Raw genomic sequence first — 57671 nt, 5'->3', positions numbered from 1 at the left:
GGTGCTGAGCGCATTTGGTATGTGGGCGATGCATTCCGCATGGGCATGAGTGTTAACGATGCGTTCAATCTTTCCAAAATCGATCCATGGTTTTTGGTGCAAATCAAAGAGTTGATTGATATCGAACAATCTCTGCGTAGTAAATCATTGAATGATTTGGATGCAGATAAGTTTTTCCAACTGAAGCGCAAAGGTTTTTCTGACAAGCGTTTGGCGTTGCTGTTGGGTTCAACAGAAAAAGCTGTGCGTCATCATCGCCAGGGATTGAATATTCGCCCGGCCTACAAACGTGTTGACACTTGTGCAGCTGAATTTTCTACCTCAACCGCGTACATGTATTCCACTTACGAAGAAGAGTGTGAAGCTAACCCGAGCGATAAGAAAAAGATCCTGGTAATTGGCGGTGGCCCAAACCGTATTGGTCAGGGTATCGAGTTCGATTACTGCTGTGTACATGCTGCACTGGCAATGCGCGAAGACGGCTACGAAACCATTATGGTTAACTGTAACCCGGAAACTGTTTCTACCGATTACGACACCTCTGACCGCTTGTTCTTCGAACCAGTAACTCTGGAAGATGTGTTGGAAATCGTCCACAAAGAAAAACCGGTTGGCGTAATCGTGCAGTTTGGTGGCCAAACTCCGCTGAAATTAGCGCGCGCGCTTGAAGCGGAAGGCGTGCCTATTATTGGTACCAGCCCGGATGCAATCGATAAAGCAGAAGACCGCGAGCGCTTCCAGCAAATGATCAACAAACTTGGTCTGTTGCAGCCGCCAAATGCGATCGTTCGTTCGCTCGAAGAAGCGTTGCTTGCCGCTGACAAAGTGGGATATCCATTAGTTGTTCGTCCGTCTTATGTATTAGGCGGCCGTGCAATGGAAATCGTGTACAAAGAAGATGAACTGCGTACTTACATGCGCACCGCAGTACAAGTTTCCGAAGATGCGCCGGTATTGCTCGATCACTTCCTTAATAATGCCATTGAAGTGGATATCGATTCTGTTTCTGATGGCAAGCAAGTTGTGATCGGCGGCATTATGCAGCACATTGAGCAGTGCGGTGTTCACTCCGGTGACTCTGCATGTTCATTGCCGCCGTATTCTTTGCCCGCAAATGTGCAAGATGATATGCGTGAGATCGTTAAGAAAATGGCGATTGAATTGGGCGTAATCGGTTTGATGAATACCCAACTCGCATATCAAGATGGCAAAATTTATGTGATCGAAGTGAACCCGCGTGCATCGCGCACTGTTCCCTTTGTCTCAAAATGTATTGGTGTATCTCTTGCGAAAGTGGCGGCGCGTTGTCAGGCAGGTGTGTCACTGGAAGCCCAAGGCTTTACCAAGGAAATTATCCCTGACTATTACAGCGTGAAAGAAGCGGTATTCCCGTTCAACAAGTTCCCGGCAGTAGACCCGATTCTCGGCCCGGAAATGAAGTCCACGGGTGAAGTGATGGGCGTGGGCAACACCTTTGGTGAGGCTTACGGTAAATCGCAACTGGGTGCGAACAATCGCATCCCAACGTCTGGTACAGCATTCATCAGCGTACGCGATATGGATAAGGATGGTATCGTCAGTGTTGGTAAAGATCTGGCTGAGCTTGGTTTTAAATTAGTGGCAACCCGCGGTACGGCCGATGTGTTGCAACAAGCCGGATTGACGGTGCAAGTTGTCAATAAAGTGCAAGAAGGTCGTCCACACATTGTGGATATGATCAAGAACGATGAAATCGATCTGATCATCAATACCGTAGAAGGTCGTCAGGCTACGCGCGATTCTTCATCAATTCGCCGCAGTGCTGAAAATCATCGTGTGTATTACAACACAACTCTGGCGGCTGGTTTTGCAGTGTGTATGTCACTCAAAGAAGTGAAAGACATTGAAGTGCGTCGCTTGCAAGATTTGCACACACGAATCAAATAAAGGAAATAAAAATGAGTACAAAATTTCCGATGACCGAGCAAGGCGCAGAAAAACTGCGCCTTGAGTTGGAAGACCTGAAAAAAGTACAGCGCCCGCGTATCGTACAGGCAATTGCTGAAGCGCGTGAGCACGGAGATCTTAAAGAAAACGCTGAATATTCTGCGGCGCGCGAGCAGCAAAGTTTTTGTGAAGGGCGCATTAACGAAATTGAAGGCAAGCTTGGCAATGCCCAGATTATCGATGTAACCAAGATTCCTCACAGCGGTAAGGTGTTGTTTGGCACTACAGTGACCATAATCAACCTCGACACTGATCAATCAATGAAGTATCAAATTGTTGGTGATGATGAGGCGGATGTAAAATCCAACAAAATCTCTGTGAACTCACCGATTGCGCGTGCTTTAGTGGGTAAGGAAGAGGGCGATGTGGTGGTTGTTAAAGCCCCGGGCGGTGACGTGGATTACGAAATCGATAAGGTAGAGCATATTTAAGCTTGGTCTTCCCTATAAAAAACCGCCATTTGGCGGTTTTTTTATAGATGCTCATTAAAGCTAAAGCGGTTAGCGATGCAAATTTGACAGCTTGGGGTTGGCCTTTTTATTGTGGCGATAAAGTAATACTACTTTGCCAATTTCCTGGATCAGTTCAACATTGGGCAAGGCTTCCAGCTCGGCCACTACTTCCTTGCGATCTTCGCGCTCGGCAATGGCCAGTTTAACCTTGATCAGCTCGTGGTCATCCAGGGCGCGATTAAGTTCTGCGCGTACACCTTCGCTCAAGCCGTTACCGGCAATGGTCACAATGGGATTAAGCTTGTGGCCAATAGTACGAAATTGTTTTTTGCGCTCGGGGCTAATAGGCATAAACTTACCTTAAGTATGTAATTTGAAAAACGTGCGGCATTCTACTCTATTTCGTGGTTTTTTAGGGGTTGGTGATGGGTTCCACCACCAAGATGGGGCTATTTGAGGCTTGTAATTCTCCGGAAAGCCCCCAATATGGAATAAATCTTGTAACCTACGCCTTATTTGTGCGTCAAAAAGGCGTTAAGCTGTGAAAAATTCGACGATTTCAGCCGGCAAATGTGCCAGTATCTGCCGCCCGCTGTTGGTGCATTATTTAAAATCGCTGGCCGTCAAACCTAATTGATGTAACTGTGAGGAATTTTCCTTGAACGATATAACCAAGAATCTGGTGCTTTGGCTTGTTATTGCCGTAGTCCTCTTCAGTGTTTTTGAGGGCTTTAACAAGCAATCTGGCAATAATACGTTGAACTATTCCGACTTTATCGCCAGTGTGCGCGATGATCGAGTTCAAGAAGTCACTATTGATGGCTTGGTCATCGAGGGTACTTATAAGGATAACTCGACGTTCAAAACCATTCGTCCACAGGTACAGGATCCCAAGTTGATCGACGATCTGTACAACCACAATGTGGTAATAAAAGGGCGTGAAGTTGAGCAGCCGAGCTTGTTGAATCAGCTACTGGTAGCCAGTTTCCCGATTTTGATCATTATTGCCGTGTTTTGGTTCTTTATGCGGCAAATGCAGGGCGGTGCTGGTGGAAAAGGCGGCCCTATGAGCTTCGGCAAAAGCAAGGCGCGGTTGCTTGGTGAAGATCAAATTAAAACCACCTTTGCGGACGTGGCTGGTGTTGATGAGGCCAAAGAGGAGGTGCAGGAGCTGGTGCAATACTTGCGCGATCCCTCCAAATTCCAGCGTCTGGGTGGTCAGATTCCTCGCGGTGTATTGATGGTTGGCCCACCAGGTACCGGTAAAACCTTGCTGGCAAAAGCAATTGCTGGTGAAGCAAAGGTTCCTTTCTTCTCTATTTCTGGTTCTGACTTTGTAGAGATGTTTGTGGGCGTGGGTGCAAGCCGTGTGCGCGACATGTTTGAACAAGCCAAGAAGCAGGCACCATGCATTATCTTTATCGATGAAATCGACGCTGTGGGTCGTCATCGCGGCGGTGGGCATGGCGGCGGTCACGATGAGCGTGAGCAAACGCTTAACCAATTATTGGTAGAGATGGACGGTTTTGAAGGTAATGATGGCGTTATCATTATTGCTGCGACAAACCGTGCTGACGTTCTTGATAAGGCGTTATTGCGTCCCGGTCGTTTTGATCGTCAGGTTTATGTTGGTCTCCCCGACATCCGTGGTCGCGAGCAAATTCTTAAAGTCCATATGCGCAAAGTGCCTTTGGACGAGCGTATCAGTGCGTCGGTGATTGCACGCGGTACTCCCGGCTTCTCTGGGGCTGAGCTGGCAAACTTGGTTAACGAAGCGGCGTTGATGGCGGCGCGGGCCAACAAACGCTTGGTAACCATGGAGGATTTTGAAAAAGCACGCGATAAAATCATGATGGGTGCTGAGCGCAAATCCATGGTGATGAGCGAGAAGGAAAAAGAAAACACGGCATACCACGAGGCTGGCCACGCAATTATTGGCTGTGTTGTGCCAGAGCATGATCCAGTTCATAAAGTTACCATTATCCCTCGTGGCCGCGCGTTAGGTGTTACCCAGTATTTGCCTGAGGAAGACAAATACAGTTATAGCAAGCGTTCACTGGAGTCGCGTTTGTGTACTTTATTTGGCGGACGTATTGCCGAGGAAATGACACTTGGGCTTGATGGTGTTACTACCGGTGCCTCTAATGATATTGAACGGGCAACTCAGTTGGCGCGCAACATGGTAACCAAGTGGGGTCTCTCAGCGAAGCTTGGGCCATTGCATTATGGTGAAGAAGAAGGTGCTTATCCTGGTATGAGCACCCAACAATACTCGGATGATACGTCCAGAAATATTGATGAAGAGGTTCGCCGTATTATTGATGAATGCTACGCGCGCGCAACCAAAATCCTGGAAGATAATCGCGATATTCTTGAGGCAATGAAAAATGCTTTGATGGAGTATGAAACTATTGATGCTGAACAGGTTGCTGATCTGATGGCGCGTCGTAAAGTTCGTCCACCGCGCGAATGGAATGACGATGATTTTAATAGTCATCTGCGTGATAAAGATTCAGGTGAATCGCCTGCTGGCCCTATAGGTGGTCCTGCCAATACTCACTAAGCGGTTTGAGTATCCAAATAACCCCGAGCTTGCTCGGGGTTATTGTTTTTTGAGCTCTGATTTTTGAGGATAAAAGATGTTATCTGCATCTGGTTCATCGATCCTTCTTTGTGGAAAACACAAACTGGATTTATCTCGCCCTCAGGTGATGGGAATTCTCAACACTACTCCTGATTCGTTTTCAGACGGCGGTAATAGCTACTGTGATAATCGTTTGTCGATTGATATTGCCCTAAGAAGGGCAGAGCAAATGTTGGTGGATGGTGCGTCTATTATTGATGTGGGTGGTGAATCCACCAGGCCAGGCGCTGCTAGTGTATCTGAACAGGAAGAGTTAGATAGGGTCGTCCCGGTAGTTGACGCATTGGTTAATAAATTGGACGCGCTGGTTTCCGTGGACACCAGCACGGCCAAAGTTATTCGCGAATCTGCAAGGTATGGAGCAGGGATGATCAATGATGTGCGTGCACTACTACGGGATGGTGCATTGCTCGCTGTGGCGGAAACAGATTTGCCGATTTGCTTAATGCATATGCAAGGGCAGCCAAATACGATGCAGGATGGTCCTGCGTATGATGATGTTGTGGCTGATGTTCGGCGTTTTTTACAGGGGCGGATAGATGCTTGCCATGCACAGGGAATTACCAGAGAGCGCATTATTTTAGATCCCGGATTTGGCTTTGGTAAAACACTCGCGCATAATCTCGCCCTTTTGCAGCGGCTATCCGAGTTTACTGATCTGGGTTATCCGCTTCTGGTCGGCATGTCCCGTAAATCCATGCTAGGGCAATTATTGGGCCGTTCAGTTGATGAGCGTTTGCCGGGCAGTTTGGCGTTAGCGATTTTGGCGGCTCAGCGCGGGGCAGCGATCATTCGTGTACATGATGTGGCTGCTACGGTTGATGTACTGAAAGTCCTTTCGGCAGCAAATGGTTAATTTGTTCCACTGCATTTTATTTTTAGGCGGAGTTTGAGCTTATGTCTCGCAAATATTTTGGCACTGATGGTATTCGCGGTTTGGTGGGCGAGTTTCCTATTACCCCGGATTTTATGCTCAAGTTAGGTTGGGCTGCGGGCTGTGTGCTCAAGGATCGCTTTGATGGCCAAAATATGATTTTGATTGGCAAAGACACGCGCATTTCCGGTTATATGTTTGAATCTGCATTGCAAGCGGGTTTAATTAATGCGGGTGTCGATGTTGGCTTGCTTGGCCCTATGCCAACGCCAGGTGTTGCATATTTAACACGTACTTTCAAGGCGCAGGCCGGTATTGTGATCAGCGCTTCTCATAATAGTTATGTAGATAATGGCATTAAGTTTTTTGGTGGTAATGGAAGCAAATTGCCCGATGAGTTGGAAAATTTAATTGAGCAACAACTTGAACAGCAAATGTCGACTGCTGAAAAGTTGGGCAAGGCTCGTCGTATTGCTGATGCGTCGGGTCGTTATATTGAGTTTTGCAAAGGCACTATGCCTTGGGGATTTAATCTCAAGGGGATGCACATAGTGTTGGACTGCGCTAACGGTGCCACCTATAACATTGCGCCAGATGTATTCACCGAATTAGGCGCGCGTGTAACCCCATTATTTGTTGAGCCAAATGGAACGAACATAAATCGTAGCTGTGGTTCTACAAAGCCCGAGGCGCTGCAAGAAAAAGTTGTGGAGTTGGGCGCGGATTTGGGTATTGCGTTTGATGGTGACGGAGATAGGGTTGTATTTGTCGATCATAAAGGTGAAGTAGTAGATGGCGATGAATTGTTATACATCATTGCTGCCTACCAGCAAGAATATGCGGGTGGATGTGATGGTGTTGTGGGCACCTTGATGAGCAACTTTGGTTTTGAGTTGGGTTTGAAAAAATTAAATATTCCTTTTGCTCGTGCCAAAGTTGGTGATCGTTACGTTATTGAGTTGATGCGCGAAAATGGCTGGCGTTTAGGTGGTGAAAACTCCGGTCATATCGTCTGCAGTAATGTTACTACCACCGGTGATGGAATTATCTCAGCATTACAGGTGCTCCTTGCAATTACCACTATTGGAGATTCACTGCATCGCATTAAAAAGGCGATGAATAAATTGCCGCAAATTATGATCAACGTGCACGCATCCAAGCGTGTGGATCTGGGGAACAACGAGGCGATTAAATCTGCTGTTAAATTAACGGAAGAGAAACTTGCTGGCACTGGTCGGGTCCTCCTGCGTCCTTCGGGTACGGAGCCTGTAGTGCGTGTAATGGTCGAGGGTGTCGATAAGAAGCAGGTAAAAGAGTTGGCTCAGGAATTGGCTGCGGTAGTGGAGTCCTCACTCAGTTAGGGCGCTAGTCGAAAGAGCTAAGAAAGGCTTAGTTACTCGCAAACGGGCTAAAATGGAGTTGTTGCAGTGCACAAAAATCTGCGCTTAAAAATCGGTCAAGGCGCAGATTTTATATTCGGCAATCTGGAATTGGTCGGGGCTTTTCAGTCAAAGCGTCATAAAAACACAGAAAAATCAGGGGCGAAGGCAAGATTTGGTTGTATGTTCAAACCATCTTGGCTAACATTGGCGCCCGCTTTGGGGGAGGTATTGCTGTTGACTAAAGCAAGTAACGCCAAGCGTCGCCAGCTGGTGGTTGGCAACTGGAAAATGAATGGTAATTTGCGTGAGAACGCAAGTTTGCTCGCAGCAATAACCAAAGGTTGGCAAGGCGAGCGCGGAGCAGATGTAGTGATCTGCCCACCGTATCCTTATCTGTATCAGTCTCGCGAATGTCTGCAGCACTCACCGATTTTATTGGGGGCGCAGTCGGTAAATGAGCAGGATAAGGGAGCTTTTACTGGCGAAGTTTCCGCATCAATGCTTGCAGATTTGGATTGCAAATTTGTAATAATTGGTCACAATGAGCGCCGCCGGATGCAGCATGAATCTGACCAGCAGGTTGCACAAAAATTTGTTGCTGTGCAAAAAGCAGGTTTGATTCCGATTCTGTGTGTGGGTGAGTCCCTTCAGGATCGAGAGCAGGGAAAGCACCTTGAAACTATCAGCAGGCAATTGAATGCAGTTTTTGCTCATACGGGTAAAGACGTATTCAGTAACGCAGTGCTAGCCTATGAGCCTGTTTGGGCTGTAGGAACCGGTAAAACAGCAACACCTGAACAAGCGGAAGAAGTGCATAAATTCATGCGTGCCCAGCTTGGTGTGTTAGCGGATGAAGTAAGAATTTTGTATGGTGGTAGCGTTAAGGCGCACAATGCACAGCAGTTATTTGCATTGGCGGATATTGACGGTGCCTTGCTCGGCGGAGCCTCACTGGATGCCAACGAGTTTTTAGCAATATGTAAGGCTGCTGAATAAATCTTCAGTTGCTCAACAGGCACAAAAACGCTCACAAGAGAGTTTTGCAATGGAAAAATTAGTATTAATTATTCACTCCCTCGCTGCGCTGGTCATTATTGGCTTGGTTTTACTGCAGCAGGGTAAAGGTGCGGCCGCAGGTGCTTCCTTCGGAGCCGGTGCATCGCAAACAGTATTTGGTAGTGAGGGTAGCGGTAACTTTTTTACTCGCGCAACCTGGATCATTGCGTTCGTATTTTTTGCTACCAGTTTTGGCTTAGCTGTTATCGCCAAGAATCATTCAAAAGTTGCAACGCAAGGCATTGTTGTACCAGCGACTCAACAGGCTCCGGCATCTGAAGTTCCTGCAACTTCAACTGCACCGGCGTCAGATGTTCCGGCTGCAACTGCACCGTCTGATGTTCCTGCAGCTCAAGCTCCTACGGACGCTGCGCAGGTAGAAGAGAAAAAAGAATAGTAAAAAATTTGCCCCGGTGGTGGAATTGGTAGACACGCTATCTTGAGGTGGTAGTGGCGAATGCCGTGCCGGTTCGAGTCCGGCCCAGGGCACCAAAAGAAAGTATGATGACTTTTCAAAACATCCTGAAAGCCCCGCATTAGCGGGGCTTTTTGTTTTTGCACTTGCGAGGGGCCGGAAGCTCATGGAAGATAACAAATTTACCACAGAGAAATAACACCATGGATCAGCAATACCAATACAAGCAGCGCCAAGTGGAAAAGGACCCTTCGCAAGAGTTTCGTTTTGGGGAGGGGCGGATTAGTGCCTTTGTTTCCCTGGTGTTGGGAGTTTTAAGTTTGTTGGCGGTGTTCGCTTACCTATATCCCTCCTACCTCACTACCACAGAACTGCGCCGGGTTTACGATGGTGAGCAGTTACAGATTTTGCTGAAGTATGCGATGTATTTTTCACTGGGATTTGGTGCTTTGGCATTGGTACTTAATCGCGCGCGTTACAAAATTCCTGCGTTGCTCGGGATTGGTTTTACGTTGGTGGGGTTTGCGCTGGGCGGTTACCAAATTCCGGTTGGGGCGGTGGAGCCACGTGAGTTGTCCTTGGGAGTGGATTGGTTAATTCTGGCGTTTTTGGCTTCGGTGTTTGTGTTTATGGCCTTGGAAAAATTAATTCCTATGCATAAAGATCAATTAATTATGCGCCCCGAGTGGGGTGTGGATTTATTTTATTTTTGCTTTAACCATTTGGCAATTTCAGCCATTTTAATTTTTGCCAACTATCACGCCAGCCATTTCAATTGGGCATTAAGCCCCAGTGTGCAGGCAGCGGTGCAGTCTTTGCCGGTGTTGGTGCAGGTGGGCTTGATTATTGTCTGTGCCGACTTTGTTCTTTATTGGGAGCATCGTGCTTATCATGAAGTGAATAGCTTGTGGCCGATACACGCCGTGCATCACTCCATTGAAAATCTGGATTGGTTAGCGGGTTCGCGTGGGCATTTTATTCAAGTATTTTCAGAGCGCGCAACGGTAATGATTCCGCTTTACTTATTGGGGGCGGATGAACAAGCGTTAAATATATATGTTGCGTTTGCCGCACTCCAGGCGATTTTGATTCACTGTAATTTGGCGATTCCCTTTGGGCCGTTGAAGTACATTTTTGTTACGCCGCAATTCCATCATTGGCACCACAGTTCAGAAAAACCGGCGATTGATACCAATTACTCTGCGCACACCATTTTGTTTGATAAATTATTTGGAACCTATCATTTCCCCAAAGAACATTGGCCTGCGGATTACGGTACTACCGTGCGATTGCCACGCAGTGTAATGGGGCAATTACTCTATCCGTTTACGACCAATTACAAGCGCTGGAAGAAAAAGCTCCGGTCGTGATAGGAGTCCTGAGGTAGGACTCAAAGAAAAATGACTAATTTACGTTATCCAATAAAAAAGCCGCAATTGCGGCTTTTTTATTGGGTTGGTCAGTTCAGCTTTTCAATAAACGTGGTTAACTTATCCCGCTAACCCCACATAAACCTCATGCACATCATCATCGTTATCGATGGCAGCCAGGAATGCTTCAACTTCTTCCAGTGCTTCCCCTGACAGGCTCACAGGGTTTTTTGGTTTGTAGCCGAGTTTTGCAGAGACTACGGTGAAACCTTGTGCGGGAAGGGCTTTTTGTACCAAGTCCAGATCCGTTAGGTCGGTGTAGAAGGTAGCGGTGCCATCGTCATCAGTTTCGAAGTCTTGCGCGCCCGCTTCAATCGCTGCATTTTCAACGTCTGCATCTTTATTCGCTGGGGTTGCTTCGATAATACCCAAGTGATCAAAATCCCAGGATACAGAACCGGAAGTGCCTAGTTGACCCTTGCGGAATAATCCGCGAATGTTGGAGATGGTACGGTTTACGTTATCGGTAAGGCACTCAACGATCACTGGGACTTGATGCGGTGCGTAGCCCTCGTACACGACTTTTTCGTAGCTGATATTACCGTCGAGTTGACCTGAACCTTTCTTGATGGCGCGCTCTAAAGTCTCGCGCGTCATAGAGGCTTTTTTTGCTGCTTCTACCGCGAGGCGCAAACGCGGGTTCATATCCGGGTCAGCACCGTTGCGTGCGGCAACCATAATTTCCTTGGTGAGTTTGGTAAATAATTTACCTTTGGCATTTGCCGCTTCTTCTTTATGTTTTGCTTTCCACTGTGCGCCCATGGTTATCGCCTCTGTGATAATTAATGTATTAATCAATTGGGTTTATTGTAGGGGCGCGATTGATCGCCCCCGGTTTTTTCCATCATTTCCGCATTGAACAGGGCGCAATAAATTGCTCCTTTACGGATTAATTTTTATGTAACGCTGTATTCAGTTGCAGTGCGCTTTTGTTGGTAACAACTTCTACGCGACCGGTAATGGAATTGCGGCGGAATACCAAATCGGAAACACCTGCTAGCTCGCGTGCTTTGACGGTTTTGACTTCGCTACCCGCATCATCCAACACAACGACTTTGGTTCCGGCGGTGATATACAGCCCTGATTCTACTTTGCAGCGGTCACCTAATGGAATACCGATACCCGCATTTGCGCCGATCAGGGATTCTTTGCCGACAGAAATTACGATATTGCCGCCGCCGGAGAGGGTTCCCATGGTAGAGCTGCCACCGCCTAAATCTGAACCTGCGCCCACAAATACACCAGCAGAGATACGGCCTTCAATCATCGCTGGGCCTTCGGTGCCTGCGTTAAAGTTCACAAAACCTTCGTGCATGATGGTTGTACCTTCACCCAAATAAGCGCCCAGACGAACGCGTGCCGTATGGGCAACGCGCACACCTTTAGGCACAACATAGTTGGTCATTTTGGGGAATTTATCGACGCAGGAAACTTCCAGCTCTTCACCGTTCAAGCGTGCTTGCAATTGGCGCGCTGGCAATTCGTTAACATCAATAGCGCCTTGATTGGTCCAGGCTACGTTGGGCAGTACACCAAAAATTCCTGTCAATACTGTGCCGTGTGGTTTTACCAGGCGATGAGAGAGCAGGTGGAGCTTTAAATAGCCTTCAGGTACCGACGCTGGGTTAGTATCAGTGGCGAGCAGTGTTGCGACTAATGGGCGCTTGCTGTTAGTCAGTGATTTAGCAATTTCCGCCTGCGCAGTATCGCCGGCGATGGTTAACGCCTGCACAATTTCGCCAACTTGATTGTTGCTAATGGCAATAGCCTGATTGCCGCCGGTATAACCCACAATAGTCGCAATAGCGCGCGCACTATTTTCGGTAGGGTTGAGTACCGGGTGAGCATAAAAAACTTCCAGCCATTCGCCTTTGGAGTTCTGGGTGCCTATGCCTAAACCGAGTGCGTAGAGTTGAGTCATGATAGTTCCTGCGTTATTTCAAAAATAATTAATTAAAAATTTTGCCGTATTCTGCGTCTTTAAATCCGACATGCTTTTGTTTGCCGGTATCGAGAAGCGGGCGTTTAATCAAGGTTGGATTGGCTGCAATAATCGGAATTGCGCTAGTTGCATCGAAATTGTTTTTGCTGGATTCATCCAGCTCTTTCCAGGTGGTGCTGCGTTTGTTAACCAACGTATCCAAACCCAGCTCGCTAATCCAACTGCTCACCTGTGCTTCACTTAAGCCGTCTGTACGAAAGTCGTGAAATTTATACGCGACCTTGTGCTGATCCAACCAATCGCGTGCTTTTTTTACTGTGTCACAATTTTTAATGCCGTATAAAGTAATCATTTAAATTCTCTTCAGAATTCCCCTTGATCCCCCTTTTTCAAAGGGGGAAGCTTGAGTTGACTTCGTTACCCAATTCGAAGTGCTGCCTCAATTCCTCCCTTTGAAAAAGGGAGGCTGGGAGGGATTATGGTTTCAATACAATTTTTGGCTTTTTTCGATTCGGATAACAGGTTCTGCAAATATCGCACACAGTGCCGTCACAACCGCGCGCCGAACAATATTCTCGCCCGTAATAAATAATCTGTAAGTGCAGCGCATTCCAACTGGATTCCGGGAATAATCTTTTTAAGTCTTTTTCAGTTTGCACTACGTTTTTACCATCGGTTAAGCCCCAGCGCTGCGCCAGCCGATGTATATGGGTATCCACCGGAAATGCCGGATGCCCAAAACCCTGACTCATGACCACGCTTGCTGTTTTGTGGCCCACGCCGGGAAGTCGTTCCAGGGCATCCCAATCGTCCGGCACTTCTCCATTGTGCTCATCCACCAGCATTTGTGACAACACTGAGATGGCTTTGGATTTTTGCGGTGATAACCCGCAAGGGCGAATAATTTCCTGAATTTTTTCGACCGGCACTTTAGCCATGTCAAAAGGATTATCCGCCAATGCAAAAAGAGTTGGAGTTACTGTGTTGACGCGCTCGTCTGTACACTGTGCCGACAGTAATACAGCAATAAGTAAGGTATAAGTGTCTTTATGGAGCAACGGAATAGGGGGTTGCGGGTAAAGATCCTGCAATCGTTGCAGGATAAATACGACGCGCTCCGCTTTGGTTAAATTTTTTGCCGCATTCATAACTTATAGCGATTGCACAAATTGCTTAATGCGTTGGGCCGCCTCTACGCATTCTGCCAAGGGGGCAACCAGCGCCATACGCACATAGTCTTCGCCGGGGTTAATGCCATTTGCTTCGCGTGCTAAATAGCTGCCGGGGAGTACGGTCACTTTTTGTTGGGCAAATAATTGTTGCGCAAATATTTCGCCTTTAATTGGGGTTTTTGGCCAGAGGTAAAAGCTGGCGTCGGGTTTGGTAACAGGTAGTGCGCCTGACAGCACATCAAGCACTGCATCAAATTTTTGGCGATAAGCCGAGCGATTTGCAATTACATGGTGTTCATCTTCCCAAGCGGCGACGCTGGCAAGTTGTGTGGGTACCGGCATTGCACAACCGTGATAAGTGCGATAGAGCAGGAATTTTTCCAGAATTTTTGCATCGCCGCCTACAAAGCCGGAGCGCAAACCAGGCAGGTTTGAACGTTTGGACAAGCTATGAAAAACCACGCAGCGCGCAAAGTCGTCGCGCCCTAATTCCGCGCAAGCTTGCAATAAACCGGCGGGTGGATTGCTCTCATCAAAATACAATTCGGAGTAGCATTCATCGGAGGCGATAACGAAATCGTATTGATCAGCCAACGCAATCAATTCTTTTAATTGTGCGGTGCTCATTACGGCTCCGGTGGGATTGCCTGGTGAGCAAATAAACAGCAGTTGGCAGCGCTTCCATACCTCTACAGGTACCGCCGCAAAATCGGGAATAAAGTTATTTTCCAGAGTGCAATTTAAAAAGTAAGGTTGTGCTCCTGAGAGCAGTGCTGCACCTTCATAAATTTGATAAAACGGGTTGGGCGATACAATCAATGCATCCGGTTTGCTGCGGTCGATAATTGCTTGTGCAAACGCAAACAAGGCTTCGCGCGTGCCGTTAACTGGCAGCACATGGTTATCGGCAGTAAAGGTTCCTGCATTTAACTGAAAGCGTTTGCTGGCCCAGGTTGCAATTGCTTCACGCAATTCCGGCAAGCCTTTGGTGGTTGGGTAGTTGGATAATTTCGATAAATTACACACTAGTGTTTCCAGCACAAATGCCGGTGGCTCGTGCTTCGGTTCGCCAATAGAAAGCATAATGTCTTTCAGGTGCGCAGGTGCACTAACAGCCGCTTTCAGTGCAGCAAGTTTTTCAAACGGGTAGGGATGTAATAGGTTTAAATCCGGGTTCATGATTGCCATCTAATTCTTGAAGATCTGATTCAATTAAAGTTTGTCGACGCGCTTATCCAATTGTTCGCGTATTTCTTGCTGCAATTTTTCACACACAGAGGCATCACTTAAAGGTTTGCCGTCACTGTCTACAATAAAAAACATATCTTCAACGCGCTCGCCGAGCGTGGCGATTTTGGCGTTCAACAGTTGAATGTCGAAATCCATAAATATGCGCCCGATGCAAGCAAGCAGGCCGGGGCGATCCGGACTAATGACTTCCAGTACGCTGCAGTTGCGAATGGTGTCGGTGTTGAGTGAGGTGCGTGTGGGTGATGCAAAATATTTCAAACGGCGCGGTGTGCGACGGCCGATAACATCGCGATAGTTGTCGACGAGACTCAGCTCCTCAAGTAACGCTTTCTGAATTTGTTTTAGCAAGGTGGCGTTGTTACCTAAGGGTTTGCCGTCTTCATTTAATACAAAGAAGGTGTCTATGGTGTAACCGGACTTGGAGCTGTAAATCTTGGCGTCCTGGATGCTGAGGTTTAATTGGCTTAATGCGGTAGCTGCAGCCACAAACACATTTTTCTGGTTTTTGCTGTAGACGAAAATTTGTGTTGCACCGGCTAATTCTTTGCTTGTGGTTTTTTTGATAAGAATTAATGGTTTGTCGTCTGTGCGTGCTGCAATGGCTTCCGTGTGCCAGGTGATATCGGCAACGTTTTCGCGCAGGAAATAGTCGTCACCCATGTCACCCCAGAGTGCGAGCACTTGCTCCTTACTTAACCCTTTGCGCGCGAGTTTGCGGATGGCCGCTTGCTGGGTTTCTTCAATTAAATCATGTTTGTCGACGTTGTTTTCCAGGCCGCGACGCAGTGCGCGACGTGTATCCAGATACAGTTGACGCAACAAGCTGGCGCGCCAGGTGTTCCATAATTCCTTATTGGTGCCGTTAATATCCGCAACTGTTAAACAATACAAATAATCCAGGTGCAATTGGTCGCCAACGGTCAGTGCAAATTTATGAATAACTTCCGGGTCTGAAATGTCTTGCTTTTGCGATACCTGTGACATTAACAAATGTTTTTCTACCAGCCAGCAGATTAAACGTGTTTCGCGTGGTGAAATGCCGTGGCGTGTGCAAAACTCTTCGGCGTCCACGGCGCCCAGGGTAGAGTGATCGCCACCGCGTCCCTTGCCAATGTCGTGATACAGACCGGAAATGTAAAGCAGCTCCAGTTTAGGTAAGCGCGTCATAATATGTGCCGCTACCGGAAAATCTTCTTTGGCCGAGGGCAGCAAAAAGTTACACATGTTCTGCACCACTTTGAGCGTGTGTGCATCCACGGTGTAGATGTGAAATAAATCGTGCTGCATCTGGCCGGTAACCAGGCCAAATTCCGGTAGGTACAAGCCGAGAATACCGTAGCGCGACATGCGCTTTAATTGTTCTACCAATCCAGCGGGTTGCTGCAGAAGTTTGATAAAGAGCTGGGTGTTTTTTGGATTGGTGCGAAAGTTATCATCGATAAGATGGCGGCTTTCGCGAATCCAGCGGATGGTGGACGCGCGTACACCAACAATTTGTGGGTTTTGCGCCATCAGCACAAACATTTCCAATAGTGCTGAAGGGTTTTCTTCAAAGACGTAGGTGTGCGTGGCTTCAATGAAATTGTCACGCAGTTGGAAGCGCTCGTTTATTGAAACCACACTTTTGGTTTTGCCTTTCTGCAAAATGGCTTCCGACAAAAACTGCAGAACTACATCATTTAATTCGCGCAGTGCCAGCACAGTGCGGTAGTATCGGTGCATGAATTGTTCGACAGCCAAACCTTCGTGGCTGTCTGAGTAACCAAAGAGTTTGGCAATTTCACGTTGGTAATCAAATAACAGCCTTTCTTCGGCGCGCTTGGCAACCATATGCAAGGCATAGCGCACGCGCCATAAGTACTCTTCGCCGGAATTGAGCAAGGAAAACTCTTCGTCGGTAAAAAAACCTTTACCCTCCAGCTGCTTTAACGTGCGTACACCAAAATAGCGTTTGGTTACCCAGCTGATGGTTTGAATATCGCGCAAACCACCGGGTGCATTTTTGATATTGGGTTCGAGATTGTATTCGGTGTCGTTATATTTTTTATGGCGCTCTTGCTGTTCCTGATATTTTGCGCGGAAAAATTCTTCAGCGGACCAAATTTTGTCGGGCCCGGAGGCTTGTAACAACTCCACACGCAACGAAGTGTCGCCAACCAGAGTGCGCGATTCCAAGATATTGGTGGCGACAGTAATATCGGTGCGTGCAATCTCGATGGTCTGTTTGATGGTGCGAACACTGCTACCAATTTCCAAACCTATATCCCACAAGAGCGTCAGGAACTTTTCGATGTTTTCTTTGCAGTGATCGAATACCTTTGGGTGATGCAGGATTAACAAATCTATATCGGAGCCAGGGTGTAATTCGCCGCGTCCGTACCCACCGACAGCTTCCAGGCTAATTCCCGTTGGCCAGGAAAATTGATGCCACGCATAATGCAGCACGCAGTCGATAAACAGCGCGCGTTCATACACCAGTGCGCGAATATCTTCACCTTCCAGGAAGCGGCGATTGGCTTGGGTGCTCGCTGCGTTAATTGCATCTTTAAATACGGTAATGATCGGCTTTTCAGCGAGTGCGCGGCGGAAACGACTTTGATCAAAGAAAAATAATGGCCGTTCAAAATAGGGCACTGCAGACATCGACATGGGTTTACCGGATTCCTGAGGCTGTTGTGGTGGGGGTATAACGGGGGTCGCGCGCTTGCCCAGCACGCGCGAAACCCAATCGTTAATTGCCATTAATTGAACGCTTCGCCAGCGCGCGCGGTGAAGACTTCTACACCGTCTTTGGTGACAATCATGGTGTGCTCCCACTGTGCGGAGAGTCGACCATCTTTGGTTTCTACGGTCCAGCCATCACTTTTTAATTTAGTGTGCGGTTTGCCGGCGTTAATCATTGGCTCAATGGTAAAGCACATGCCTTCCTTTAATTCCATGCCGGTGCCTGGGCGGCCGTAATGCAAAATTTGTGGGTCTTCATGGAACACCTTGCCAATGCCGTGTCCGCAATATTCACGCACCACTGAATAGTAATTAGCTTCAGCGTATTCCTGAATTACGTGACCAATATCACCCAGACGACAACCGGGTTTAACCAATTGAATTGCCTTATACATGCATTCCTGGGTTACTTTTACCAAGCGCTCGGCATGCGGTGCCGGGGTGCCAACGAAATACATGGCACTCGTGTCGCCGTGGTAGCCCTCATAAATCACGGTGACATCGATGTTGATAATGTCGCCCGATTTGAGCACTTTTTTATCGGACGGAATGCCGTGACAGACAACCTGGTTAACTGAGGTACAAATTGATTTTGGGAAACCGCGATAACCGAGGCACGCGGGAATCGCTTTTTGTACATTCACAATGTGATCGTGACAGATTTTGTCCAGCTCAGCGGTAGTAACGCCGGGTTGTACGTATTGGCCAATCATTTCCAGCACTTCGGCAGCCATGCGGCCAGCGATGCGCATTTTTTCGATTTCTTCCGGGGTTTTGATAGTAACTGACATGAATTCAGGCAATCTCGATAGTGATTGAAAATATGCCGCATTCTAAACGATTCCAACCCGCTTTGCCCAAGATCAATCCTCTATTGAGGTAATAGAGCGAGTTGGAAATGCATTGAACTGGGATTGGAAGAGGTGAGGGATGGGGGGAGGGCTTACTCCCCCCGGATTAGAGACAGGTGTTTATTCAGGCAGAGCGACGGCGCAAACTGGTAAGCGCATGGATTACCCCGCGCAATTCCGCCAGGCCTTTCATGCGGCCCGCATAGGAATAGCCGGGGTTGATGCCGGTTTTGCCAATCTCATCGCCCATTAAGTGGCCGTGATCCGGGCGCATGGCGATGGGCGGTAAGGCTACACCGGTTTTTTTGCGGCGATCTTCTTCATCTAGCAGGGCTTCAATCAGGCCGACCATGTCGTTGTCGCCATCCAGGTGATCGGATTCAAAGAAGGAGCCATCTTCCTCGCGCTTGATATTGCGCAGATGAACGAAATAAATGCGTTCGCCAAATTCGCGCGCCATGGCAACGAGGTCATTATCGCAGCGGGCACCGTAAGAGCCGGCGCATAGTGTCAGGCCATTAGATGGGCTGGGTACCGCATTGAGCAGTGCCCGGGCATCGTCAGCAGTGGAAACTACGCGCGGCAATCCAAAGAGTGAAAAGGGCGGGTCATCCGGATGGATGGCCATGCGTACGCCGGCTTCTTCCGCCACCGGGATCACTTCGCGTAAGAAGGCAAAAAGATTGGCGCGCATGCCTTCGTCGCCCATTTTGATAAACAGGTCGATCGCAGCGCGAATACCGTCGCGATCATAGGAGCCTTCGCCACCGGGTAATCCGGCAATTATGTTTTTTTCCAGCAGGGCTTTTTCTTCACTGCTCATGGCGTCGAGGCGTGCTTTGGCTTTGGCGAGTACGTCAGGGCGATAGGATTGCTCGGCCCCAGGGCGTTGCAGGATGTAAACATCATATGCGGCAAAGTCGCTCATCTCAAAACGCAGCGCGCGGGCGTTGTTGGGTAGTGTGTAGTTGAGGTTGGTGCGGGTCCAATCCACCACTGGCATGAAGTTGTAGCAGACATCTCTAACACCCGCAGCGCCCACATTGCGCAATGACTCTTTGTAGTTGTCGATGTATTGCTGGAAATTGCCGGTGCGGGTTTTGATATCGTTATGAAGCGGGATGCTTTCGATGACCGCCCACTCAAGCCCATGATCTTCAATGAGTTTTTTGCGCTCCAGAATATCGCTCATGGGCCAGGCCGCACCGGTCGGAATATGGTGTAGGGAAGTAACTATGCCGGTAGCACCAGCTTGGGCAATGTTCTGCAGGCTGACAGTATCTTTGGGGCCAAACCAGCGCCAAGTTTCTTTCATGATGAGGTCTCGGGGTTTCTTGTGAGTTGATTTAACTAGTGTACAAGTTGATTCGGGCGCGGCCTAGAGGGATATGCAGTTCCTTACATTAGCGTGAATGCTGTAGCCACAAGGGATTTAGGTTTATCTGGTGGTTTTTTTGTGGTATAAAGCGCGCCTCTTTTTTCGGGTTAGGGCTAAATCCCACCGGAAGCAAGAGAAAATCCTTTGTTTAACAAACGTCACACATACATCGACACGCAAAACCTGGGTGCCTAATGTTTGACTCTACCTAGGTAGAGTAACTGCAAACATGCTGGTTGGTGAGCGGGGTGTATGGAGGCCTAACCCAGTAGGAATACTAAAATGCCACAAGTAAGCATGCGCGACATGTTGTCTGCCGGTGTCCACTTCGGTCACCAAACCCGTTACTGGAACCCAAAGATGGGTAAATACATCTTCGGTGCGCGTAACAAGATTCATATCATCAACCTGGAGCACACCGTTCCAGCGTTCAATGAAGCTCTGGCGTTGATCACTCAACTGGCTTCACAAAAGAAAAAAATCCTGTTTGTTGGTACCAAGCGCGCTGCGCAAAAGACCATCAAAGAGCAAGCTGAACGCGCTGGTCAACCATACGTTAGCCATCGTTGGTTGGGCGGTATGCTCACCAATTACAAAACCATCCGTGCTTCTATTCGTCGTCTGTCTGACCTGACTACTCAAAGCCAGGACGGTACCTTCACCAAGCTGACCAAAAAAGAAGCTTTGATGCGTACTCGCGATATGGAGAAATTGGAGCGTTCTATCGGTGGTATCAAAAACATCGCTGGTTTGCCTGACGCGATGTTCGTAATCGACGTTGATCACGAGCGTATTGCGATTCAGGAAGCTAACAAGTTGGGTATCCCTGTTATCGGTATCGTTGATACCAACAGCAACCCTGAAGGTGTTGACTACGTAATTCCTGGTAACGACGACGCCATCCGCGCGATCAAGTTGTATGTATCTGCAATTGCTGATGCGTGCCTGGAAGGTTCCAAGTCTGCTTCATCTGTACCAAACAAAGATGAATACGTTGCTGCTGAAGGTTCTGCTGAGTAATTTTAGCGACCGCAGTAATTAAACGACAATATAGCCCTGCTAGCGTTGCGCGCAGGGTTGTCGGAAGAGGGGGCTTGGCCCCCTTTTTTAACTTGAATTCGAACACTTTTATTTGAGGAATTAACCATGAGCGCTGTTACTCCTGCACTGGTAAAAGAACTGCGTGACCGCACTGGCCTTGGCATGATGGAATGCAAAAAAGCGCTGGGCGAAGCCAATGGCGATATCGAACTGGCGATTGAAAACCTGCGTAAAGTTTCTGGCTTGAAAGCGGCCAAAAAAGAAGGTCGTACTGCTGCTGACGGCGTTGTTGCTGTTAAAGTTGCTCCGGATAACAGCTACGGTGTGGCTATCGAAGTTAACTCTGAAACTGACTTCGTTGCGCGCGATGCAGGCTTCCTGGCGTTCGTAAACAGCGTATTGGAAAAAGCATTCACTACCAAGCAAACCGACGTTGCTGCTCTGATGGCGGGCGACCTGGAAAATGCACGTGAAGCACTGGTACAAAAAATCGGTGAAAAAATCAGCGTGCGTCGCATTAACCTCGTTGAGGGTGGCGTAGTTGGTGGTTATTTGCACTTGAACAATCGCATCGCGGTATTGGTGCAGTTGGAAGGTGGCAGCGAAGAAATTGCTAAAGACGTTGCTATGCACGTTGCTGCAGTTAATCCAACCGTGGTTAGCTCTGACCAAATGCCAGCTGACGTAGTAGAGAAAGAAAAAGAAATCATCCGCGCTCAACCAGACATGGCTGGCAAACCAGCTGAAATCGTTGAGAAGATGATTGTTGGTCGTATCAGCAAGTTCCTGAAAGAAGCTAGCCTGGTTGATCAGCCTTTCGTTAAGAACCCGGAGCAAACTGTTGCTCAATTCGCCAAAGTTGGCGGTGCAACTGTGAAGAGCTTTGTGCGTTTGGAAGTAGGTGAAGGTATCGAAGTTGCTGTTGTAGACTTCGCTGCTGAAGTTGCTGCACAAGTGGCCGCTGCTAAAGCCTAATTGGTCTGTATAAACAAAAGGCCCGTGCGGTATCACCGTACGGGCCTTTTGTTTTTATAAGTGTTCTTCTGCGTAAACGCAGCAATTCCTTCCTTGTTCTTTCGCTTTATAGAGCGCGTTATCAGCTCGTTTGAAGCAACTGGCGAAATCTTCTCCCTCATTCCGTTCGCAGACGCCAAAGCTGGTGCTAACTAAAAGCGGCTTTTCCAATTTGCAAGGTGTGGTGAAAATTGCTTCTCGAATCATTTCGGCCATAGCCATTGCTGTTTTTTTGCTGGCCCCGGGCATAATGATTACAAACTCCTCGCCACCCCAGCGGCCCACAAAGTCACCAGCGCGCAAATGTGTTTGAATGATTTTTGCAATGTGTTGCAAAACCAAATCGCCAGTGTCGTGGCCGCGCTGATCATTGATGCGTTTAAAGTGGTCTATATCGGCAACCATTAGCGAGTAGTTAGGTGTGTCCGGGGTCTGCAAGTGACCAGTTCCTGAGAGGCTTGCAATAATTTGGTCTATACCAAAGCGATTGTATAGTTGAGTTAGCGGGTCAACGGTAGATAGACGGCGAAACTTGTTGGTTTCTTCCTTTAACTGCTCGTTGGTATTACTAAGCTGGTTTATCACTTGGGTGTCGTGTTTCGTTTGAGCATTCAACTCAAAAAGCCGCTTTATGGCGTAAATAAAGATACTGCTCATCCACAAAATTAAAATACCCAAATACCAGTGCTCGGGTGCTATCCATTCTCCCACCAGTTCTATTTTCTTTAGCTCAAAGCTGTGTATGCCTGGCTGAATGGGTTCTCCAAAGTCAATATTCAGGGACATTGCATTCGACATTTCAGGCCCGGAACGGGCTAAGGGAATGTTGAATTGGCTAAGCCACCAATCGGCAACTGCAAATGATGCGAGGGGCAAGTGTTGCTCTTTGTTGAGTTCTCCGGCGTGAATCTGGACCGCATTGAATTTGGTGCTATTGCCATCGGCAGAATTCGAGTAATCGTCGTTGTAGTTACGTATTGCGATACGCACCTTATTGGAGCTGCCACGGTAATCCAGGTGAAGGTTAATATGGCTGTAGTTGGAGAGATCGGTACCGACGACAGAGTTTTTGGATAGATCGACCGTAAATGAGCAGGGAAAGTAGTACTCAGTGTTGTCTGCCGGTTTTGTGCATTTCCAGGCGGTATGTTGCTCGTTTGTCCATTCCGACGAGGGGTTGCCGTCGGCAAGTGTCTTCGTTAGTAAGTACAGGCGAGCGCTCGCGTCTGGCAGCAGTAAAAGGCGTTTTGGCGGTATTAGATGAATGCTAATCACGAGCATTAAGGTGACGAAAATTGATGCGATCAGCACTGAGTTAAAGCTTTTATCATTCATTGGTCGGTCTACTGCTTGTTATAGATTGCGTATAAGTATTGTTCAGCATATGGGGAAATCAATTTTTTTGCCCTGATCTTATGGTAGTTATGACAATTATATTGTTGTTTAATCGGGATCGTTTTGACCTACGAGTGAAAAACCGCGGCGCCGGGCATAACTGGGGAGTTGTTTTTCTGTTACACTGCACCGATTTTTTTTGGCCCCCGGTTGAGGTGGTCATTTGTGGCTAACTCATTGTTTTGGAGAGCATTTATGTCCAGCCCCAGAGATAAGAAGTACAAGCGTATTCTGTTGAAATTGAGTGGCGAGGAATTGATGGGAACCGAGGGATTCGGTATAGACCCTAAAGTACTCGACAAAATGGCTCTGGAAATTGGTCAGTTGGTCGGTATTGGTGTTCAGGTTGGCTTGGTTATTGGTGGTGGCAACCTGTTTCGTGGTGCTGCCCTAAGTGCAGCCGGTCTTGATCGTGTAACTGGCGATCACATGGGGATGTTGGCCACGGTAATGAATGCCCTGGCAATGCGCGATGCATTGGAGCGCTCCAACATCTCCTCCCGTGTTATGTCAGCTATTCCAATGAGCGGTGTGGTTGAGCACTATGACCGCCGCCGTGCTATCCGTTTCCTGAATTCCGGTGAGGTCGTGATCTTTTCGGCGGGAACGGGCAATCCATTTTTTACTACTGACTCAGCAGCCTGTTTGCGTGGCATCGAAGTGGAAGCGGATATTGTACTAAAGGCCACCAAAGTTGATGGTGTTTATACGGCGGATCCTAAAAAAGATCCTACGGCGACGAAATATGATCGTCTTTCTTACGACGAAGTTCTCGACAAAAAGCTGGGTGTAATGGATTTAACGGCAATTTGCTTGTGTCGTGAGCACGATATGCCGGTGCGCGTTTTCCGTATGAATAAAACCGGTGCGTTATTGAATATTGTTGTGGGTAGTAACGAAGGTACTTTGATTGAAGAGGATAAATCATGATTAATGACATCAAAAAAGATGCTGAAGCGCGTATGAAAAAAGCGATTGAAGCGCTGGGTAATAATTTCAATAAAATTCGTACTGGTCGTGCTCACCCAAGTTTGTTGGATGGTATCACTGTCGATTATTACGGTACGCAAACTCCTTTGAGTCAGGTTGCGAATATCAATATTGAAGATGCGCGCACCCTGTCGTTAAGCCCTTGGGAACGCAATCTGGTTCCGGCAATTGAAAAAGCCATTATGAAATCAGATTTGGGTTTAAACCCTTCTACCAACAACGGTTTGATTCGTATTCCATTGCCGATGTTGACCGAAGAAACCCGTAAGAACTTTATCAAACAAGCTCGCGCTGAAGCAGAGAATGGTCGTGTAGCCGTTCGCAATGTGCGTCGCGATGTGCTCGGTGATGTGAAGGCGTTGCTGAAAGATAAGGCGATTGGAGAGGATGACGATCGTCGCGCGCAGGATGACATTCAAAAGATTACCGATAAATATATTGCTGAAGTAGATAAGGCGTTGGCTGCGAAAGAAGCAGATTTGATGGCTATTTAATCTGCTTTTGTATCCGCTCCGAAATTTGCGGGGCGGATATCCTGTACTTACCACTACAAAAAAATGTAAAAAAGGCAGGCAGTTGCTTGTTTGCATCAATATAAGCCTGTCGATGGGAGAAACGCGTGACTGACAATAATCTTCGCCATGTGGCGATCATTATGGATGGCAATAATCGCTGGGCAAAACAGCGTGGTATGGCAGGGGTGTCTGGTCATAAAGTGGGTGTTGAGCGCATTCGCGATGTGATGGCTGCATGTCAGGAGTTAGACATTGAAGTATTAACTGTGTTTGCATTTAGCAGTGAAAATTGGCGGCGCCCTCCAATCGAAGTCGAAGCCCTTATGTCACTGTTTCTGTTGTATCTCAAAAACGAAGCCAAGGCATTGAAGAAGAAAAATGTTGCTTTGCGCGTGATTGGTAATCGTGAGCGCTTTAGCGCATCCATTCAAAAAGCAATTGCTGAAGCTGAGGCAATCACTGCGGGTGGAAAAACTACGCTGGCAATTGCTGCGGATTATGGCGGGCGCTGGGATATTGCCCAGGCGGCACAAAAAATGACGCAACAAGTGCTGAACGGAAATTTAGCGGTTGCTGATATCAACGAAGATACTCTTCATCAACACACTTGCCTGGCGGATCTCCCTCCTTTGGACTTGCTAATTCGCACGGGTGGTGAAGTGCGCATTAGTAATTTTTTATTGTGGCAATGCGCCTATGCTGAGCTTTTTTTCAGCGACAAACTCTGGCCTGATTTTGATGGCGAGGAATTGAAGAGAGCGGCGAGTAGTTTTCATGAGCGTCAGCGCCGTTTTGGTATGACCGGGGATCAAATCGAAGCGGGTGCAATTAATGCTTAAGCAACGTGTAATTACGGCGCTGTTTCTGGCGGTTATTTTTCTCGCAGCATTGTTTGGTTTGCCTGCCGGGTACTTTTCATTCTTTATTGGCGCTGTAGTGCTGATAGGTAGTTGGGAGTGGGCTGGCTTATCGGGCTTTACCGCGGTTTGGCAGCGTACGTTTTATACCCTCGTTAACTTGGTATTGATGATTTGCGCTTCAGTGTATTTGGGGTTTGAGGGTGAGGCGACCCCCCGGTTAAATGAAGAAGCAATTCGCGATTTGCTGATTGTGGGTTGTGGTTGGTGGGCCTTGGCCTTATTGCTTGTGCAGGGTTACCCGACCAGCAGTTTGCTTTGGGGGCATCAGGGTCTGCGCTTATTGATGGGATTGGTCGTGTTAATTCCGACCTGGGTGGCATTGGTGTATGTTCGCCAGCAAGTGAATGGCGCCTGGTTGGTGTTGTTGCTGATCCTTATAGTCGCAATTGCTGACAGCGGTGGTTATTTTGCTGGCCGTCGCTTTGGTCGCCATAAGTTGGCTCCCGCCGTTAGCCCGGGTAAGACCTGGGAGGGATTTGCTGGCGGTTTTTTTGCAAATTGCCTATTGGCGTTAGGGTTAAGTCACGCGTTGGACATGAGTTTCCTGATTATGTTGGCGATTGTTGTTCCCACCAGTTTGATTTCTGTGTTAGGTGATTTACTTGAAAGCATGGTCAAGCGTCATGCGGGTGTGAAAGATAGTGGGAGTATATTGCCGGGTCATGGTGGGATTCTTGACCGTGTCGACGGTATTACTGCGGGGGCGCCAATATTTGCGATGGCGTTGCTGGCTACAGGTGCATTTAGTTCGGCGGTGGGTGCGTAACAATGTCGGCAACGGTTCAATCGATTACGGTGCTGGGAGCGAGTGGGTCTATAGGTGTTAGCACGCTGGATGTTATTGCGCGTCATCCTGATCGTTATAAAGTATTTGCGTTAACGGCAGATCGTCGTTGGCAGGTTTTGGCTACGCAATGTTTGGCATACCGACCGCGTTATGCGGTAATGAAAGATCCTGTCTCCGCGAGCGCGCTGGAGATGGAACTGCGTCGTCAGGGTTGCACAACTGAAGTGTTGCAAGGTGATGATGCTTTAGCTCAGGTAGCGTCTGATCCTGAGGTTGATACCGTGATGGCTGCCATCGTAGGCGCTGCTGGGTTATTGCCGACACTGGCGGCGGTCAGGGCTGGCAAAAAAGTTCTGTTGGCAAATAAAGAAGCGTTGGTAATGGCGGGTGGTTTATTTACTCGAGTTGTTGCTGAAAGTGGTGCTCTGCTCCTGCCGATAGATAGTGAGCACAACGCGATCTTCCAATGTTTACCCAATCATCGTGCGGATTACCTGCAGCAGGGTTTGAAATCCAGCGGTGTGCGCAAAATTCTTTTAACCGCCTCTGGTGGCCCTTTCCGCAATACGCCTCTTAGCGATTTACCAAAGGTTACTCCCGAGCAAGCCTGTGCTCATCCCAACTGGAGTATGGGGCAAAAAATTTCTGTGGACTCAGCCACTATGCTCAACAAAGGCTTGGAATTAATTGAGGCGTGCTGGTTGTTCAATGCGCGTCCGCAACAGGTTCAAGTGGTTGTGCATCCGCAAAGTGTCATCCACTCAATGGTGGAATATATTGATGGTTCAGTTTTGGCGCAATTAGGGAACCCCGATATGCGCACGCCCATCGCACACGCTTTGGCTTGGCCGGAGCGGATAGAGTCAGGCGTAGCAAGTTTGGATTTAATTGCTACGGCCCGTTTGGATTTTAGTTCGCCAGATTATATGCGTTTTCCATGCCTGCGTTTGGCCCAGCAGGCCGCAGAAACGGCTGGCACGGCACCTGCGATTCTTAATGCCGCGAATGAAGTGGCGGTCGCCTCATTTTTACAGCGGCGAATTCGTTTTGATCAGATTGCTGTTGTTATCGAACAGGTATTATCACGTATCGTATCTGTTGAACCTCATGATCTTGGGCATGTACAAGCGGCTGATGCTGAGGCGAGAGCGTTGGCGCAGCAATTGATTGCGCAATGGTAAGTTCCTCTCGAGGTTAGTTGTATGCAGACTGTTCTATCTTTCCTGGTTGCGCTTCTTATTCTCGTATCTATTCACGAGTTCGGGCATTTTTATGTGGCTCGTCGTTGTGGGGTAAAGGTCCATCGCTTTTCCATTGGTTTTGGAAAGGTCCTATGGTCATGGCGGGACCGTCAGGGAACCGAATATGCCTTGGCAGCCTTACCATTGGGTGGCTATGTAAAAATGCTGGATGAGCGAGAGGGAGTTGTAGCGACGGAAGAGCGCCATATGGCTTTCAATAACAAATCGGTCTGGCAGCGAATAGCGATTGTCGCGGCGGGGCCAATTGCAAACTTCATATTAGCGATCCTGCTGTTTTGGGGGTTGATGCTGCAAGGTGAGCGCGGCATGGTTCCTGTAATCGACAGTATTGCTCCTAACTCTATTGCGGCCCAGGCTGGGCTCGAGAAGGGACAGGAGATTCTTGCGGTCGATGGTATCCCAACACCAACCTGGCAGGCTCTTAATCGGGCGTTGCTGAATCGCTTGGGTGAAAGTGGTCCGATCAGTTTTAAGGTGGCCTACTCGGAAGACTCTCATTTTCAGTATGAATCTGAGGCTCAATTGCATGATTGGTTGCGCGATGCGGCAGATCCGGATCCGGTTGCCGGTTTGGGGATTAGTCTTCAATTTCCTCAAATCCCTCCCGTGGTAGGTGAGGTTCTTTCTGCTAGTCCAGCGGAGAGAGCTGGTTTAAAGACAGGAGACGTACTGCGTAGAGTTGATGATGTCGTAATAAATGATTGGCGCTTGTGGGTGGATTATGTCCGTGAACGCCCGGGTGCTGCATTGAGTGTAACCTTTGAGCGTGCTGGACAGCTGCATCAATTAACCTTAATTCCCGATGCCGTAACCGAAAATGGTAAGGTTCAGGGTAGGGTTGGAGTTGGGGTTCAACCCTACAATATTCCCGAAAAATTGATTCGTGCTTATGACTATTCTGTCGTCGGTGCTTTTGTTGCCGGGGTCAATAAAACCTGGGAAACCTCGGGTTTTGTTCTTTTATCAGTCAAAAAATTGATTCTTGGCGAAATTTCCACGAAAAACTTGAGTGGACCGATAACCATTGCTAAGGTGGCGGGCTCTTCGGCCGAGAGCGGTCTGGTGAGCTTTATTGGTTTTGTCGCGCTGCTGAGTGTCTTTTTGGCAGTTTTTAACCTGTTGCCTATCCCTGTACTGGATGGTGGCCACTTATTTTATTACTTCATTGAAGTAATTAAGGGGAAACCGGTGTCCGACAAAGTGCAGATGCTGGGGTACCAGGCAGGGCTCTTTTTGGTGATTAGCTTGAGCCTGTTGGCACTCTATAACGACATTATGCGGCTGTAACTGTTTTTGGCTGCAACCAACATTCATTAATGATTAGAACAGATTCTATGAAGCAAGTTTTGATGCAATTTTTTAGCGGTTTGCTGGTACTTTTCTTTGCCGTAACGGTGCACGCACAAACGTTTCGAGTGAGTGACATTCGAGTTGAAGGCCTACAGCGTGTGTCAGCAGGAACAGTATTTAGTGCCCTGCCAATACGTGTGGGCGACACCTTGACCCAGGCAGATATCCAGAGTGCTACGAGAGAGCTGTTTAAAGTAGGTTACTTTTCCGATGTTGCCATTAAGCGCGATGGTGATGTGTTGGTATTGGTGATTAAAGAGCGCCCAGCCATTAACAAAATCGAGTTGAAGGGTAACAAGGCCATCAAAACCGAAAACCTCATGGATAGTTTGAAAGAGAACAATCTCTCTGAAGGTCAGATTTTTCAGCGCGCCACCCTGGAAGGTATTACTCAAGCATTGCAACGCGAATATGTAAATCAGGGGCGTTATGGTGCCAGTGTAAAAATTGAAATTGAAGATATGCCGCGCAACCAGGTTAAGGTGTTGGTGAAAATTGACGAAGGCAGTCCTTCGCGCATCAAAATGATCAATATTGTGGGTAATACAAAGTATACCGAAGAAGAGTTGATTGAACTGTTCGAATTAAAAACCACTGGCATGTGGTCCTGGATTACCGGGAACGATAAATATAATAAGGAAAAAATGAAAGGCGACCTTGAGCGTCTTGAATCCTGGTACATGGATCGCGGCTATCTGAATTTTAAAATTGATTCATCGCAAATTTCTTTAAGCCCGGATAAGTCAAAAATTTTTATCACTGTAAATATCACGGAGGGAGATATTTATAACGTCAGCAGCGTTGAGCTCGCGGGTGATCCGGCTATTGATGAGCAAATTATTCGCAGTATGATTTTGATGCGGTCTGGCCAAATCTTTTCTCAAATTTTAATGACTACCTCCGAAGAGTATGTGACCAAGCGTTTGGGTAACGAGGGTTATACATTTGCCAAAGTGGAAGGTATGCCAGAGCGTAATGATGCCGATAAAACGGTAAAAATTACGTTTTTTATTGAGCCTGGCAAACGTGCTTATGTGAATCGTGTAAATTTCCGCGGAAATACTAAAACCGTTGATGAAGTGTTGCGTCGTGAAATGCGTCAAATGGAAGGTGGTTCAGCCAACTCTGCGCAAATCGAAAACTCCAAAGTTCGTTTAGAGCGTTTGGGCTTCTTTAAAGAAGTTAAAGTTGAGAACAAAGAGGTGCCAGGTACATCTGATCAAATCGATGTTGAATATACCGTGGAGGAGCAGCCATCGGGTAGCATGGGGTTGCAGGTGGGTTACGCCCAATATTCAGGTCTATTGTTTTCTGCAAGTATCCAGCAAAACAACTGGTTCGGAACCGGTAAGCAAGTAGGCTTCAGTTTTAGCCATAACCGCTATCAAACAGCCTATAACTTTAATTACAACGATCCATATTTTACCCCAGATGGCGTGAGCCGCGGCGTTAATCTCTATTACACAAAAAGTGATTACGGTTCTTACAACATTACACCCTATAGCACGAACGTATACGGTGGTAAGTTGAACTTTGGTTATCCGGTGTCTGATATTGAACGCCTTGGTTTCGATATAGGTTTACGCAGCTTGGAGGTAACTCCTACTTCATATTCATCTCAGGAAATTATTCGCTCTCCTATATGGAATAATGAAATTGGTTATATCACTCAGGGGGAAAACTATGATTTGACGCAGCGTGCGTACAATGGTTTTGACTTCCCGGCAGGCAGTTACGAAACCAAACCAATTACCGAATCCATGCTTGGCCCTAAAGGATTTTTGGATATTTATGGCGATACGTTTAACGATGCGCAGGCCAGCGTTTATTGGTTGAGATCTACATTAAATCGCGGAGTTTTGGCAAACCGCGGTGCTCAGCAACAAATTTCATTTGAGATTTCATTGCCTGGTGGTGATCTGGAATACTATAAGCTTAATTACAATGGGCAGGTGTTTGTCCCGTTAACCAACGCATTGACCTTAAGATTGCATACCCGACTGGGGTACGCGGAGTCTTATGGTGGCTTGGATGAATTGCCGTTCTTTGAAAATTATTATGCTGGTGGTTTTGGCTCGGTCCGTGGGTTCGAACGCAACACCTTGGGGCCGCGCAGCACCTATATTAGATCGGCGGTTACCAGCCCAACAATTTGGGATGATTTGAATGGTGATGGTATTCCTGATGCTGGTGAGACTGGAGGAACTGCGTATGTTCTGTGTGAAGATCCTGATTCACCAGGGGATGCGGGCAATATAGATTGTGTTCCTGGAGAGCTCATTACTAACGCGAACAACAATAACTATGTTGGTCGCAATCGCGGGGCGTTTGGTGGCAATGTGTTAATTCAAGGTGGGGCGGAGGTACTCTTCCCATTGCCGTTCATTAAGGATCAACGTTCAATACAAACTACATTCTTCCTGGATGCGGGGAATGTATTTGATACGAATTGTGGAAAAACTCAATTGAATTGCTACGATGTTGACGTCGATCACATCAATGCATCCGTGGGCTTGGGCTTAACCTGGATTTCTGGTTTCGGACCAATGACATTTAGCATTGCCGAACCAATTAGGGAAAATGAGTACGATCGTACGGAAGTGTTCCAGTTCTCCTTGGGGCAAACTTTCTAAAAATAAATTTTTTATCGATTATCAAAGAGGAAAAGATTGTGACTGTTGCACAAAAATTATTTGCTGTAGTTGCCTTATCGCTGGTTTCTGCAGTTTCCTTTGCGCAAAGCAAAGTGGTAGTGCTTGATCCAACTGCGGCTGTTATGGGTACTGCTGCGGCTAAAGCAAAATTTGAAAAACTGCAAAAAAGTGCTGATTTTGCGGCGGCAAAAGCCAAGCTTGATGGTTTGGCAGCAGATATCAAAGCCCTGCAAGCTGAATATCAAAAAGATGGTATGACCTGGAGTGCAGAGAAACGCGCTGAAAACGAAAAGAAATTGCAAAGCTTGGGGCAGGACTATCAATTCCAAGGTAAAAAGCTGCAATCTGAGCAACAAGCGTTGATGCAACAAATCATGCAAGAGCTTGGCCCAAAAATGGAAGCAGTGGTAAAACAATTGGTTGAATCAGAAAAAATTGGCATGATCGTAGATGCTAAATCTGTGATGATGGCCAAACCTGAAAATGATTTAACTCCAAAAGTTACTGAACTGCTCAATAAAGCTAAGTAAGCTGGATAGCAGGTTGTGGCGCGTACTTATTTATTGGCTGAATTGGCAACTATGTTGGATGCCGAGTTAATTGGCGATCCCAGTCAGGAAATAAGTGCGCTTGCTACTTTGCAAAATGCTACTGCAAGTGATCTAACTTTTATTGCAAACCCCGCCTATAAAAAATATCTGGCTGCTACTGCTGCAGGAGCTGTATTAATCCATCCAGATTTAATTAGTGAATTTGCCGGCAACAAGTTGGTAGTAAAGAAGCCATACGTTGCCTACGCACAAGCGTCGCAATTTTTTGATGATCGCCTCCCTCCTTATGTCGGGATTCATCCTTCAGCGGTGATAGGCGCGGGCTGTGTGCTGGGAACGGGTATTTCTATTGGTGCCAATGTTGTGTTGGGAGAGGGAGTTTCCGTTGGTGATGGTGTTGTAATTGGGCCGGGTAGTTATATCGGGGATCACAGTGTGGTGGGTAAAAATACGCTACTTTCTGCCAATGTAACAGTTTATCACGGCGTTTCTCTTGGCTCGAATTGTCGCATTCACAGTGGTGCGGTGATTGGGGCTGATGGATTTGGTTTTGCGCCAGACGCAGGGCGCTGGGTGAAAATTTTTCAGCTGGGCGGTGTTATTGTTGGCGATAATGTTGAGATAGGTGCGTGTACCTGTATAGATCGGGGAGCCCTGGATAACACTTATATTGCCGATGACGTTATTATCGATAATCAGGTGCAAATTGCCCATAACGTGAATATTGGTAAAGGCACTGCTATCGCTGCACAAACCGGTATTGCCGGCAGCACTTCTATTGGTGAATATTGTACGATAGCCGGCGCAGTAGGTATTGTCGGACATCTGACAATTACCGATAAGGTACATATTACGGCCATGAGTCTGGTGACTGGTTCAATTACAGAATCAGGCTCTTATTCTTCCGGAACGGCCCTTGGGCCAACAAAAGAATGGCGCAAGAACGCAGCGCGTTTTCGTCAGCTTGATAAATTGGCGACACGTTTAATCAAACTCGACCGTTCCAGCGGCGAGGACTAATTTTTATTTTGCTTGGGGTCATAGACCATGATGGATGTTAATGAAATTCGCGAATACCTTCCTCACCGCTATCCGTTTCTACTGGTGGATAGAGTTGTTGAGTTGGTAGAGGGCGAATCTATAGTCGCTTACAAAAATATCACCATCAATGAGGCTGTCTTTAACGGTCATTTTCCCCACTTCCCTGTATTTCCCGGCGTAATGATTATTGAGGCCATGGCACAGGCTTCTGGAATTCTGGGTTTTAAAACCATGAATAAAAAGCCACAGGACGGTTCTATTTATTTATTTGCTGGTGCGGATGATGTTCGCTTCAAGCGTCAGGTTGTTCCCGGCGACCGTTTGCAACTGGAGTCACGCGTCGTTTCCGAAAAGCGTGGAATTTGGAAATTTGAATGCAAAGCCAGCGTAGATGGTGTCCTCGCTGCATCGGCAACTATTTTATGTGCGGATCGCAGTATTTAAGGAAGGTGTTTTCCTTAATGATTGAACATGAGTGAGTAAATATTTTGATTCATCCATCTGCAATAATTCATCCGGATGCACGTCTTGCGGCCGACGTAGAGGTAGGCCCATGGACTATTATCGGCCCTGATGTAGAAATCGGGGCAGGTAGTGTGATTGCTTCCCATGTAGTGATTAAAGGGCCAACACGTATCGGCAAGCAGAACCGAATTTATCAGTTTTCATCAATTGGTGAAGATACTCCGGATTTAAAATACAAAGGCGAGCCCACGCGTTTAGTTATTGGGGATCACAATACTATTCGTGAAGGCGTGACTATTCATCGCGGGACTGTCCAAGACCGAAATGAAACTACAATTGGCGATCACAATCTGCTCATGGCTTACGTCCATGTTGGACATGACAGTGTGATCGGTAACCACTGTATTCTGGTAAATAATGCGGCTTTAGCTGGTCATGTGCATATTGGGGATTGGGCGATTCTTAGTGGTTTTACGCTAGTTCATCAATTTTGCAAAATTGGCGCGCATAGTTTTTCCGGTATGGGGACTGCGATTGGCAAAGATGTGCCTGCCTATGTGATGGTAAATGGTAGTCCGGCCGAAGCGAAAAACATCAACACAGAGGGGCTGCGTCGTCGAGGCTTTACTAAAGAAGATATTGCTGTTCTCACCAAAGCCTATAAGACCATTTACCGGCGCGGCCTTACTCTTGATGAGGCTTTAGCAGAGCTAGACGCACAAGTGAGTGAGTGTGCAGCGCTGCAGCTGTTAATTGATTCCCTGAGATCATCTGAACGTGGAATCGTTCGCTAGAACACAAAATAGCGTTTTGTAGATTTTTTGAAAACCGGAGGGCTTGTGTCTGATCACATACACATAGGTATTGTTGTCGGAGAAGCCTCCGGGGATATTCTCGGCGCCGCCTTGATGCATGAGCTGCGCAAACACTTCCCAAATGCAGAGTTTTCCGGAATCGGCGGCCCCCGTATGCTAGCGGAAGGTTTTCATTCCTATTTTCCGCAAGATCGTCTTGCGGTGATGGGGCTTATTGAGCCTTTAAAGCGTTTGCCTGAATTACTGAGAATTCGCAAATTTTTGCGTGAACATTTTATCGCAAACCCTCCTGCTGTTTTTATCGGAATTGATTCACCTGACTTTACGATTCCATTGGAAGCTACACTCAAAGAAAAAGGTATTAAAACCGCTCACTACGTCAGCCCTTCAGTTTGGGCTTGGCGACAGAAGCGTATTTTAAAAATCGCTCGCTCTGTGGACCTTATGCTCACACTCTTGCCGTTTGAGGCAAAGTTTTATCAGGAACATCAAGTTTCTGTTGAATTTGTAGGGCACCACCTTGCTGATGAAATTCCGTTGTCGGTAGATAAAATTGCTGCACGCAAAGCATTAGGTTTGCCCGAGGAAGGGCGCATAGTTGCACTATTACCGGGTAGTCGTGCATCAGAAGTTGAGCGGATGGGTGAATTGTTTATGCGCACTGCCGTGCATTGCCTCGAGCAAGACCCAAGCTTGCAATTCATTATTCCCGCTGCAAATTCAGATCGTTATCGTCAGCTGCATATTGAATTAAACGATTACGTTGATTTCCCAATTGAGTTAATTCATGGACATTCACATGAGGCACTCGCAGCAGCAGATGTTGTTCTCTTGGCGTCTGGTACCGTGACTTTGGAAGCACTCTTGTTGAAAAAGCCGATGGTAGTTGCTTATAAATTGGCGCCGCTATCGTATAAGATTTTATCCTGGCTAGTAAAAACTCCCTGGGTTTCGTTGCCCAATTTACTAGCTCAAAAAATGCTGGTGCCTGAATTAATTCAGGACAGAGCAACGCCTGAGGCACTCAGTAACGCAGTAATGAATTATTTTGAAAATCCGGAAGAGGCGCTGCAACTTAGCGATACTTTTGCTGTTATGCACAACGAATTGAGGCGTGATGCCAGTGCACGTGCTGCTGATGCTATTGTGAAACTGATTACTACAAAAGTCTGAGGCGATTATGGAGCCCTTTATTAGTATTTATACGGGCGCATTGCTGGCGGGTTGCGATGAAGTTGGGCGTGGTCCTCTCGCTGGTGATGTGGTTGCCGCCGCCGTTATTCTTGATCCTGAAAATCCTATCGCGGGATTGGATGATTCAAAAAAACTCACAGAAAAAAAGCGCGAGCTGTTATTTGATGAAATACAACAGAAAGCGAAAAGTTGGTGTATTGCCCGTGCTTCTGTAGCAGAAATCGACAAGATTAATATCTTGCAAGCTAGTTTGTTGGCGATGACCCGGGCTGTTCGGGGATTGCATATCCAGCCAGAGCATGTGTTAGTGGATGGCAATAAATTACCTAAATGGAGTTATCCGGCTGAGGCCGTGGTTAAAGGTGATAGCCGTGTTGCAGCGATCAGTGCAGCTTCAATCTTGGCGAAGGTTACGCGTGATCGCGAAATGGTTTTATTGGATAAGCAATATCCAGGTTATGGTTTTGCTGATCACAAGGGGTATCCCACCAAAGTGCATATGGATGCATTGGAAAAATTGGGTGTTACTCCTATTCATCGAACATCGTATGCGCCGGTGAAAGCCAAGCTAGAACAGTTACGGCTTTTTTAACTGTAACGACTTAAATTTTTATTTCTCCCTGTCCGAAAGCCAAAACCACTATGCCCGCTGCCAATTTTGTTCATTTGCGTTTGCACACCGAGTTCTCACTTAGCGATAGCCTGGTGCGAATTAAATCGCTGATCAAACGAGTGGCAGAATTAAATATGCCTGCCTGTGCTATCACCGATCAAACCAACTTCTATGGCTTGATTAAGTTTTATAAGGCGGCGCAAGGTTCGGGTGTTAAGCCAATTGCGGGCAGTGATTTTTGGGTTGCCAGCAGTGATGCGGAAGGCAAGCCAACCCTGTTAACGCTATTGGCTATGAATGACAAGGGTTATAAAAATATTATCGAATTAATTTCCCGTGCCTGGCGCCAGGGCCAGCAACAGGGTGTTGCCTATATTCAACGTGAGTGGATTAGTGAATATAGTGAAGGCGTTATTGCCTTATCCGGTGGTAAGTATGGAGATGTGGGTATGGCGTTGCTAGGAGGTCGCCATGCACAAGCGCAGGAGTTATTGCAGGGTTGGATGCGGGAATTTCCAAATCGTTATTATCTGGAGCTCCAGCGCACTGGTCGTGAAAATGACGAAAATCATTTGCACGCGGCTGTGTCTTTAGCGAGTGAATTGAATTGTCCGGTAGTGGCAACCAATGATGTTCGCTTTTTAAAAGCCAGCGAATTTGAAGTTCATGAGGCGCGTGTGTGTATCGGTGAGGGGCGCACACTCGACGACCCACGGCGTGAGCGTCGCTACAGTGACCAGCAATATCTGCGTTCTGCAGAAGAAATGGCGGAGTTGTTTAGCGATATTCCAGAGGCCATTGCGAACACCATCGAAATTGCAAAACGTTGCACCATTAATATTCAAATGGGTAAATATTTTTTGCCCGAGTATCCGGTGCCGGAGGGTTTAACCGAAGCAGAATTTTTCCGCAAAATTTCGCATGAAGGATTGGAAGAGCGCCTGGAGCGGATTCTGGATAGATCCGCTGCCAATTATGCAGAGCGTCGTAAAATTTACGAAGACCGGATTACTTTTGAATTAGATATTATTATCCAAATGGGTTTCCCAGGGTATTTCCTGATCGTAATGGATTTTATTCAGTGGGCCAAGGATCACGATATCCCGGTAGGGCCTGGGCGGGGTTCGGGCGCAGGTTCACTGGTGGCCTACTCGTTAAAAATTACCGATTTGGATCCGCTGCAATATGATCTCCTGTTCGAACGTTTCCTGAACCCGGAACGGGTATCCATGCCCGACTTTGATATCGATTTCTGCATGGATAACCGCGATAAAGTTATTTCCTATGTGGCGGATAACTATGGGCGCGATGCGGTAAGCCAGATTATTACCTTTGGTACCATGGCCGCAAAAGCGGTAGTGCGCGACGTCGCGCGCGTGCAAGGGAAATCCTACGGGCTTGCCGATAAGCTATCCAAAATGATTCCGCCCACGCCGGGTATGACACTAGCGCAGGCGTTAGAAGAAGAGCCGCAGTTAAAAGAATTTATTGCGATTGATGGTGATGCCGGTGAAATTTGGGAAATGGCTGTGCAATTGGAAGGGCTTACGCGCAACGTCGGCAAGCATGCCGGCGGTGTAGTTATCGCCCCTACCAAGTTAACTGATTTTGCTCCACTATTTTGCGACGAAACTGGTAGCGGCCTGGTTACTCAATTTGATAAAGGGGATGTAGAAGAAGCAGGCTTGGTGAAGTTCGACTTCCTCGGCCTGCGTACGCTCACCATTATCGATTGGGCGCGTATCATGATTGATAAACAGCGCCTGAAAAAAGGTGAGTCACCACTCGATATCAGTGCCATTCCTCTTGATGATGCGAAAACATTTGGCCTGCTAAAACGCGCAGAAACTACCGCGGTATTCCAGTTGGAATCCCGCGGGATGAAAGACCTGATTAAGCGCTTACAGCCAGATAACATTGAAGATCTGATCGCACTGGTTGCGTTGTTCCGTCCGGGGCCGTTGGAATCGGGCATGGTGGATGACTTTATCAATCGTAAACACGGTCGCGCGCAAGTTGCTTATCCCGACGCAAAATTCCAGCATCACACCTTAAAGCCGGTACTGGAGCCAACCTATGGTGTAATTGTTTATCAGGAACAGGTAATGCAAATTGCGCAGGTGCTTGCCGGTTATACGCTCGGTGGTGCAGATATGCTGCGCCGTGCGATGGGTAAGAAAAAACCGGAGGAGATGGCCAAGCAACGCTCGGTGTTTGAAGAGGGTGCTAAAGGGCAGGGTGTTGATCCTGAATTGGCGATAAAAATTTTCGACCTGGTGGAAAAATTTGCGGGTTATGGTTTTAACAAATCTCACTCTGCCGCTTACGCGATTGTTTCTTATCAAACCGCTTGGTTAAAAGCGCATTACCCAGCGCATTTTATGGCGGCGACCATGTCATCCGATATGGATAAAACCGATAAGGTAGTTACCTTTATCGAAGAATGTCGCACTATGAAATTGAAATTGTTGCCGCCGGACGTGAATTCCGGCGAGTTTCATTTTACGGTGGATGACGATGGTCGAATTATTTATGGCCTTGGTGCGATTAAAGGTTTAGGCGAAGGCCCGGTTGAATCTATTATTGCCGCGCGTAATGAAGGTGGGCCATTTACAGATTTATTTGATTTCTGCGCCCGTGTAGATCCACGTAAAGTAAACAAGCGCGCGTTAGAAGCGATTATTCGCTCAGGTGCGGCAGATCGTTTGGGCCCCACCTATAACGCACATGATCATTTAATTGATCATGATCGCGCGGTGATGTTCGCCTCTATGGGTGAAGCTGTAAAAACGGCGGAGCAAGCAGCTGCAAATTCTAATGCGGGAATGATGGATTTATTCGGTGCTGTAATTGCGGAGGAACAATCCACCAAAGATGTATATGCCGACTTCCGTCGCTCGCGCTCCTGGACTATGAAAGAGCGGTTGAATGCAGAAAAGGAAACCTTGGGTTTATATTTAACCGGGCATCCAATTGACGAGTATGAAAGTGAACTGGAACATTTGGTAAGCTCGCGAATCGCCAATTTAAAACCGGAAAAAGGCAATCAAACCATAGCTGGATTAATCATTTCGCAACGTGTAGTAAAAACCAGGCGCGGCGACAACATGGCCATATTGACGCTTGATGATCGTACCGGACGAATGGACGTTACAGTTTTTGCGGAAACGTTTAATAATTCGCGCGATTTATTGCAGAAGGATGGTTTGTTCATTGTCAGTGGGCAGGTTCGTTACGATGACTTTAGCGGCATGTTAAAAATGAGTGCCGAGAATGTGCGCTTGCTCGCCGATGTGCGCCAGGAAAAAGTGCGTGAATTATTGCTAGAGCTTGAGTCTGGAGTATTGCCCTCCGGCTTTGCGCGTGAATTTGCGGAAATACTTGAGCCTTATCGTCAATCACCCCAACAAGATGCACGTTGTGGGTTGGTAATCGATTATTTGCGCAGTGACGCGCGCGCGCAATTGCGTTTGGCTCCTCAGTGGAATGTTCGCCCTGAAGACGAGTTGCTGCAGCGTTTGCGCGATGCTTATGGAAATACTCGCGTACGTTTGATCTATTAGTCGTCTGATCTTAGCGTTTAGAAAACTAATCGTAAAAGTGTATATAAAAAATTAATATAACACGCGATACACAATTCTACTGACTTCAGTGTCATAACAATTAGAGCGGTCTAGACTCAGTAAGTAAGCCAATAAGAAATCAGTAGTATGGAGGGCATTTATATGTCATCAATTCTTGTGCGCGATTACATGCAGTCCAGTCTCCAAGCGATCACATCAAACGCAAGTGTGCGTGAAGTTGTTGAGCATTTACTCAAGTGGAATGTCACGGGGGCTCCGGTCGTTGATGAGCAAATGATGGTAATTGGTTTTGTGTCTGAGCAAGATTGCATCAAAGAGATGCTCAACAGCGCCTTTTACGCGGAAGACTCTGCTTTAGTGACGGATATTATGCGGCGCGATGTTCTTAGTGTTACGCCAGACACCAGCATACTGGAAATCGCTGAAACTATGCTGGACAACAAGCCCAAGAACTACCCGGTAATTGATCAGGGCAGGTTGGTGGGGCTGATTAATCGCCGCCATATTCTGCAGGCGCTCAAAGAAAATACGGGAAGCTATTTTTCTTTGCGCAGAGACGCCCCCATTTTTACTGTCAGTAAACAATTTTTATAGTTTTCGGCCTGCATATACCTCTGGCGCCGGGATTCTCCCGCGCCGGATCCTCTTCCGTGGCAATGCGATATTTCCTGCCATTCCGTGCCTTTTCGCCCTTTAAATTCATGTGAAAAGATCGACTAAGTGACCCTTTTCGCGTAAGGTAGCGACCCAAATATGCCCCTCAATTGCGTGGTTAAATTGTCGCCAATTGATGGTTGTGCACTAACCCTATTAAGTCAAAAGGTAGCCTGCTACCAGGATTAAGAGCTTGCTATGAATCTGAATTATCTGGATTTTGAACAGCCCATCGCCGAACTCGAAGGCAAGATTGAAGAGTTGCAACTGGTTGGCCACAGTTCTGACATTAACATTGCTGATGAAGTTGCCAAACTACGTGAAAAAAGTACCAAATTAACAGAGAACATCTATTCCAAGCTTACAGCGTGGGACATCGTAAAGGTAGCGCGTCACCCGTTGCGTCCTTACGCCTCCGATTATATCTCGCGTGTTTTTACGGATTTTGATGAGCTCCATGGCGATCGTCATTTTGGTGATGACAAAGCCATTATTGGTGGTGTTGCCCGTTTGGATGGCAAGCCAGTGATGGTTATCGGTGAAGAGAAAGGTCGTACTGTCCATGAGAAAGTAATGCGCAACTTCGGTATGCCGCGCCCGGAAGGTTATCGCAAAGCCCTGCGTTTGATGGAAATGGCTGAGCGCTTCAAATTACCTGTATTGACCTTGATCGATACCCCCGGAGCTTACCCGGGGATTGATTCTGAAGAGCGTGGTATTTCTGAGTCTATTGCCCAAAATCTGGCGGTTATGTCTCGCCTGCGCACGCCGATCGTTTGTACTGTAATCGGTGAAGGTTCTTCTGGGGGAGCTCTAGCAATTGGCGTGGGCGACCAACTGAACATGCTGCAATACTCAACCTACTTTGTAATTTCACCGGAAGGTTGCGCCAATATTATTTGGAAGACCGTTGCCAAGGCGCCCGATGCTGCTCAGGCAATGGGTGTTACCTCCAAAGTATTGCAGGACCTCGGGATTGTTGATGAAACTATTCCCGAACCGCTGGGTGGTGCCCACCGCAATGTAGAAGAGATGGCTCGTAAGTTACAAGAACGTTTGGTTGCACAGGTTGACCGCTTGAGCAAAGAGCCTGTTGATGCACTGCTTGAACGCCGTTATCAACGCTTGATGAGTTACGGCAACTAACCCTGTCGTCGTATCGGGAAGATAAAAAAACCGCTGGTGCGAATCAGCGGTTTTTTGTATCGGCTTTATATCACCTAATTATCCCGATTAAAAATACTATCTCTAAGCTCACGGAAAATATTGCGGCGGCGCGGTTGGCCACCAGTGTCCGGCTGCTCGTCGATAACTCGAGCCTGAGGGATTTCTTGCACTAGCCGAAAACCGAGATTTTTGCGTGCTTTGGTTGCTGTGACAGCGATCTGTGAATAGGCTGCAATATTCTCTACTTTACTCGTAAAAGCACCACCGTGTGCTTGGCGTTTAAGGCAGGCAGTTTGTTCTTGAGCTGCAACTATTTTATCGGCGCAATCACTTGTCCATTCTGCAACATTGCCCGCTGTGTCATGCACACCAAAATCATTAGGTGGAAACGCACCGACCACTTGGGTTTTATTATCAAAAACACTGTTCCACCAAGTTTTGCAGCCAAAGCGGCAGTTTGCGCGCTCATGCGCGTCTTCAGGGTTATTGCCCCACCAGTAACTGCTGGTCGTGTTGCCACGTGCAGCGTATTCCCATTCAGCTGACGTTGGCAGGCGATACTCTTTTCCTGTCGTTTTGTTAAGCCAGTTGATGTAAGCAATGGCGTCATCCCAACTAATGTTAATAACCGGGCGTTCGCCGCGCCCCCAGCCATTGTCATCTGGTAGTGCACGATTGGTTTCTATTGCGAAAAAATCATACTCATTAAAGGTGATTTCGTAGCGGCCAATATAAAAATCTTTTTCAATATTGGTTGGCTTTACACTTTGAGTGTTAGGGTTGCCCTTCAAATAGTCACCCGCTTTTATTAATACCAGCTCGGGTAACGGCAACTTACTATTGGTTCGCTGTTGATTGGGTTTTTGTAGTGCAATATCAACAACTGCATTGCGCTCATCCAATCGAATCCATTTTTTCTTGGTGGCATACCCCGGATAACTTATTTCTAATTGGTAGGTTCCTGGGGGCAGCTCCAGCCCCGGTGTGTATTTGTCGCGAATGTTGAGAATTCGTACCTGTGCTTCTTTGGGGATGGGGTTAACGGTTAGTGGAATTAATGTTGCTGTAGTAGCGGTTTTGGTTTCCCCGGTGATGCTGGCCCATTGCTCTTTGGCGGAGGGCTTTTCATTCCCGTTTACCAACTGCCATCCGAAAAAAAAGAGGGCCGTAATTGCTGCAACATAAATACCGGATCGACCATAAATGCCTTTGTTGTTTTGAGTCGTAGCGCTTTTCAAAGGGGCAACTGTTGGAGTTATACGTGTTGCCATTTGGGTGTGATTAATGTTGTCTGCTGATGCTGCAGCAATTTCTATCGTATGTGATGGTAACGAGTTGTGCTCGGTATTTCGTCCAAAAAGTTGTAAGGACTTATTGCGAATATATTTTGCATCCTGAATTAGTAAATTACCCAGTTTTCCAAACAGGGTGTGTACTTGAAGTTTGCCCGTGCTGTTGGCGAAATGCGGTTGTTCTAAAAGTATCTTTAATTCTTCGATAAGTTCACGTGCAGATTGAAAACGCAGTTCCGGTGTTTTGGCGAGTAATTTATCCAACAGTGATTGCAGGCCAGATAGTTCCGATGGCAATGCTGGCGGTTGCTCATGAATGTGCTTCACGCTAATTGCGAGGGAGCTATCTGCATTAAAAAGTTTTTCTCCGGTGAGCATTTCATAGAGTACAACGCCCAGGCTGTATAAATCGGATCTTCCATCGCTGGGTTCGCCTTTGGCCTGTTCTGGGCTCATGTAGTAAGGCGTTCCTATTACAGTGCCTACTTGTGTCATGTTCGCTTTGGATTTAATAGTCCGTGCAATACCAAAATCGGTGAGTACCGGTGAATCATCTTCGCGAAATAATATATTTTCCGGCTTAATATCGCGATGTACATAACCCTTGCTGTGAGCTTGTTCGAGTGCGGCGGCAATTCCTGTCGCAATTTTGAGAGCTTGTTCTGGCGCTATTCCTTGTTTGATTTTCTCGTCCAGTGCACCTCTGGGCAAAAACTCCATGGAGATGTAGTTAAAACCTTCATGGCGGCCAATGTCATAAATCGGAATTATGTTGGGGTGGGACAGCTGACCGATAATATTGGCTTCGCGCTGGAAGCGCTGGTGAAATTCAGGGTCTTTATCCAGCGAAGGCTTCATAATTTTTAATGCCACAGTGCGACCAACACTGTGTTGCGTTGCAAGAAATACCGTTGCCATGCCGCCGGCATTAATTTTTTTGATAATGGTATAACCAGGGATTTTCATTTTTATGAATGAAGTAAAAGTGCATCAACAAATGAGTGAGAATTATGTCGCTCTATTGTAGCGGAGAAGGCTGAATAAAAACTGGCTGATTTACACAAATCCTTTTGTGTAGGTGTATTTACTACGTGTAACCGGTTATTTTTTTGGGGCTGGGCGCCCAGGCGTTTTATTTCCGACTGGCTTGTGCCCTGGCGCTTTACTTGTCGGTACTTTATTGCCAGTTGCTTTGTTAATCGGCGCCTTTTTGTTTTGTACTGTGTTGGCCACGGGCTTTTTGGCGGTCGCGTGAGCAGTCTGAGTTGGCTTGGTGGCCTGCTGCGCATTGTGCTTTTTAGCGCTTTCGAATTTGTCGCCAAAGGCTTTGGCTTTTTGTACGGCTTTAGCAGCACGTGCGGCTTGACCCGCTTTGGCCTTTTGACGATGCAGGATAATTTTTTCAGCCTGCTCATCCGGTATCAATGCCGAAGCACTGGTACCAATCAAATGTGGTTTGCGCATTTTGCGCAAGGCTTCGCGAATCATTGGCCAGTTCGCCGGGTCGTGGTAGCGCAGCAAGGCTTTTTGCAAACGACGTTGTTCCAGCGTTTTTGGAATCGCCAGTTTACCGCTCTTGTAAGTTAATTTTTTCAGTGGATTGCGTTCGCTCACATACATGGCGGTTGCCAGAGACATAGGCGATGGATAAAAGGTTTGCACCTGATCCACTTCAAAATCATTTTTCTTCAACCAGAGTGCCAGGTTGAGCATGTCTTCATCGCGGGTGCCCGGGTGCGCGGCGATAAAGTAAGGAATCAAATATTGTTTTTTGCCAGCTTCTTTTGAGTACTTTTCAAACATGCGTTTGAAATCGTAGTAACTGGACATTTTCGGTTTCATCATTTGCGCGAGTACACCGTCTTCCGTGTGCTCCGGTGCAATCTTTAAATAACCGCCGACGTGGTGCGTTACCAATTCTTTTACGTATTCTGGATCTTGAACCGCCAAGTCGTAACGCAAACCTGATGCGATAGAAATGGTATGTACGCCACGAATATTGCGCGCCGCGCGATACAAATTGGTGGTGTGTTTGTGGCTGGTGGTTAAATTTTTACAAATAGTGGGATGCACGCAAGACAAGCGACGGCATTTACTCAACGTCGGCATATCTTTGCAGGTAAGGCGATACATGTTCGCGGTAGGGCCACCTAAATCAGAAATGTGGCCGGTAAACCCAGGCACCTTATCGCGAATTTCTTCAATTTCTTTCAGAATGGATTCCTGCGAGCGGCTCTGGATAATTCGCCCTTCGTGTTCGGTGATTGAGCAGAAAGTACAACCGCCAAAACAGCCGCGCATAATATTCACGGAGGTTTTAATCATGTCATACGCGGGAATTTTTTGTTTGCCGTAACTCGGGTGAGGTACGCGCGCATAAGGCAAATCAAATACACCATCTAACTCATCGGTTTCCAGCGGAATTGGTGGCGGGTTAATCCAGACTTCGCGGCCTTCGTGCTTTTGAATTAACGGACGCGCGTTAAAAGGATTGGCTTCTTGGTGCAGAACACGCGACGCATGAGCGTACAGAATAGGGTCTTTGCGTACTTTATCGAATGATGGCAAGCGCACATACACTTTGTCTTCGTCGAGCAAATCGCTGCGATTTTGCAACGGCATTGGAATAATGCGAATCGGCTGTGGCTCGTTAGGGTCAAAGGCTTTTTCACTTTCAAGGCCTTGCGCCGGGCAACCTTGTGTTTGCACCTGGTCGGGATTCAGCACAGCAATTTGCTCTGCCATTTTTTCCGGATCAAGTTGACGAAGACCAACTTGTGAATTGTTGACGTCGGTTTGCGCTGCGTCCACAACAGATTTGCTGTTGTGTTGATACTCGTAAGGATTGGGGAGCTTGTCGATATTGCCGGGCCAATCAATGCGAGTGGAATCAATTTCCGTCCAGCCAGCGGGCGCTTCTTTTTTAATAACGGCGGTGCCGCGAATATTGTCCAGCTCTTTAATGTCTTTGCCGGCCGCGAGTGAATGGGCTACTTCGGCAATTGCGCGCTCGGCATTGCCGTACAACAAAATATCAGCGGTCGCGTCGATCAATACCGAGCGGCGTACTTCATTGCTCCAGTAATCATACTGGGCGATACGGCGCAAACTGGCCTCGATTCCGCCGAGCACTATGGGCACATCTTTGTAAGCTTCTTTGCACCGTTGGCTGTACACCGTCACCGCACGATCCGGGCGTTTGCCGCCCAAGCCGCCGGGGGTATAAGCGTCGTCGGAACGCAGGCGCAGGTCGGCGGTGTAGCGATTGATCATGGAATCCATATTGCCGGCACTAACACCGAAGAACAGGTTGGGTTTGCCCAGTGCCTTGAACGGTTCGGCACTGCGCCAGTCCGGTTGAGCGATGATGCCCACGCGAAACCCCTGGGATTCCAGGAAGCGACCAATCACCGCCATACCAAAACTGGGGTGATCCACATAGGCGTCGCCGCAGACGATGACGATGTCGCAGCTATCCCAGCCGAGTTGATCCATCTCCAGCCGGCTCATCGGCAGGAAAGGTGCAGGTTTATAGGTTTTCGCCTGGGCGTGGATATTGGGTTTTTCGTAGGAAAACAGGTGTTTGGCGGTATTCATAGGGACTGCATCGAGGGAAGTAAACCAGCCGCCATTGTCCCAGAATCGCGGCTGGTGAGACAGCATTAATTTTATTTCAGATGATCATGAGTGTTGTTGAACCAATGCTTCATAACCGCCTTCATTGATGGCATTTCGGAATCCCATCGCCAGCAACGTTTGCTGGGCAATTCCCGAGCGATTCCCAGAGCGGCAGTAGAGATGAATCACGGCATCTTTGTCCGCAGTTACTTCACCAATGCGCAGGGCAATTTCTTCGTAAGGAATATGGGCTGCGCCTGCAATATGGCCGGCATTGAATTCGTCAGGGGTGCGGACATCGATCCAGATACCAGTGAAATAGTTAGTCGACATAATGAGTAATCAGCCTGTGAAGTAAAGGTATATTTTATGGCCGCGCAGCATAGCAATCTCATTGATGTTTATGCCAGCCTGACACGACAACGCCCGCAGAGGCGGGCGTTGTCGTGTCAGAAAATACGTCGTGGTCGCAACAGATTAGACGCTTGCCAACAAACGATCATACTTGCGGCTGAGCATATCGTAAAACTGCTCGCGTACCTGGGTGATGGCGTTTTTAAGGGCGGTGATTTGTTCCAGGGAAATATCTTTGCGTCCAACATAAACCTGCTTGCGGTATACGGCGATTTTGGCGCCGTACAAACGCAGGCTGCGCTCCAGGTTTTTTTCGCCCAGCATCAATAATTTGGCTTCGGCTTCCGCCATTTTTTTGAACTCTGCAACCAGCTCGCTATTCACACTTTCCAATTCTATGCGACGCGCCTGTGGCCAGCGTTCGCCAAACTGGATGGATTCCACCACTAGTGACGAATATTTGGCGAATATGTGTGTGACAGTACCGACCTGACTGGAAACCTCTTCCAGAATCTGGATGCGGCGGTTGTCGCCAGCACTATTACCGGTCGGCTGTGGGCCGCTCCGACGCAATACAACCCAGGCCGTTACGGCGGCAATCAAGGCGCCCAGACCAATTTTTATTGAGGTGTCAGTTATTTGTAAAAACAGCTCGTTATCCATAGTGCATTGCCCCTCTGTCAGAAAAACGACGGTTTTAGTGTGATAAAGGGGTATGAGCAAAATCCAGGCCAGCGTCGTGCTTTCATTTTATGGCGCTACCTGGCTTGTTGATGATGGCTATTTATGTGAGCCCAGATTGGGAAGCAGAGCAGTAAATATTCCCAGCAATGGCAAATAGGCGCAGCAGTGGAATACAAAAACGATGTCAGTGGCATCGGCCAAACCACCTAGTGCAGCAGCGGAAATACCGCTCAGGCCAAAACTCAATCCAAAAAACAACCCTGAAATCAAACCGACTTTACCCGGCACCAATTCCTGGGCAAATACCACAATTGCGGAAAATGCTGATGACAAAATAAGACCAATAATTACGCTGAACACGGCCGTCCAGAAAAGGTTGCAGTAAGGCAATAAAAGGGTGAACGGCGCCGCGCCCAGGATGGAAACCCAGATCACCAACTTGCGGCCAATCTTGTCGCCCAGTGGGCCACCAGCAAAAGTACCGACTGCTACGGCAGCTAAAAATAAAAACAAAAATAACTGGGCGTTTTCGACAGGTTGATCGAAGCGCTCAATCAAATAAAACGTGTAGTAGTTGCTTAGGCAGGTCATGTACACGAATTTGGAAAAGATGAGTAAGCTCAAAATTGCCAAGGCCGCGATCACTTTATTGAGCGGCAGCTGGTTGGGGTTTGCGGCGCGCTTGGCGGCGAGATGGGCGTGAGTGCGCACCACCCAGCGGCTGACGCTGAATAAAACGATTATGCCGAGCACTGCGAAGGCAGTGAACCAACCAATGCTGGACTGCCCGCGCGGAATAATAATGGCGGCGGCTAGTAAGGGGCCGAGTGCGGAACCGCTATTGCCGCCTACCTGAAAAAAGGATTGGGCAAAACCAAAGCGCCCGCCGGAAGCCATGCGCGCAACGCGCGAAGCTTCCGGGTGGAAGGTGGAGGACCCCAGGCCGACAAATGCCGAGGCCAAGAGTAATCCGGCATAGCTATCTACAAATACCAGCATGATTAAGCCAATCAGGGTAAATAGCATCCCCATGGGCAACAGGTATGGTTTGGGGTGTTTATCGGTATAAAGGCCAACTGCGGGCTGCAAGATGGATGCAGTCATCTGAAACACCAGGGTAATAATTCCCACCTGGGCAAAGCTCAGGTTGTAGTTGGTTTTCAGCATGGGGTAAATCGAGGGTAAGACTGCCTGGATTAAATCGTTGAGCAGATGCACGAATGCAACGGCGCTAACTACCGGCAACACGAGTTTGCTGGTGTCGAACTCTTTGGTTGTGAGGGATTGGTCGGGAATGGGTTCCATTTTGCTCATATCAGGGGGCAACTCTACCGAATAAACTCCTGGTCAGTATAAAAGTGCGGTAAAAAGCATAAATGACATAAAATGTCGAATAAGTGACAAGTTGGCAGTTGGGTCGATGTTGGTTGATAGCCGTGGAGATGAGATGCGTATCGTCGAGCAGCGTAGTCCTGAAGAGTTGCAGTATGTTCCGCGCCCAATTGTGGCTTGGGGTGGTCATTACGCGAATGGCGACGAAATTCCACCGCATACCCATCCGCGCGCGCAATTGCTTTACGCCGTCGAGGGGGTTATGCGTGTGCGTACGCCCGATAGCGTCTGGACTATTCCATCACACCGTGCACTCTGGGTGCCGCCGAATGTTGAACATCACTCATTCATGATGAGTGACCTGGAGATGCGCACACTCTACGTCAGCGCCGACATTCCACTCCGGCTCGGCCAAGAATGTCGGGCAATTTCTGTATCCAATTTGTTGCGTGAATTGATTTTAGGATTGTTGGCTGAGCCTTCTGAATATCCCATTCCCGGTCGTGGTGAGCATTTGGTCGCTTTAATTTTAAGTGAGATTGATCGGGCCGCAACGCAATCTGTGCAAGTGCCCTGGCCCCAAGATCGGCGTTTGCAAACCGTGTGTCAGCTGTTAATGAGTGCGCCAGGTGCCAATCGCACGATTGAAGAAATGGCGGAGTTGGCTGGTGCCAGTGCGCGCACACTAATTCGGTTGTTCCCCAAAGAAACCGGTTTGAAATATCGTCAATGGGTGCAGCAAGTGCAACTCGCTGATGCACTGTGCCGGTTGGGGCGTGGTGAAAATATCACGCGTATTTCCAATGCGCTTGGCTACGCCAATCCCAGCGCATTTTCAGCGATGTTTAAGCGCACATTTGGTGTCGCACCGAATCAATATTTAAATGGTGCAGCGAATAAAAAATAAAAGTCGACGCGATAAATAGCGCACGTTAATCAATAGTTTTGTTAATTCAGGTTTCGGTCGCCCTGGAATCGACGGGGATTTTCTTTCAGCGGCTTTAATAGTGACTCCAACCCGTTTAGGCGTATCTCATACATCAGCCCCAATAGTGTGCCGAGTTTTCCTTTAGGAAAACCCTCGCGTGCCATCCACATCAAATAGTGCTCTGGAATATCGGCAATCACATGGCCTGCGTATTTACCATAGGGCATAGGGGTGGTGACCAGTTCTTTGAGCAATTCAGGATCAAACGGAAAATCGTCCACGATTAACCGCCTGCGAGCTTCACAGTAAACCCGCGTTTTTCCAGTTCGGCTTTTAATTTCTCGCGCTGATCACCCTGGATTTCAATCACACCATCTTTTATCGCGCCGCCAACCCCGCAGAGGACTTTCAATGCCTTGGCAAGGTCTTTTAATTTGGCTTCATCCAATGGCACACCGGTGACAGTCGTAACACCTTTACCATTGCGTCCGGCAGTCTCGCGGCGAATACGCACTATGCCATCGCCTTGCGGAATAGTGGCGGTTGGCTTTTGTTCTTTGATGCGCCCGGTTTCAGTGGAGTAAACCAGGCGGGAATTTTTGTCGTTGGTCATGGGGTTATCTCTTGCAAATGCGTTGCTAATTCTACCCGCCAAGGCTGGTAGAATGCGCATAAATTTAACGGGGAATTGTATATGTCGATAACTATTAATGGCCACTGGTTCCCCCAATGGCAGCCGTTGGTCGATGCGTTTTCAGCCAATTTTTCCTTGGGGGAGATTGGTGGCGGGGTAGCGTTGCATTATCGCGGTGAGCTGGTGGTTAATATCTGGGCTGGGCAATGTTCTAACAAATTGGCCGGTATAGAGCAGCGCGACTGGGATGAACAGACCCTCGTGAACATTTTTTCCGCCGGTAAAGGTTTGGTCGCAATTTGTATACTGCAGTTGGTGGCAGACGGAAAATTAGCCTTAGATGAACCGGTTGCCGCGCTCTGGCCTGAATTTTCGCAAGCTGATAAAGGTACGATTACGCTGCGACAACTGCTTTGTCATCGCGCGGGTATGTCGGCATTTCATCAACATATTGCGAATGAGCAGATTTTTGACTGGACTGCCATGAGCGCCGCCGCTGCGGCAGAAACACCTTGGTGGCTTCCCAATACGGCACAGGGGTATTCGCCCTTTATGTTTGGTTGGACGCTGGGAGAATTGATCAAGCGCGCGAGCGGTTACGCCAGTGTGAATGATTATTTCCAGGCAAAAGTGGCAGGGCCTTTGGGGGTGAGTTGCCATTTTGGTGTACCGGATAATTTATTGCACAGCATCGCCGATACAGGACCGTTGAAACGCCCGGCAGGGCTACCCAACTTTTCGACCGGGGCCGACAGCATTGCGCTTGGCAAAATTATGAAAGCTGATCCGCGCGGGGTAACCAATCGCGCGTTTTCCAACCCCATCAGTTTGATGACGGCCACTAATTCGCGCGAATGGCGGCAATCGCAAATCCCGGCGGCGAATGCCCATTCCGATGCGCGTGCATTGGCAACTATATACGGCACACTGGCCAGTTCCACTGAATTATTAGCTAAAAGTGTTTTGCCCTTGTGCTGGCAAGAGCAAACGTTCGAGCATGATCAAACCCTGGGTTTGCCGTTGCGCTTTAGTCATGGGTTTATGCTATCGCAACACCAGCGCGCTGATTGTCGCTATGGTCGCGGGGAGCGAGCCTTCGGTCACCCGGGGGCGGGCGGCTGCGTGGCCTTTGCCGATCCGGATTTTGACTTGGGTTTTGGTTATGTCACTCATCGCATGGGGCAAGGCTTGCTAATTGATGAGCGTGCAGTGCGTTTAATCGACGCGGTTTATGAGGTTTTGGAGCAACACCATGTTTGATGTTCAAGAACAATTAATTGATTTACAAACTCGCGTTGCTTACCAGGAAGATACCCTTGAGCAACTGAATCAGGTAATCACCCAGCAGGATGCGGACATTGTCCAACTCAAACAGCAAATCCGCATTTTGGCCCAGCGCCTTGAAGATTCGCTGCGCACGCAGGGGCAGGGTGGTGAACAAACACCGGATGATCGTCCGCCACACTATTGACCTTTTTTGTTGGCGAAATTACCGATTTCCGTTTTCGTCGACTATCTGACTGGTGGGGCGAGGCTTCTGGGGAGCGGGATCGCATTCGGAACAATTAATGTGAACTAATACCCATCCGGGGCTTGTCACCCAAATTCTTGGCTACACTTTGATCTGACAATATCTTCGGTATTGCATTTCAACCAGGGCCAGCTCACTCACTATGCGTTACTCCAATTCATCGGGCGATCCGGCGGCGGAAACGTCGGGCGACGAACATGCGCTGCAAATACTGCCAGGGGTATTTGCTCAAAGTCCTATTCCCAGTTTAATTACCGATAAAAACGGGCTGGTGCTAAGCATTAATTATGCGGCGGCGCGTATGTTTCACCTCAGTCAGCGCCAGGCGGAGCTGGCCGCCGGATTTTATTCCATTTTGCGCGATAAGCGCGTCAGCCGTGACCCGGAGTTGTTTGCGGCTATTCAAGATGTTTATCTACAGGGCAATGTACAGACCATAGAGACCAACTATTTACTGGGTAACATTCACCGCAGTCGCTTTGTGAATAATAGAAATTTATTTTTCCGGGCGAGCTTTTTGCCGATTCGTGATTCCAATGGCTGTGTCGAACGCGTGTTAATTCAGATGCAAGATTTATCACGTGAAAAAAGTGCGCGTGATGCACTGCAAGAAAGTGAAGCCAGTTACAAAGCGTTCATCACCCAAAGCTCTGAAGCTATCTGGTGCTACGAAATGCAGCCAGCGATCGCGATAAACAAAGATGCGGAAATTCAGGCTCGACAAATCGCAAATAATGCACGTTTAGTCGAGGCTAATAAAGTATTGCTCAGTATGCTGGGGGTGGATTCGCTCGACGACATTCTTGGTATGGGGCTAATGGATAGCGGGTCACGTAATTATGTATTTGATATTGACCTCTTCGTGAAAAATAATTACCAGATGACTGATCACGATATCGTGCGTGAGGATCACCGCGGAAAACAGTATTTTTTCCAGATTTGTTGCACTGGTATCGTGGAAGACGGTTACTTGAAACGGGTGTGGGGGACTACTAAAGATATTACGGCGCGCAAACGCTACGAAGAAAAGTTGCGTTATCAATCCCATCATGACTCGCTAACTACTTTACCCAATCGCAATAAGCTCTACGCCGACATGGAAGCCTGTTTTGAGCAACGCAGCGCTGAGCAAATCAGTGCGCTATTGTTAATTGATCTCGATCGATTTAAAGAAATTAACGATACTCTCGGGCACAATGTTGGCGATCATTTATTAAAGTTGATAGGCCCGCGCCTGGCGACTGAGATGGCTGAGGTTCCCGGAACGGTGGCGCGTTTAGGTGGCGATGAGTTTGCTGTTTTCTTGCCGCGTATTCGCAGTACTCATCAGGCCGTGGTGTTTGGTCATCGTCTGCTGGATGCGCTTGCGCAAGAATTTGATCTGGATGGATTCACTACACAAGTAAGTGCCAGTATTGGTATTGCCATAAGCCCGCAGCAAGCGCACGATCATCATGAGTTAATGCGTTACGCCGATATCGCAATGTATTACGCAAAAAGCCAAATGCTGGGCCTATCGATCTATAGTCCCGAATATGACCCTCATTCAACGAAACGCTTGGCGATAGTGAGTGAATTGGGGCGCGCTATTCGCGAAAACCAATTGTGTTTGTATTACCAGCCAAAAGTACAGCTCAACGAAAAACGTTGCTATGGTTTTGAAGCACTGATTCGTTGGATCCATCCGGAATTGGGTTTTGTACCGCCGTGCGATTTCATTCCCATTGCAGAGTTAACCAGCGTAATTCATCAGTTGACGGCGTGGGTATTGGAGCGTGCGATAGAACAGTGCAAGCGTTGGATGGATCAGGGAATGTCATTGAGCGTGGCGGTGAATCTATCGGCGCGCAATTTAATGGATGACAATATCGCCAAGTTGGTAGGCCGACTTTTAAAAAAATATCAACTGCCACCCGCACGCCTGGAGTTGGAAATTACTGAAAGCTCGATCATGACTGATCCAACGCGCGCACTGCGTAACCTCAATGCCTTGCATGGATTGGGAGTGCATTTAGCAATCGATGATTTTGGCACAGGTTATTCCTCGCTCGCCTACCTTAAGCGTTTGCCGGTACAGACATTAAAAATTGATAACTCGTTTGTACGCAACATGATGGAAGATTTGCAAGATGAGTTGATTGTCAATTCAACGATTCATCTGGCCCATAATATGGGGCTCACCGTCGTCGCTGAAGGTGTAGAAGATGAAGCGTTGCTGGCTCGCTTGACCGAGATGGGGTGTGATGAGGCCCAGGGGTATTTTATTGGTCGGCCAATGGCCGTCGTTAATACCGATGAGTGGATAGTAGAGTCAGGCTGGATTAAACAGCCGCAGTGACTATTTCACTGCAGCTGTTTTATTTTTTAAATTGCAAGGATCAGTTTTAGAAGCTGTGATCCTGCAACTGTGCTTCTACATATTTGAGGCGTTCTTCAATTAATGCGGTGCGATAGGTGTTATCTTTGGTTAATTTCAACGCGTTGCGTAACTGTATTTGGGCGCGATCGTAAACACCATTCAAAATAAAGTATTCTGCGCGCGCTTCGTGCACACCCAAAATATTTCCCGCGAGACCATTCACTTCTGCTAACAAATACCACACGTAATCGTCGTTGCTGCGCTTACGTGAATAGCGATCCAGAATTTCCGCGCATTGTTTGTAGAGTCCGGCTTTCATCAGGGCTTCGGCATGGCGGACTATAAGCGGATAGGAGTTAGGATACTTACTTAACTGTGCCTCCAGAATGCCCAGCGCCGCTTTATAGTGTTCGGCGGCAATTTCAATGTCGGCGCGCATGATTTGGTAGGTTACGCGTTCAGGTTCTTTTGCCAGTAGTGGCGCCAGGGCGTCACGCGCCGCATCAAATTGGCTGGCGTTAGCTAATGCTAGCGCCCAGCCATAACGGCTGGCATCGGGAGATAAGCTTTCTTTATCCAGCTCACTCTTGAACATTTTTGCCGCAATTTGCGGTGTTTCCTCTGCGGCAAAGCGTACACGAGTGCGCATCAGCTGGTATTCCAGGTCATCGGCCGAGGGTTTGCGTGGATATTGCTGTGCGCGGTTGCGGGCATCAGCAACCCGGGTCTCGCTGACCGGGTGAGTTAACAGATATTCTGGTGGTCGGCGGTTCAACCGATTAGCCCGTACCATTTCCTCGAACATATCGGCAGCAGCGTGTGGGTCCAGCCCAGCCTCCACCATGGTTTGCATACCTATCCGGTCCGCTTCTTGTTCATTCTGGCGGCTGAAGGCCAGCGAGGCTTGTTGCGCGGCCGCCTGGGTTCCCATAATCGCAGCCATTCCTGCATCGCTATTGCTGTTGGCGGCCAAAACCAAGCCTGCAAGCATACCTGCGAGCATAGGTATCATCATATTTTTCTGTTGCTCGAGACGGCGAGCGTAATGACGCTGGCTCAAGTGTCCCATTTCGTGGGCAAGTACGGCCGCAAGCTGGTTTTCGCTTTTGGCGTAGTTCAACAAACCCGTGTGTACACCGATAATGTTGCCTGGGACGGCAAAGGCATTAAGTGTCTTGTTCTCCACTACTACCAGATCGATACGTTTTTCTGTGAGCTGGCTATAAGGAATCAATTGGGCAAACAACTGCTCCAGATAATTGATTATCAACGGATCAGAGGAGGTTGGTACCTGGCTGCGATAGGCACGCAGCCAGCGTTGGCCCAGCATTTTTTCCTGAACCGGTGAAATGGTTGTAGAGCTGGTATCACCCAGATCCGGCAATTCAACCTCTGCCAGACTGGTAAAAGATACTGTCAGTAGCGCGTATCCCAGCAACAAGCTCAGGCTAAATGGCGCAAGCAGGTGCTTGCAAATGGGATGAGACTGGAGCACAAAAAGGAATAGGGGGCGTTTAACAAGCCTGGACACGGTAACTGCAAACTCCTGAAATGGCTGACCTGGACAACGGCGAGCATAAAAAATTCGGCGTAACTCTAGCCTTTTTGACGCGCAAAGACTAGGTTAGCAACTTTTTGAGACCTTTTTCCGTATGGCTGGTTCGCTCAGGCGGTTGAAAAAGCGTGATCTCGCCCGGCGGCCAGTCGACGGCAAGGGCAATCCAGAGTCAATATGATGGCAATAGACTGTTTTAACCATCCGGCAACAGCGGAACTGGATGCGTCTGGTTTGCGGTGCCCCTTGCCGTTACTAAAAGCAAAGCAGGCGTTACGTGATTTGGCTCCGGGTGCAGTGTTGCGTGTTCTGGCTACCGATTCCGGGTCAGTGCGCGATTTTCAGGCATTTGCCCAAATCAGTGGCCATGAACTGGTTGGCTTTGCCGAGCGCGATGCTACTTATTGTTATCTGCTGAAGAAAGCAGGGATTTAATCATTTCTACTTGCCCGCTCAACATCAATTCTGTTGAGCCGCGCAGGGTGTATGAGTGAGTGTGTTTATGTCGAAAGCCAGTGGCAAGCCGATTAGCGTAATGTCCTCCGCAATCTTTGCAGCCTGCATTTATTTGATTGTTTATCCGCTAACCTGCATTGCTTTGGAGCCGACGAAGTCACAAGTTGTTGCCGTAACAAAGAGTGATAAAGACAAGCGCGAATACCGTTATTTGGTGTTGGAAAACCAATTGCGGGTGCTCCTCATTTCTGACCCGGCCACTGAAAAATCGGCGGCGGCTATGGATGTCAACGTGGGGGCAAACCAGAATCCGCGTGATCGCGAAGGCCTTGCCCATTTTCTGGAACATATGCTGTTTTTAGGCACAGAAAAATATCCGCAAGCGGGTGAGTACCAGGAGTTTATTTCCCAACATGGCGGCAGTTATAACGCCTACACTGCTGCGGAAAATACCAACTATTTTTTTGACATTGATAATTCGCAGCTGGAAGCGGCGCTGGACAGGTTTTCCCAGTTTTTTGTCGCTCCGCTGTTTACTCCTGAATATGTTGAGCGCGAGCGCAATGCCGTGCACTCGGAATATTTGGCCAAATTAAAAGATGATGGTCGGCGCGAATGGGATGTTTATCGGGAGTTGATAAATCCGGAGCATCCCAGTGCAAAATTTTCTGTGGGCAATCTTACAACCCTTGCTGATCGTGAAGGTCGGGGAGTGCGTGATGATATGCTTGCATTTTACCAACAACATTACTCGGCGCATTTAATGAATTTGGTGGTGCTGGGGCGCGAACCGCTGGACGCATTGGAAGCGATGGTAAGTTCGCGTTTCACTGGGGTGCCTCTGCGCGATACACAAATTAACAGTACTTATCCATCACTGTTTACGCCTGACACCTTACCGGCAAGCCTGGATATCAAACCCGAAAAGGAATTGCGCCAATTAAGTTTTGTATTTCCCATCCCTAATCCAAATAAACTTTACCAGACCAAACCCTACGAACTTATTGCCCATATGCTGGGCCATGAAGGTAGTGGTAGCTTGCTCTCTTTATTAAAGCGCTTGGGGTGGGCTGAAGCGCTTTATGCAAATACCGGGTTGGAAAGTCGCAGCGATGCCATCTTTCAATTAAGTATCCAATTAACACCGCAAGGCGTAAAGGCGCGCAACCAAATTGTATCCCTGGTGTTTTATTGTATAGAACAGTTGCGTGAGCGCGGTGTATCCAGTTGGCGCTATAACGAATTGCAAGTGATGGCGGATTTGAATTTTCGCTTTCAGGAAAAACGTTCACCCATCGAAACGGTAAGCGAGTTGGCGCAGTCCATGAGTCTTTTCGAGCCGCGGGATACGCTGAGTGG

General features: G+C 47.9%; 50 protein-coding genes and 1 tRNA gene (2 of these 51 cut by a window edge). 33 read left to right on the top strand and 18 right to left on the bottom strand.

The features are described 5' to 3' along the window. On the top strand, positions 1-1926 hold the 3' portion of the coding sequence (gene carB, locus D0C16_RS09225; protein ID WP_151032045.1) for a carbamoyl-phosphate synthase large subunit. The gene continues 1293 nt to the left of window position 1, outside the view; only the last 1926 of its 3219 coding nucleotides appear in the window; its start codon lies off the left edge, out of view; it ends in the stop codon at positions 1924-1926. A gap of 11 nt (positions 1927-1937) precedes the next feature. After that, positions 1938-2417, top strand: a complete 480-nt coding sequence (gene greA, locus D0C16_RS09220; protein ID WP_151032044.1) for a transcription elongation factor GreA — start codon at positions 1938-1940, stop codon at positions 2415-2417. Between the two features lie 69 nt (positions 2418-2486). On the opposite strand, the gene D0C16_RS09215 is transcribed toward greA, so the two are convergent. Continuing rightward, positions 2487-2789: a YhbY family RNA-binding protein gene (locus tag D0C16_RS09215; protein WP_151032043.1), complete on the bottom strand. Its 303-nt coding sequence runs from the start codon at positions 2787-2789 to the stop codon at positions 2487-2489. A gap of 307 nt (positions 2790-3096) precedes the next feature. Between D0C16_RS09215 and ftsH the strand changes: the two genes are divergently transcribed. The 7 genes from ftsH to D0C16_RS09180 all read left to right on the top strand — a co-directional run bounded on the left by ftsH (position 3097) and on the right by D0C16_RS09180 (position 10179). Further along, positions 3097-5001: an ATP-dependent zinc metalloprotease FtsH gene (gene ftsH / locus D0C16_RS09210; protein WP_151032042.1), complete on the top strand. Its 1905-nt coding sequence runs from the start codon at positions 3097-3099 to the stop codon at positions 4999-5001. Positions 5002-5077: 76 nt separating this feature from the next. Then, positions 5078-5938, top strand: coding sequence for a dihydropteroate synthase (gene folP / locus D0C16_RS09205; RefSeq protein WP_151032041.1), 861 nt, complete (start codon positions 5078-5080; stop codon positions 5936-5938). A gap of 41 nt (positions 5939-5979) precedes the next feature. Beyond that, the gene (glmM, locus tag D0C16_RS09200) at positions 5980-7317 is read left to right on the top strand and encodes a phosphoglucosamine mutase (RefSeq protein WP_151032040.1); all 1338 of its coding nucleotides are present in this window, start codon (positions 5980-5982) and stop codon (positions 7315-7317) included. Positions 7318-7626: 309 nt separating this feature from the next. Then, a complete protein-coding gene (tpiA, locus tag D0C16_RS09195; protein ID WP_255482103.1) occupies positions 7627-8334 on the top strand; it encodes a triose-phosphate isomerase in 708 nt (235 codons plus the stop codon). A gap of 49 nt (positions 8335-8383) precedes the next feature. Further along, positions 8384-8791: a preprotein translocase subunit SecG gene (secG, locus tag D0C16_RS09190; protein ID WP_151032038.1), complete on the top strand. Its 408-nt coding sequence runs from the start codon at positions 8384-8386 to the stop codon at positions 8789-8791. 10 nt (positions 8792-8801) lie between these two features. Next, a tRNA-Leu gene (locus D0C16_RS09185) sits at positions 8802-8886 on the top strand. Positions 8887-9012: 126 nt separating this feature from the next. Beyond that, the gene (locus tag D0C16_RS09180) at positions 9013-10179 is read left to right on the top strand and encodes a sterol desaturase family protein (protein ID WP_151032037.1); all 1167 of its coding nucleotides are present in this window, start codon (positions 9013-9015) and stop codon (positions 10177-10179) included. A gap of 120 nt (positions 10180-10299) precedes the next feature. Here the strand turns inward: D0C16_RS09180 and D0C16_RS09175 are convergent, their stop codons facing one another. From D0C16_RS09175 to uxuA, 8 genes are all read right to left on the bottom strand, one after another. Then, entirely contained in the window at positions 10300-11001 is a 702-nt protein-coding gene (locus D0C16_RS09175; RefSeq protein WP_151032036.1) for a YebC/PmpR family DNA-binding transcriptional regulator, read from the bottom strand. 127 nt (positions 11002-11128) lie between these two features. Next, entirely contained in the window at positions 11129-12160 is a 1032-nt protein-coding gene (gene dapD, locus D0C16_RS09170; RefSeq protein ID WP_151032035.1) for a 2,3,4,5-tetrahydropyridine-2,6-dicarboxylate N-succinyltransferase, read from the bottom strand. Positions 12161-12188: 28 nt separating this feature from the next. Beyond that, positions 12189-12533 carry an ArsC family reductase gene (locus D0C16_RS09165; protein ID WP_151032034.1) on the bottom strand — a complete coding sequence of 115 codons (345 nt, stop codon included), beginning with the start codon at positions 12531-12533 and terminating at the stop codon, positions 12189-12191. Between the two features lie 124 nt (positions 12534-12657). Then, complete coding sequence (gene nth, locus D0C16_RS09160; protein ID WP_151032033.1) at positions 12658-13329, bottom strand: endonuclease III; 672 nt, start codon at positions 13327-13329, stop codon at positions 12658-12660. Positions 13330-13332: 3 nt separating this feature from the next. Next, a complete protein-coding gene (dapC, locus tag D0C16_RS09155; protein ID WP_151034863.1) occupies positions 13333-14532 on the bottom strand; it encodes a succinyldiaminopimelate transaminase in 1200 nt (399 codons plus the stop codon). A gap of 33 nt (positions 14533-14565) precedes the next feature. After that, complete coding sequence (locus tag D0C16_RS09150) at positions 14566-17253, bottom strand: [protein-PII] uridylyltransferase (RefSeq protein ID WP_151034862.1); 2688 nt, start codon at positions 17251-17253, stop codon at positions 14566-14568. Between the two features lie 92 nt (positions 17254-17345). Next, complete coding sequence (map, locus tag D0C16_RS09145; RefSeq protein WP_151032032.1) at positions 17346-18119, bottom strand: type I methionyl aminopeptidase; 774 nt, start codon at positions 18117-18119, stop codon at positions 17346-17348. 184 nt (positions 18120-18303) lie between these two features. Further along, positions 18304-19494, bottom strand: coding sequence for a mannonate dehydratase (gene uxuA, locus D0C16_RS09140; RefSeq protein ID WP_151032031.1), 1191 nt, complete (start codon positions 19492-19494; stop codon positions 18304-18306). Positions 19495-19839: 345 nt separating this feature from the next. Between uxuA and rpsB the strand changes: the two genes are divergently transcribed. Both rpsB and tsf read left to right on the top strand, forming a co-directional pair. Then, positions 19840-20577, top strand: coding sequence for a 30S ribosomal protein S2 (gene rpsB, locus D0C16_RS09135; protein WP_151032030.1), 738 nt, complete (start codon positions 19840-19842; stop codon positions 20575-20577). Between the two features lie 126 nt (positions 20578-20703). After that, positions 20704-21573 (top strand): translation elongation factor Ts, encoded by an 870-nt coding sequence (gene tsf, locus D0C16_RS09130; protein ID WP_151032029.1) that lies wholly within the window; start codon positions 20704-20706, stop codon positions 21571-21573. Between the two features lie 54 nt (positions 21574-21627). Here the strand turns inward: tsf and D0C16_RS09125 are convergent, their stop codons facing one another. After that, a complete protein-coding gene (locus D0C16_RS09125; RefSeq protein WP_151032028.1) occupies positions 21628-22947 on the bottom strand; it encodes a GGDEF domain-containing protein in 1320 nt (439 codons plus the stop codon). A gap of 255 nt (positions 22948-23202) precedes the next feature. On the opposite strand from D0C16_RS09125, the gene pyrH reads away from it, so the two are divergent. The 16 genes from pyrH (at position 23203) to D0C16_RS09045 (ending at position 41548) form a co-directional block, all read left to right on the top strand. After that, on the top strand, positions 23203-23937 hold the full coding sequence (gene pyrH / locus D0C16_RS09120) for a UMP kinase (protein ID WP_049629253.1): 735 nt from the start codon (positions 23203-23205) through the stop codon (positions 23935-23937). Beyond that, positions 23934-24491, top strand: a complete 558-nt coding sequence (frr, locus tag D0C16_RS09115; protein WP_151032027.1) for a ribosome recycling factor — start codon at positions 23934-23936, stop codon at positions 24489-24491. Before pyrH ends, frr begins: the two co-directional genes overlap by 4 nt. A gap of 161 nt (positions 24492-24652) precedes the next feature. Then, positions 24653-25351: a polyprenyl diphosphate synthase gene (uppS, locus tag D0C16_RS09110; RefSeq protein WP_255482102.1), complete on the top strand. Its 699-nt coding sequence runs from the start codon at positions 24653-24655 to the stop codon at positions 25349-25351. Next, entirely contained in the window at positions 25344-26198 is an 855-nt protein-coding gene (locus D0C16_RS09105) for a phosphatidate cytidylyltransferase (protein ID WP_151032025.1), read from the top strand. The genes uppS and D0C16_RS09105 overlap by 8 nt, the downstream gene beginning before the upstream one ends. Before the next feature lie 2 nt (positions 26199-26200). After that, positions 26201-27400 carry a 1-deoxy-D-xylulose-5-phosphate reductoisomerase gene (gene ispC, locus D0C16_RS09100; RefSeq protein WP_151032024.1) on the top strand — a complete coding sequence of 400 codons (1200 nt, stop codon included), beginning with the start codon at positions 26201-26203 and terminating at the stop codon, positions 27398-27400. Between the two features lie 21 nt (positions 27401-27421). Further along, entirely contained in the window at positions 27422-28768 is a 1347-nt protein-coding gene (gene rseP, locus D0C16_RS09095; protein ID WP_151032023.1) for a sigma E protease regulator RseP, read from the top strand. Between the two features lie 47 nt (positions 28769-28815). Next, positions 28816-31464, top strand: coding sequence for an outer membrane protein assembly factor BamA (bamA, locus tag D0C16_RS09090; RefSeq protein WP_151032022.1), 2649 nt, complete (start codon positions 28816-28818; stop codon positions 31462-31464). Positions 31465-31577: 113 nt separating this feature from the next. Continuing rightward, entirely contained in the window at positions 31578-32015 is a 438-nt protein-coding gene (locus tag D0C16_RS09085; protein WP_255482033.1) for an OmpH family outer membrane protein, read from the top strand. Positions 32016-32030: 15 nt separating this feature from the next. Beyond that, positions 32031-33056 (top strand): UDP-3-O-(3-hydroxymyristoyl)glucosamine N-acyltransferase, encoded by a 1026-nt coding sequence (gene lpxD, locus D0C16_RS09080; protein WP_151032020.1) that lies wholly within the window; start codon positions 32031-32033, stop codon positions 33054-33056. Between the two features lie 27 nt (positions 33057-33083). Further along, on the top strand, positions 33084-33521 hold the full coding sequence (gene fabZ / locus D0C16_RS09075; protein WP_039911929.1) for a 3-hydroxyacyl-ACP dehydratase FabZ: 438 nt from the start codon (positions 33084-33086) through the stop codon (positions 33519-33521). A gap of 44 nt (positions 33522-33565) precedes the next feature. After that, positions 33566-34336, top strand: coding sequence for an acyl-ACP--UDP-N-acetylglucosamine O-acyltransferase (gene lpxA / locus D0C16_RS09070; protein WP_151032019.1), 771 nt, complete (start codon positions 33566-33568; stop codon positions 34334-34336). Between the two features lie 45 nt (positions 34337-34381). Then, positions 34382-35530 carry a lipid-A-disaccharide synthase gene (gene lpxB / locus D0C16_RS09065; protein ID WP_151032018.1) on the top strand — a complete coding sequence of 383 codons (1149 nt, stop codon included), beginning with the start codon at positions 34382-34384 and terminating at the stop codon, positions 35528-35530. 7 nt (positions 35531-35537) lie between these two features. Further along, positions 35538-36143, top strand: a complete 606-nt coding sequence (rnhB, locus tag D0C16_RS09060) for a ribonuclease HII (RefSeq protein ID WP_151032017.1) — start codon at positions 35538-35540, stop codon at positions 36141-36143. 50 nt (positions 36144-36193) lie between these two features. After that, the gene (dnaE, locus tag D0C16_RS09055; RefSeq protein WP_151032016.1) at positions 36194-39727 is read left to right on the top strand and encodes a DNA polymerase III subunit alpha; all 3534 of its coding nucleotides are present in this window, start codon (positions 36194-36196) and stop codon (positions 39725-39727) included. Between the two features lie 162 nt (positions 39728-39889). Beyond that, positions 39890-40342: a CBS domain-containing protein gene (locus tag D0C16_RS09050; RefSeq protein ID WP_151032015.1), complete on the top strand. Its 453-nt coding sequence runs from the start codon at positions 39890-39892 to the stop codon at positions 40340-40342. Between the two features lie 258 nt (positions 40343-40600). Then, a complete protein-coding gene (locus tag D0C16_RS09045; RefSeq protein ID WP_151032014.1) occupies positions 40601-41548 on the top strand; it encodes an acetyl-CoA carboxylase carboxyltransferase subunit alpha in 948 nt (315 codons plus the stop codon). Positions 41549-41622: 74 nt separating this feature from the next. Here D0C16_RS09045 and D0C16_RS09040 read toward each other — a convergent pair whose 3' ends face one another. The 5 genes from D0C16_RS09040 to D0C16_RS09020 form a co-directional block, all read right to left on the bottom strand. Further along, on the bottom strand, positions 41623-43827 hold the full coding sequence (locus D0C16_RS09040; protein ID WP_151032013.1) for a bifunctional serine/threonine-protein kinase/formylglycine-generating enzyme family protein: 2205 nt from the start codon (positions 43825-43827) through the stop codon (positions 41623-41625). A 135-nt stretch (positions 43828-43962) separates the two neighbouring features. Next, entirely contained in the window at positions 43963-46458 is a 2496-nt protein-coding gene (locus D0C16_RS09035; protein ID WP_151032012.1) for a YgiQ family radical SAM protein, read from the bottom strand. Between the two features lie 84 nt (positions 46459-46542). After that, positions 46543-46812 (bottom strand): rhodanese-like domain-containing protein, encoded by a 270-nt coding sequence (locus D0C16_RS09030; RefSeq protein WP_151032011.1) that lies wholly within the window; start codon positions 46810-46812, stop codon positions 46543-46545. Between the two features lie 144 nt (positions 46813-46956). After that, complete coding sequence (locus D0C16_RS09025; protein WP_151032010.1) at positions 46957-47496, bottom strand: energy transducer TonB; 540 nt, start codon at positions 47494-47496, stop codon at positions 46957-46959. 117 nt (positions 47497-47613) lie between these two features. Continuing rightward, a complete protein-coding gene (locus tag D0C16_RS09020) occupies positions 47614-48831 on the bottom strand; it encodes an MFS transporter (protein ID WP_151032009.1) in 1218 nt (405 codons plus the stop codon). Positions 48832-48964: 133 nt separating this feature from the next. Here D0C16_RS09020 and D0C16_RS09015 point away from each other — a divergent pair, with 133 nt between their 5' ends. Beyond that, positions 48965-49756 carry a helix-turn-helix transcriptional regulator gene (locus tag D0C16_RS09015; protein ID WP_151032008.1) on the top strand — a complete coding sequence of 264 codons (792 nt, stop codon included), beginning with the start codon at positions 48965-48967 and terminating at the stop codon, positions 49754-49756. Between the two features lie 41 nt (positions 49757-49797). Here D0C16_RS09015 and D0C16_RS09010 read toward each other — a convergent pair whose 3' ends face one another. Next, a complete protein-coding gene (locus D0C16_RS09010; RefSeq protein WP_151032007.1) occupies positions 49798-50058 on the bottom strand; it encodes a DUF3820 family protein in 261 nt (86 codons plus the stop codon). 2 nt (positions 50059-50060) lie between these two features. Next, positions 50061-50390: a stress response translation initiation inhibitor YciH gene (gene yciH / locus D0C16_RS09005; RefSeq protein WP_151032006.1), complete on the bottom strand. Its 330-nt coding sequence runs from the start codon at positions 50388-50390 to the stop codon at positions 50061-50063. An 81-nt stretch (positions 50391-50471) separates the two neighbouring features. Between yciH and D0C16_RS09000 the strand changes: the two genes are divergently transcribed. The 3 genes from D0C16_RS09000 to D0C16_RS08990 all read left to right on the top strand — a co-directional run bounded on the left by D0C16_RS09000 (position 50472) and on the right by D0C16_RS08990 (position 54280). Continuing rightward, entirely contained in the window at positions 50472-51671 is a 1200-nt protein-coding gene (locus D0C16_RS09000) for a serine hydrolase domain-containing protein (RefSeq protein WP_225318963.1), read from the top strand. Further along, the gene (locus tag D0C16_RS08995; RefSeq protein ID WP_151032005.1) at positions 51664-51882 is read left to right on the top strand and encodes a SlyX family protein; all 219 of its coding nucleotides are present in this window, start codon (positions 51664-51666) and stop codon (positions 51880-51882) included. Before D0C16_RS09000 ends, D0C16_RS08995 begins: the two co-directional genes overlap by 8 nt. Before the next feature lie 202 nt (positions 51883-52084). After that, a complete protein-coding gene (locus tag D0C16_RS08990; protein ID WP_225318962.1) occupies positions 52085-54280 on the top strand; it encodes an EAL domain-containing protein in 2196 nt (731 codons plus the stop codon). A gap of 46 nt (positions 54281-54326) precedes the next feature. Here D0C16_RS08990 and D0C16_RS08985 read toward each other — a convergent pair whose 3' ends face one another. Beyond that, positions 54327-55832: a M48 family metalloprotease gene (locus tag D0C16_RS08985; RefSeq protein ID WP_225318961.1), complete on the bottom strand. Its 1506-nt coding sequence runs from the start codon at positions 55830-55832 to the stop codon at positions 54327-54329. A gap of 204 nt (positions 55833-56036) precedes the next feature. Here D0C16_RS08985 and D0C16_RS08980 point away from each other — a divergent pair, with 204 nt between their 5' ends. Continuing rightward, the gene (locus D0C16_RS08980; RefSeq protein WP_151034859.1) at positions 56037-56291 is read left to right on the top strand and encodes a sulfurtransferase TusA family protein; all 255 of its coding nucleotides are present in this window, start codon (positions 56037-56039) and stop codon (positions 56289-56291) included. 67 nt (positions 56292-56358) lie between these two features. Then, positions 56359-57671, top strand: the beginning of a protein-coding gene (locus D0C16_RS08975) for an insulinase family protein (RefSeq protein ID WP_225318959.1). 1582 nt of this gene lie beyond the right edge of the window; 1313 of the gene's 2895 nt are visible here — the first part of the coding sequence; its start codon is at positions 56359-56361; the stop codon falls past the right edge of the window.

Source organism: Cellvibrio sp. KY-GH-1, from assembly GCF_008806975.1.
Lineage (GTDB): Bacteria > Pseudomonadota > Gammaproteobacteria > Pseudomonadales > Cellvibrionaceae > Cellvibrio.
Note: the sequence above shows the minus strand (reverse complement) of the source record. Positions and strands in the feature narration are given on the sequence as shown.

Excerpts from the sequence above, each read along its gene's own strand:
- greA (WP_151032044.1), top strand. The coding sequence starts at position 1,938 with ATGAGTACAAAATTTCCGATGACCGAGCAAGGCGCAGAAAAACTGCGC.
- D0C16_RS09215 (WP_151032043.1), bottom strand. The coding sequence starts at position 2,789 with ATGCCTATTAGCCCCGAGCGCAAAAAACAATTTCGTACTATTGGCCAC.
- folP (WP_151032041.1), top strand. The coding sequence starts at position 5,078 with ATGTTATCTGCATCTGGTTCATCGATCCTTCTTTGTGGAAAACACAAA.
- glmM (WP_151032040.1), top strand. The coding sequence starts at position 5,980 with ATGTCTCGCAAATATTTTGGCACTGATGGTATTCGCGGTTTGGTGGGC.
- tpiA (WP_255482103.1), top strand. The coding sequence starts at position 7,627 with ATGAATGGTAATTTGCGTGAGAACGCAAGTTTGCTCGCAGCAATAACC.
- secG (WP_151032038.1), top strand. The coding sequence starts at position 8,384 with ATGGAAAAATTAGTATTAATTATTCACTCCCTCGCTGCGCTGGTCATT.
- D0C16_RS09180 (WP_151032037.1), top strand. The coding sequence starts at position 9,013 with ATGGATCAGCAATACCAATACAAGCAGCGCCAAGTGGAAAAGGACCCT.
- D0C16_RS09175 (WP_151032036.1), bottom strand. The coding sequence starts at position 11,001 with ATGGGCGCACAGTGGAAAGCAAAACATAAAGAAGAAGCGGCAAATGCC.
- dapD (WP_151032035.1), bottom strand. The coding sequence starts at position 12,160 with ATGACTCAACTCTACGCACTCGGTTTAGGCATAGGCACCCAGAACTCC.
- D0C16_RS09165 (WP_151032034.1), bottom strand. The coding sequence starts at position 12,533 with ATGATTACTTTATACGGCATTAAAAATTGTGACACAGTAAAAAAAGCA.
- nth (WP_151032033.1), bottom strand. The coding sequence starts at position 13,329 with ATGAATGCGGCAAAAAATTTAACCAAAGCGGAGCGCGTCGTATTTATC.
- dapC (WP_151034863.1), bottom strand. The coding sequence starts at position 14,532 with ATGAACCCGGATTTAAACCTATTACATCCCTACCCGTTTGAAAAACTT.
- D0C16_RS09150 (WP_151034862.1), bottom strand. The coding sequence starts at position 17,253 with ATGTCGATGTCTGCAGTGCCCTATTTTGAACGGCCATTATTTTTCTTT.
- map (WP_151032032.1), bottom strand. The coding sequence starts at position 18,119 with ATGTCAGTTACTATCAAAACCCCGGAAGAAATCGAAAAAATGCGCATC.
- uxuA (WP_151032031.1), bottom strand. The coding sequence starts at position 19,494 with ATGAAAGAAACTTGGCGCTGGTTTGGCCCCAAAGATACTGTCAGCCTG.
- rpsB (WP_151032030.1), top strand. The coding sequence starts at position 19,840 with ATGCCACAAGTAAGCATGCGCGACATGTTGTCTGCCGGTGTCCACTTC.
- tsf (WP_151032029.1), top strand. The coding sequence starts at position 20,704 with ATGAGCGCTGTTACTCCTGCACTGGTAAAAGAACTGCGTGACCGCACT.
- D0C16_RS09125 (WP_151032028.1), bottom strand. The coding sequence starts at position 22,947 with ATGAATGATAAAAGCTTTAACTCAGTGCTGATCGCATCAATTTTCGTC.
- pyrH (WP_049629253.1), top strand. The coding sequence starts at position 23,203 with ATGTCCAGCCCCAGAGATAAGAAGTACAAGCGTATTCTGTTGAAATTG.
- frr (WP_151032027.1), top strand. The coding sequence starts at position 23,934 with ATGATTAATGACATCAAAAAAGATGCTGAAGCGCGTATGAAAAAAGCG.
- uppS (WP_255482102.1), top strand. The coding sequence starts at position 24,653 with ATGGATGGCAATAATCGCTGGGCAAAACAGCGTGGTATGGCAGGGGTG.
- D0C16_RS09105 (WP_151032025.1), top strand. The coding sequence starts at position 25,344 with ATGCTTAAGCAACGTGTAATTACGGCGCTGTTTCTGGCGGTTATTTTT.
- ispC (WP_151032024.1), top strand. The coding sequence starts at position 26,201 with ATGTCGGCAACGGTTCAATCGATTACGGTGCTGGGAGCGAGTGGGTCT.
- rseP (WP_151032023.1), top strand. The coding sequence starts at position 27,422 with ATGCAGACTGTTCTATCTTTCCTGGTTGCGCTTCTTATTCTCGTATCT.
- bamA (WP_151032022.1), top strand. The coding sequence starts at position 28,816 with ATGAAGCAAGTTTTGATGCAATTTTTTAGCGGTTTGCTGGTACTTTTC.
- fabZ (WP_039911929.1), top strand. The coding sequence starts at position 33,084 with ATGATGGATGTTAATGAAATTCGCGAATACCTTCCTCACCGCTATCCG.
- rnhB (WP_151032017.1), top strand. The coding sequence starts at position 35,538 with ATGGAGCCCTTTATTAGTATTTATACGGGCGCATTGCTGGCGGGTTGC.
- dnaE (WP_151032016.1), top strand. The coding sequence starts at position 36,194 with ATGCCCGCTGCCAATTTTGTTCATTTGCGTTTGCACACCGAGTTCTCA.
- D0C16_RS09050 (WP_151032015.1), top strand. The coding sequence starts at position 39,890 with ATGTCATCAATTCTTGTGCGCGATTACATGCAGTCCAGTCTCCAAGCG.
- D0C16_RS09045 (WP_151032014.1), top strand. The coding sequence starts at position 40,601 with ATGAATCTGAATTATCTGGATTTTGAACAGCCCATCGCCGAACTCGAA.
- D0C16_RS09040 (WP_151032013.1), bottom strand. The coding sequence starts at position 43,827 with ATGAAAATCCCTGGTTATACCATTATCAAAAAAATTAATGCCGGCGGC.
- D0C16_RS09035 (WP_151032012.1), bottom strand. The coding sequence starts at position 46,458 with ATGAATACCGCCAAACACCTGTTTTCCTACGAAAAACCCAATATCCAC.
- D0C16_RS09030 (WP_151032011.1), bottom strand. The coding sequence starts at position 46,812 with ATGTCGACTAACTATTTCACTGGTATCTGGATCGATGTCCGCACCCCT.
- D0C16_RS09025 (WP_151032010.1), bottom strand. The coding sequence starts at position 47,496 with ATGGATAACGAGCTGTTTTTACAAATAACTGACACCTCAATAAAAATT.
- D0C16_RS09020 (WP_151032009.1), bottom strand. The coding sequence starts at position 48,831 with ATGAGCAAAATGGAACCCATTCCCGACCAATCCCTCACAACCAAAGAG.
- D0C16_RS09015 (WP_151032008.1), top strand. The coding sequence starts at position 48,965 with ATGCGTATCGTCGAGCAGCGTAGTCCTGAAGAGTTGCAGTATGTTCCG.
- yciH (WP_151032006.1), bottom strand. The coding sequence starts at position 50,390 with ATGACCAACGACAAAAATTCCCGCCTGGTTTACTCCACTGAAACCGGG.
- D0C16_RS09000 (WP_225318963.1), top strand. The coding sequence starts at position 50,472 with ATGTCGATAACTATTAATGGCCACTGGTTCCCCCAATGGCAGCCGTTG.
- D0C16_RS08995 (WP_151032005.1), top strand. The coding sequence starts at position 51,664 with ATGTTTGATGTTCAAGAACAATTAATTGATTTACAAACTCGCGTTGCT.
- D0C16_RS08990 (WP_225318962.1), top strand. The coding sequence starts at position 52,085 with ATGCGTTACTCCAATTCATCGGGCGATCCGGCGGCGGAAACGTCGGGC.
- D0C16_RS08980 (WP_151034859.1), top strand. The coding sequence starts at position 56,037 with ATGGCAATAGACTGTTTTAACCATCCGGCAACAGCGGAACTGGATGCG.